General features: G+C 57.0%; 52 protein-coding genes, 20 tRNA genes, 1 rRNA gene, 1 pseudogene, 1 riboswitch and 1 other annotated feature (2 of these 76 running past the window's edge). Of the genes and pseudogenes, 67 read left to right on the forward strand and 7 right to left on the reverse strand.

The window, feature by feature from the left end:
- On the reverse strand, positions 1–240 hold the beginning of the coding sequence (locus tag AC0CW1_RS02530) for a DNA-methyltransferase (protein WP_488181541.1). The gene continues 603 nt to the left of window position 1, outside the view; only the first 240 of its 843 coding nucleotides appear in the window; the start codon lies at positions 238–240; its stop codon lies beyond the left edge, outside the window.
- Positions 241–691: 451 nt separating this feature from the next.
- On the opposite strand from AC0CW1_RS02530, the gene AC0CW1_RS02535 reads away from it, so the two are divergent.
- From AC0CW1_RS02535 to AC0CW1_RS02595, 13 genes are all read left to right on the forward strand, one after another.
- Positions 692–1,195, forward strand: a complete 504-nt coding sequence (locus AC0CW1_RS02535; protein ID WP_488182103.1) for a CBO0543 family protein — start codon at positions 692–694, stop codon at positions 1,193–1,195.
- A 755-nt stretch (positions 1,196–1,950) separates the two neighbouring features.
- Positions 1,951–3,018, forward strand: coding sequence for a hypothetical protein (locus tag AC0CW1_RS02540; protein ID WP_488181542.1), 1,068 nt, complete (start codon positions 1,951–1,953; stop codon positions 3,016–3,018).
- A gap of 108 nt (positions 3,019–3,126) precedes the next feature.
- Entirely contained in the window at positions 3,127–4,134 is a 1,008-nt protein-coding gene (locus AC0CW1_RS02545; protein WP_488181543.1) for an ABC transporter ATP-binding protein, read from the forward strand.
- Positions 4,131–4,976, forward strand: a complete 846-nt coding sequence (locus tag AC0CW1_RS02550; RefSeq protein WP_488181544.1) for an ABC transporter permease — start codon at positions 4,131–4,133, stop codon at positions 4,974–4,976. The genes AC0CW1_RS02545 and AC0CW1_RS02550 overlap by 4 nt, the downstream gene beginning before the upstream one ends.
- The gene (locus tag AC0CW1_RS02555; RefSeq protein WP_488181545.1) at positions 4,973–5,779 is read left to right on the forward strand and encodes an ABC transporter permease; all 807 of its coding nucleotides are present in this window, start codon (positions 4,973–4,975) and stop codon (positions 5,777–5,779) included. The genes AC0CW1_RS02550 and AC0CW1_RS02555 overlap by 4 nt, the downstream gene beginning before the upstream one ends.
- Before the next feature lie 80 nt (positions 5,780–5,859).
- The gene (locus AC0CW1_RS02560) at positions 5,860–6,957 is read left to right on the forward strand and encodes a polyamine ABC transporter substrate-binding protein (protein ID WP_488181546.1); all 1,098 of its coding nucleotides are present in this window, start codon (positions 5,860–5,862) and stop codon (positions 6,955–6,957) included.
- Positions 6,958–7,190: 233 nt separating this feature from the next.
- On the forward strand, positions 7,191–7,625 hold the full coding sequence (locus AC0CW1_RS02565) for a hypothetical protein (protein WP_488181547.1): 435 nt from the start codon (positions 7,191–7,193) through the stop codon (positions 7,623–7,625).
- Positions 7,626–7,713: 88 nt separating this feature from the next.
- Positions 7,714–7,947 (forward strand): hypothetical protein, encoded by a 234-nt coding sequence (locus tag AC0CW1_RS02570; RefSeq protein ID WP_488181548.1) that lies wholly within the window; start codon positions 7,714–7,716, stop codon positions 7,945–7,947.
- Between the two features lie 342 nt (positions 7,948–8,289).
- Complete coding sequence (locus AC0CW1_RS02575) at positions 8,290–10,362, forward strand: methyl-accepting chemotaxis protein (protein ID WP_488181549.1); 2,073 nt, start codon at positions 8,290–8,292, stop codon at positions 10,360–10,362.
- Positions 10,363–10,638: 276 nt separating this feature from the next.
- On the forward strand, positions 10,639–12,159 hold the full coding sequence (locus AC0CW1_RS02580) for a DUF92 domain-containing protein (protein WP_488181550.1): 1,521 nt from the start codon (positions 10,639–10,641) through the stop codon (positions 12,157–12,159).
- A 199-nt stretch (positions 12,160–12,358) separates the two neighbouring features.
- Positions 12,359–12,435, forward strand: a tRNA-Asp gene (locus tag AC0CW1_RS02585).
- Between the two features lie 8 nt (positions 12,436–12,443).
- Positions 12,444–12,534: transfer RNA gene (locus tag AC0CW1_RS02590), tRNA-Ser, on the forward strand.
- A 255-nt stretch (positions 12,535–12,789) separates the two neighbouring features.
- The gene (locus AC0CW1_RS02595) at positions 12,790–13,560 is read left to right on the forward strand and encodes a DUF1287 domain-containing protein (protein WP_488181551.1); all 771 of its coding nucleotides are present in this window, start codon (positions 12,790–12,792) and stop codon (positions 13,558–13,560) included.
- Positions 13,561–13,740: 180 nt separating this feature from the next.
- Here the strand turns inward: AC0CW1_RS02595 and AC0CW1_RS02600 are convergent, their stop codons facing one another.
- Positions 13,741–14,958 (reverse strand): HD-GYP domain-containing protein, encoded by a 1,218-nt coding sequence (locus AC0CW1_RS02600; RefSeq protein WP_488181552.1) that lies wholly within the window; start codon positions 14,956–14,958, stop codon positions 13,741–13,743.
- Positions 14,959–15,195: 237 nt separating this feature from the next.
- A complete protein-coding gene (locus tag AC0CW1_RS02605) occupies positions 15,196–15,435 on the reverse strand; it encodes a hypothetical protein (RefSeq protein ID WP_488181553.1) in 240 nt (79 codons plus the stop codon).
- Positions 15,436–15,891: 456 nt separating this feature from the next.
- Between AC0CW1_RS02605 and AC0CW1_RS02610 the strand changes: the two genes are divergently transcribed.
- The 51 genes from AC0CW1_RS02610 to AC0CW1_RS02860 all read left to right on the forward strand — a co-directional run bounded on the left by AC0CW1_RS02610 (position 15,892) and on the right by AC0CW1_RS02860 (position 51,116).
- Complete coding sequence (locus AC0CW1_RS02610) at positions 15,892–16,239, forward strand: cupin domain-containing protein (RefSeq protein ID WP_488181554.1); 348 nt, start codon at positions 15,892–15,894, stop codon at positions 16,237–16,239.
- Between the two features lie 231 nt (positions 16,240–16,470).
- Positions 16,471–16,902 (forward strand) — a sequence feature (16S ribosomal RNA rRNA prediction is too short).
- Positions 16,903–17,054: 152 nt separating this feature from the next.
- Positions 17,055–17,171: ribosomal RNA gene (gene rrf / locus AC0CW1_RS02615) — 5S ribosomal RNA — on the forward strand.
- A gap of 65 nt (positions 17,172–17,236) precedes the next feature.
- Positions 17,237–17,312: transfer RNA gene (locus AC0CW1_RS02620), tRNA-Ala, on the forward strand.
- A gap of 336 nt (positions 17,313–17,648) precedes the next feature.
- Positions 17,649–17,742 (forward strand) — tRNA-Ser (locus AC0CW1_RS02625).
- A gap of 6 nt (positions 17,743–17,748) precedes the next feature.
- A tRNA-Pro gene (locus AC0CW1_RS02630) sits at positions 17,749–17,825 on the forward strand.
- Positions 17,826–17,834: 9 nt separating this feature from the next.
- Positions 17,835–17,908 (forward strand) — tRNA-Gly (locus AC0CW1_RS02635).
- Between the two features lie 14 nt (positions 17,909–17,922).
- A tRNA-His gene (locus AC0CW1_RS02640) sits at positions 17,923–17,998 on the forward strand.
- Between the two features lies 1 nt (position 17,999).
- Positions 18,000–18,074 (forward strand) — tRNA-Cys (locus tag AC0CW1_RS02645).
- A gap of 8 nt (positions 18,075–18,082) precedes the next feature.
- Positions 18,083–18,159, forward strand: a tRNA-Val gene (locus tag AC0CW1_RS02650).
- Positions 18,160–18,166: 7 nt separating this feature from the next.
- A tRNA-Phe gene (locus AC0CW1_RS02655) sits at positions 18,167–18,242 on the forward strand.
- Positions 18,243–18,248: 6 nt separating this feature from the next.
- Positions 18,249–18,333, forward strand: a tRNA-Tyr gene (locus AC0CW1_RS02660).
- 4 nt (positions 18,334–18,337) lie between these two features.
- Positions 18,338–18,412: transfer RNA gene (locus AC0CW1_RS02665), tRNA-Gln, on the forward strand.
- Between the two features lie 27 nt (positions 18,413–18,439).
- Positions 18,440–18,515: transfer RNA gene (locus AC0CW1_RS02670), tRNA-Val, on the forward strand.
- 5 nt (positions 18,516–18,520) lie between these two features.
- A tRNA-Asp gene (locus AC0CW1_RS02675) sits at positions 18,521–18,597 on the forward strand.
- Positions 18,598–18,604: 7 nt separating this feature from the next.
- Positions 18,605–18,695 (forward strand) — tRNA-Ser (locus AC0CW1_RS02680).
- A 44-nt stretch (positions 18,696–18,739) separates the two neighbouring features.
- Positions 18,740–18,816 (forward strand) — tRNA-Pro (locus AC0CW1_RS02685).
- A 17-nt stretch (positions 18,817–18,833) separates the two neighbouring features.
- A tRNA-Leu gene (locus AC0CW1_RS02690) sits at positions 18,834–18,920 on the forward strand.
- Between the two features lie 3 nt (positions 18,921–18,923).
- Positions 18,924–18,998: transfer RNA gene (locus tag AC0CW1_RS02695), tRNA-Gly, on the forward strand.
- A 3-nt stretch (positions 18,999–19,001) separates the two neighbouring features.
- Positions 19,002–19,078 (forward strand) — tRNA-Arg (locus AC0CW1_RS02700).
- 4 nt (positions 19,079–19,082) lie between these two features.
- A tRNA-Thr gene (locus AC0CW1_RS02705) sits at positions 19,083–19,158 on the forward strand.
- A gap of 345 nt (positions 19,159–19,503) precedes the next feature.
- Positions 19,504–19,968, forward strand: a complete 465-nt coding sequence (locus tag AC0CW1_RS02710; RefSeq protein ID WP_488181555.1) for a ribosome maturation factor RimP — start codon at positions 19,504–19,506, stop codon at positions 19,966–19,968.
- Positions 19,969–19,995: 27 nt separating this feature from the next.
- On the forward strand, positions 19,996–21,324 hold the full coding sequence (gene nusA, locus AC0CW1_RS02715; protein ID WP_488181556.1) for a transcription termination factor NusA: 1,329 nt from the start codon (positions 19,996–19,998) through the stop codon (positions 21,322–21,324).
- Positions 21,321–21,590 (forward strand): RNase P modulator RnpM, encoded by a 270-nt coding sequence (gene rnpM, locus AC0CW1_RS02720; RefSeq protein ID WP_488181557.1) that lies wholly within the window; start codon positions 21,321–21,323, stop codon positions 21,588–21,590. The genes nusA and rnpM overlap by 4 nt, the downstream gene beginning before the upstream one ends.
- Complete coding sequence (locus tag AC0CW1_RS02725; protein ID WP_488181558.1) at positions 21,590–21,928, forward strand: L7Ae/L30e/S12e/Gadd45 family ribosomal protein; 339 nt, start codon at positions 21,590–21,592, stop codon at positions 21,926–21,928. The genes rnpM and AC0CW1_RS02725 overlap by 1 nt, the downstream gene beginning before the upstream one ends.
- 4 nt (positions 21,929–21,932) lie before the next feature.
- Complete coding sequence (gene infB, locus AC0CW1_RS02730) at positions 21,933–25,067, forward strand: translation initiation factor IF-2 (RefSeq protein ID WP_488181559.1); 3,135 nt, start codon at positions 21,933–21,935, stop codon at positions 25,065–25,067.
- A gap of 85 nt (positions 25,068–25,152) precedes the next feature.
- Positions 25,153–25,518, forward strand: a complete 366-nt coding sequence (gene rbfA, locus AC0CW1_RS02735; protein ID WP_488181560.1) for a 30S ribosome-binding factor RbfA — start codon at positions 25,153–25,155, stop codon at positions 25,516–25,518.
- Positions 25,496–26,494, forward strand: a complete 999-nt coding sequence (locus tag AC0CW1_RS02740) for a DHH family phosphoesterase (protein WP_488181561.1) — start codon at positions 25,496–25,498, stop codon at positions 26,492–26,494. Before rbfA ends, AC0CW1_RS02740 begins: the two co-directional genes overlap by 23 nt.
- Positions 26,475–27,395 carry a tRNA pseudouridine(55) synthase TruB gene (gene truB, locus AC0CW1_RS02745; protein WP_488181562.1) on the forward strand — a complete coding sequence of 307 codons (921 nt, stop codon included), beginning with the start codon at positions 26,475–26,477 and terminating at the stop codon, positions 27,393–27,395. The genes AC0CW1_RS02740 and truB overlap by 20 nt, the downstream gene beginning before the upstream one ends.
- Positions 27,396–27,403: 8 nt before the next feature.
- A complete protein-coding gene (locus AC0CW1_RS02750) occupies positions 27,404–28,378 on the forward strand; it encodes a bifunctional riboflavin kinase/FAD synthetase (protein WP_488181563.1) in 975 nt (324 codons plus the stop codon).
- An 88-nt stretch (positions 28,379–28,466) separates the two neighbouring features.
- Positions 28,467–28,673 (forward strand): hypothetical protein, encoded by a 207-nt coding sequence (locus tag AC0CW1_RS02755; RefSeq protein ID WP_488181564.1) that lies wholly within the window; start codon positions 28,467–28,469, stop codon positions 28,671–28,673.
- Positions 28,674–28,694: 21 nt separating this feature from the next.
- On the forward strand, positions 28,695–28,919 hold the full coding sequence (locus AC0CW1_RS02760) for a hypothetical protein (protein ID WP_488181565.1): 225 nt from the start codon (positions 28,695–28,697) through the stop codon (positions 28,917–28,919).
- An 87-nt stretch (positions 28,920–29,006) separates the two neighbouring features.
- Entirely contained in the window at positions 29,007–29,270 is a 264-nt protein-coding gene (rpsO, locus tag AC0CW1_RS02765) for a 30S ribosomal protein S15 (RefSeq protein WP_328793936.1), read from the forward strand.
- A 103-nt stretch (positions 29,271–29,373) separates the two neighbouring features.
- Positions 29,374–31,524: a polyribonucleotide nucleotidyltransferase gene (locus AC0CW1_RS02770; protein ID WP_488181566.1), complete on the forward strand. Its 2,151-nt coding sequence runs from the start codon at positions 29,374–29,376 to the stop codon at positions 31,522–31,524.
- Positions 31,525–31,731: 207 nt separating this feature from the next.
- A complete protein-coding gene (locus tag AC0CW1_RS02775) occupies positions 31,732–32,466 on the forward strand; it encodes a polysaccharide deacetylase family protein (RefSeq protein ID WP_488181567.1) in 735 nt (244 codons plus the stop codon).
- Positions 32,467–32,530: 64 nt separating this feature from the next.
- Positions 32,531–33,382: a D-alanyl-D-alanine carboxypeptidase family protein gene (locus AC0CW1_RS02780; RefSeq protein WP_488181568.1), complete on the forward strand. Its 852-nt coding sequence runs from the start codon at positions 32,531–32,533 to the stop codon at positions 33,380–33,382.
- 195 nt (positions 33,383–33,577) lie between these two features.
- Entirely contained in the window at positions 33,578–34,843 is a 1,266-nt protein-coding gene (locus tag AC0CW1_RS02785; protein ID WP_488181569.1) for a M16 family metallopeptidase, read from the forward strand.
- Between the two features lie 150 nt (positions 34,844–34,993).
- Positions 34,994–35,266 carry a YlmC/YmxH family sporulation protein gene (locus AC0CW1_RS02790; protein ID WP_488181570.1) on the forward strand — a complete coding sequence of 91 codons (273 nt, stop codon included), beginning with the start codon at positions 34,994–34,996 and terminating at the stop codon, positions 35,264–35,266.
- 69 nt (positions 35,267–35,335) lie between these two features.
- A riboswitch (Lysine riboswitch) is annotated at positions 35,336–35,519 on the forward strand.
- A 107-nt stretch (positions 35,520–35,626) separates the two neighbouring features.
- A complete protein-coding gene (gene dapB / locus AC0CW1_RS02795; protein WP_488181571.1) occupies positions 35,627–36,430 on the forward strand; it encodes a 4-hydroxy-tetrahydrodipicolinate reductase in 804 nt (267 codons plus the stop codon).
- Between the two features lie 131 nt (positions 36,431–36,561).
- The gene (gene dpsA, locus AC0CW1_RS02800; RefSeq protein WP_488181572.1) at positions 36,562–37,455 is read left to right on the forward strand and encodes a dipicolinate synthase subunit DpsA; all 894 of its coding nucleotides are present in this window, start codon (positions 36,562–36,564) and stop codon (positions 37,453–37,455) included.
- Positions 37,456–37,475: 20 nt separating this feature from the next.
- Positions 37,476–38,066 (forward strand): dipicolinate synthase subunit B, encoded by a 591-nt coding sequence (locus AC0CW1_RS02805; RefSeq protein ID WP_488181573.1) that lies wholly within the window; start codon positions 37,476–37,478, stop codon positions 38,064–38,066.
- Between the two features lie 35 nt (positions 38,067–38,101).
- The gene (locus AC0CW1_RS02810) at positions 38,102–39,112 is read left to right on the forward strand and encodes an aspartate-semialdehyde dehydrogenase (RefSeq protein ID WP_488181574.1); all 1,011 of its coding nucleotides are present in this window, start codon (positions 38,102–38,104) and stop codon (positions 39,110–39,112) included.
- A 36-nt stretch (positions 39,113–39,148) separates the two neighbouring features.
- Positions 39,149–40,366: an aspartate kinase gene (dapG, locus tag AC0CW1_RS02815; RefSeq protein ID WP_488181575.1), complete on the forward strand. Its 1,218-nt coding sequence runs from the start codon at positions 39,149–39,151 to the stop codon at positions 40,364–40,366.
- 46 nt (positions 40,367–40,412) lie between these two features.
- Positions 40,413–41,315 (forward strand): 4-hydroxy-tetrahydrodipicolinate synthase, encoded by a 903-nt coding sequence (gene dapA, locus AC0CW1_RS02820; protein ID WP_488181576.1) that lies wholly within the window; start codon positions 40,413–40,415, stop codon positions 41,313–41,315.
- A 377-nt stretch (positions 41,316–41,692) separates the two neighbouring features.
- Positions 41,693–43,354: a ribonuclease J gene (locus AC0CW1_RS02825; RefSeq protein ID WP_488181577.1), complete on the forward strand. Its 1,662-nt coding sequence runs from the start codon at positions 41,693–41,695 to the stop codon at positions 43,352–43,354.
- A 151-nt stretch (positions 43,355–43,505) separates the two neighbouring features.
- Positions 43,506–44,273, forward strand: coding sequence for a ClpP family protease (locus AC0CW1_RS02830; protein WP_488181578.1), 768 nt, complete (start codon positions 43,506–43,508; stop codon positions 44,271–44,273).
- Positions 44,270–44,482 carry a YlzJ-like family protein gene (locus AC0CW1_RS02835; RefSeq protein ID WP_488181579.1) on the forward strand — a complete coding sequence of 71 codons (213 nt, stop codon included), beginning with the start codon at positions 44,270–44,272 and terminating at the stop codon, positions 44,480–44,482. The genes AC0CW1_RS02830 and AC0CW1_RS02835 overlap by 4 nt, the downstream gene beginning before the upstream one ends.
- An 85-nt stretch (positions 44,483–44,567) precedes the next feature.
- A complete protein-coding gene (locus tag AC0CW1_RS02840) occupies positions 44,568–47,216 on the forward strand; it encodes an FtsK/SpoIIIE family DNA translocase (RefSeq protein WP_488181580.1) in 2,649 nt (882 codons plus the stop codon).
- Positions 47,217–47,313: 97 nt separating this feature from the next.
- On the forward strand, positions 47,314–48,450 hold the full coding sequence (locus tag AC0CW1_RS02845; RefSeq protein ID WP_488181581.1) for a type 1 periplasmic-binding domain-containing protein: 1,137 nt from the start codon (positions 47,314–47,316) through the stop codon (positions 48,448–48,450).
- Positions 48,451–48,622: 172 nt separating this feature from the next.
- A complete protein-coding gene (mnmH, locus tag AC0CW1_RS02850) occupies positions 48,623–49,807 on the forward strand; it encodes a tRNA 2-selenouridine(34) synthase MnmH (RefSeq protein WP_488181582.1) in 1,185 nt (394 codons plus the stop codon).
- On the forward strand, positions 49,746–50,582 hold the full coding sequence (locus tag AC0CW1_RS02855) for a helix-turn-helix domain-containing protein (RefSeq protein ID WP_488182104.1): 837 nt from the start codon (positions 49,746–49,748) through the stop codon (positions 50,580–50,582). The genes mnmH and AC0CW1_RS02855 overlap by 62 nt, the downstream gene beginning before the upstream one ends.
- A gap of 39 nt (positions 50,583–50,621) precedes the next feature.
- The gene (locus AC0CW1_RS02860; protein ID WP_488181583.1) at positions 50,622–51,116 is read left to right on the forward strand and encodes a YajQ family cyclic di-GMP-binding protein; all 495 of its coding nucleotides are present in this window, start codon (positions 50,622–50,624) and stop codon (positions 51,114–51,116) included.
- Between the two features lies 1 nt (position 51,117).
- On the opposite strand, the gene splB is transcribed toward AC0CW1_RS02860, so the two are convergent.
- The 3 genes from splB to aguA form a co-directional block, all read right to left on the reverse strand.
- Positions 51,118–52,257, reverse strand: coding sequence for a spore photoproduct lyase (splB, locus tag AC0CW1_RS02865; protein ID WP_488181584.1), 1,140 nt, complete (start codon positions 52,255–52,257; stop codon positions 51,118–51,120).
- A gap of 95 nt (positions 52,258–52,352) precedes the next feature.
- Complete coding sequence (aguB, locus tag AC0CW1_RS02870) at positions 52,353–53,240, reverse strand: N-carbamoylputrescine amidase (protein WP_488181585.1); 888 nt, start codon at positions 53,238–53,240, stop codon at positions 52,353–52,355.
- Between the two features lie 20 nt (positions 53,241–53,260).
- Positions 53,261–54,277, reverse strand: a complete 1,017-nt coding sequence (gene aguA / locus AC0CW1_RS02875; RefSeq protein WP_488181586.1) for an agmatine deiminase — start codon at positions 54,275–54,277, stop codon at positions 53,261–53,263.
- 549 nt (positions 54,278–54,826) lie between these two features.
- On the opposite strand from aguA, the gene AC0CW1_RS02880 reads away from it, so the two are divergent.
- The 3 genes and pseudogenes from AC0CW1_RS02880 to AC0CW1_RS02890 all read left to right on the forward strand — a co-directional run.
- Positions 54,827–54,949 (forward strand): hypothetical protein, encoded by a 123-nt coding sequence (locus tag AC0CW1_RS02880; RefSeq protein WP_488181587.1) that lies wholly within the window; start codon positions 54,827–54,829, stop codon positions 54,947–54,949.
- Between the two features lie 375 nt (positions 54,950–55,324).
- A complete protein-coding gene (locus AC0CW1_RS02885) occupies positions 55,325–55,519 on the forward strand; it encodes a hypothetical protein (RefSeq protein ID WP_488181588.1) in 195 nt (64 codons plus the stop codon).
- Between the two features lie 36 nt (positions 55,520–55,555).
- Positions 55,556–55,747 (forward strand): annotated as a pseudogene (locus AC0CW1_RS02890) (phBC6A51 family helix-turn-helix protein); the annotation flags it as partial.
- A 231-nt stretch (positions 55,748–55,978) separates the two neighbouring features.
- Here the strand turns inward: AC0CW1_RS02890 and AC0CW1_RS02895 are convergent.
- Positions 55,979–56,092, reverse strand: the 3' portion of a protein-coding gene (locus AC0CW1_RS02895; RefSeq protein ID WP_488181589.1) for a LysM peptidoglycan-binding domain-containing protein. Its footprint extends 372 nt past the window's final position; only the last 114 of its 486 coding nucleotides appear in the window; its start codon lies off the right edge, out of view — the gene reads right to left on this strand; it ends in the stop codon at positions 55,979–55,981.

Below are 56,092 nucleotides of genomic sequence, written 5' to 3' on the forward strand. Positions count from 1 at the left end.
TCCGACTACAAAAACCGCAAAAGAATCTTTTTTTAGTACTCGTATACAGTCTAATAGTGTCTTTTTTAAATGTTCCAAAAAAAGTTTGTACGTTAAGTCTTTACCTAATTGCCCCGAGTGTTCATAGTCCACAATATCCCAATATGGTGGGCTAGTTATAATTAAGTCTACTGAGGCATTATCAAGTTCAGCCATCCCTTGCGTTGAGTCTTTATTGAAGATTTTAATTGTACAGTCCAAGCTCATCCCTCCTCTTCGAGAGACTACGCTTGAACGAGATTGTCCTATCCGTGGAAAATGAACCCATGTTATGTGGTGAGGGGGGAGCTAAAAACACTCCGTGACCAACTCGTGACCAAATAGCCTCCTTAGTCGGAAAAAACCCAATAAAATCAAGGCTTCCGAGACTTGAGGAGCCGGACAGATGTGTCTGTTCTGATGAATTTTTCTGTTCGCCTTATCGAAGTCAAAAAAACCCCGGAACCCATTAAAATCAAGGGTTACGGGGTTTTGCCGTTTAACCCGTGAAATGATAAATGCGCACTGAGTTCTGGCTTAGACCATGTGAGCCTCCTGCGCGGACGTGGAGTAGTTCTCGTAAGCCTCGGGAATACTCACATAACGATTTCGACTTTATGGAGGCTCCCGCATGTCGATCGAAAGGATAATCGAAGTCGCGGCGTGGCTAGGCATGACTGTCGCCCTACTTTTATTCGTTCCGAAGGAAAAGCTGCGAGACTCCATCGTGATTTTTTTCTTCAAACAATGTATCACATGGTTATTCGGTATCCTGGTCGTACAATGGAACCTGATCGCCTACCCCGTACGTTTATTCGCCAACGCGATCCGAACCAGCTTTTCCTTTGAATTTTACGTTTACCCCGGTATCTGTGTGTTGTTCAACCTATACTATCCGGAACATGGCAGCTTGATCAGAAAAGCCATTCATTATATGGTCTATACTTCGGGTATTACTATATTTGAAGTGATACTGGAAAGGAATACAAACCTCATCAAGTACATTCATTGGGACTGGTATTGGAGTTGGGTCACATTATATCTGACTTTTTTGGCTTCCCGCTACTTTTATCGGTGGTATCGAGGTGATTTTACCAGAAAGGCTGCACTGAGCATCCTAGACCCAGGAGGTAAGCCGGATGGCAGAAGAAAAACGCCCCCCACGTATCGCCGGTGAAGCGGGCGACAGCTTGGAGGCGACATTGGACGCGCAGACGGCGATTCCCTGGGAAATGCAGAAGGGTTGATACGATCTTGACCCAGCTTTTTTCATTTTGCCGAGAGTGGCCGAGATCGTCAATTGAATAGAATGTCATGAAGGATAAGGGAAGGAATTGGCGAAAAAGTAAAATCAGACTGCGATTATCGGATGGTCCGATTGAAGCGAATGAGGGAAAAGTGGAAGAAAAGCAAGATCAGATGTGCCTAAATCCCTGTGAAGAGATGTTGGCAAATGCACCTGGCTTTCGATCTCTATTTTCTGAACGGCTTGTTCATTTTGAAGTAGTATATTTCCGATATCATTGACCGGGCCTATTTACCACCCAACGGGGACCATTAGATGAGAACCGGGCAAACCTGCTTAGGAAGTTGGAAAATATCGGGTTGGCCGCAGAGGGCTTGCTTGATGTCGTCGGCGATGGGGAGGTCCGTCGGCGTCGGTCATGCGCTGGATGTCGATCAGGGAAAAGGCGTCGGAGAAGACGCCTTTGGTGGTGTAGTCTCCACCGCGAAGGTTTAAAAAATGATTAATTTGATTAAGATTCCTTTTGCGCTTTTGACTCCCTTATCGAAAAAAGGATATGCTGTAAACAACGGAATGCGCCCATTTACAAGCAAGCACTAGAACGCTTGAAAAGCAGGGGATATTCGTTTATCTCATTTGATTGGGAGCATTCATTTCGCAAGCGAAAGCGGGGAATCCATCGTATCATGCAAGACTCCATCTGGCTCTACCGTATCTATGAAGTGGCCAAAGAGTTCGATCTTGGCCTGGTGCAAGCTTTGTTCATGAAGGAAAAACCGACGAGCCGCATGCGCCTATCCCGGGTGCGTCCCAAATCGATCATCATCGAGAACCCGCCTGTCTCGATGGAACTGGGGACGTGGGAGATCCCCATCGAAGGGCGTCGCTACAAAGGGCAGGTGGTGGCCCGCGTCTACGATTTGGGCGTCGTCAGCCTGATCCTGCAGATCTTCCTGCCGGAAGACCTCACCTATGATCAACTCCTTGACCTGTCCGTCGCTCTCTACAGCCAGGACGATCTGGAATCCCTCTTTCACCAGTGGCGTGACTCGGTGACCAGCACCCTCGCCGGCGCCATGGAACCGCTCCGCGAAGGGAAGGTGGAGGAGGATTTCACCCTCTTTTTCTTCCGCCGCTGGCGCGAGGACTGGGATCCCGTACCGGTGCTACTGGCCGAGCGGGAGCCCGTCAGCGCCCAGATGCGCCAGGAGACGATGAAAAATTCCTTTGCCTACGGTCAAAAAGATCATGCCATCTTGACCTGGGATTCGGCCCTCATCCATGACGCCGAAGGGAGCACCGATATCCCCGATCTGATTGAGTTTGCCCTGACCCAACTGGTGGAACTCCGATACTATGACCAGCTCCTGTCCGGCGAGATGAACCAGATGTATGACGATATCGAGCGGGCCGACCGAGACAACTGGTATTCCCGGTTGCGCCAATACCGCAAGATCATGAAATCCTATATGGAACTGGTCATCGACATCAACGAAGTGACTGAAAAGATCCAAAACGCCATCAAGGTTACCGAAGACATCTTTTACGCTCGCGTCTACGGGGCGGCCACCAGCATTCTGCGCACCTCCGTCTGGATGGACAGCATCAAGCGCAAGCTTGCTGTCATCGCTAACAACTACTCCCTGTTAAACGACGAGGTTGTCAACCACCGAGCGATGCTCCTGGAATTGGCCATCATCGGGCTGATCGTCTTCGAGGTGCTCATGAGCCTGGAGGATAAGATCTTTCAATAACGTTTGCGTTTCTACTGCAAAAAGTACAAAAATGTGACATAATGAGGCAGGATTTTCGGCGAAAAATGAGAACATGAAGATGCGAAAAAAGATCCTTGGAGCGGATGAATGGAACAAATGAAAGCAATGATCAAGCTGCATAACGTGACAAAGGCCTTTGACGGCCATCAGGTCCTTACTCCCATCTCCCTGGACATTCTTGAGGGGGAGTTTTTTACCTTGCTCGGCCCCAGCGGTTGCGGGAAGACGACGCTGCTCCGGATCATCGCCGGGTTGGAGACGCCCACAGGCGGCGAGGTTTTTTTGGACGGACAGCCGGTGACCCAACTCCCGCCTTACCGGCGCGATGTGAACATGGTCTTCCAGCAGTACGCCCTCTTTCCCCACATGACAGTTGAAGAGAACATCCGTTTCGGCCTGAAGATGAAGCAGATTCCCGAGTCGGAACAGAACCGGCGGATCAACGAAGTGATCCAGTTGACCCAGTTGGGCGAATATCGCCGTCGCAAGCCGAAACAACTCTCCGGCGGTCAGCAGCAGCGGGTGGCCATTGCCCGGGCCATCGTCAATAACCCGAAGGTGCTCCTCCTGGACGAGCCCCTTGGCGCCCTTGATTACCAACTCCGAAAAAATTTGCAGTTGGAATTGAAAAACCTGCAGAAAAACCTTGGCCTCACCTTCGTCTATGTGACCCATGACCAGGAAGAGGCCATCACCATGTCAGACCGGATCTTGATCATGAACCGAGGTGTCATCGAGCAACTGGGAACGGCCCATGCGGTCTACCATGCCCCGGAAAGCCTCTTTGCGGCCAGGTTCATCGGGGAGAACAATATCTTCGAGCAAGGGGAAAAGGCCTACGCCGTCCGGCCGGAAAAGATCGACCACTATGATATCGAAGCCGGCGAGTTCGGTCCCGAGCCGACGCGCCTTCGCCGTGGTGTGATCGAAGAAGTTGTCTTCCATGGCACTATCGACAAGGTCTATGTCCGCCTTGACGACGGCGGCGCGCTGATCCTGACCTACCAGTACTTTGACGACAAGCGCAAATGGAAGGTGGGCGAGCGGGTCGGCCTCGCCTGGGCGCCAGAGGATGAGGTGAAGTTGCGCCGATGAACAAGGGACGATGGCTGGCCTTGCCTGCCCTGGGGTGGCTCACCGCATTTTTTCTCATCCCCCTCTTTTTTGTGGTCGCTATCTCCTTTTGCCAGCGTGGGACCTATGGCGAGGTTCTCTATGCTTTCACCGTGGAGAACTACCTGCGGTTTTTTGAGCCCCTGTACCTGAGTATCCTCGGCGATACCGTCGAGATGGCGGCGGTGACGACGGCGCTCACCTTTTTACTCGGCTACCCGCTGGCTTACCGGATCGTCCGCATGAACCGGTCCTGGCAGAATGTGTGGCTCCTGGCGGTGATGGTGCCCTTCTGGATCAACTTTTTGATCCGCTCCTACGCCTGGGTGGTCATCCTCCGCTCCCAGGGGCTGTTGAACACCTTCCTGATCGCCGCCGGCTTTATCGATCAGCCCTTAAACCTGCTCTATAACCCGGCAGCGGTCCAACTGGGCATGGTCTACACCCACCTGCCCTTCATGGTGCTGCCCGTCTATGTGTCATTGGAACAACTCGACCGGCGGCTCCTGGAGGCTTCCTATGATCTGGGGGGGACCCCCTGGCAGACCTTCCGCCATGTGACCCTGCCATTAACTCTGCCCGGTATCGTGGCTGGTTCAATCCTGGTCTTTGTCTCCTCCTTGGGGATGTTCGTCGTTCCTGACATCATGGGCGGCGCCAAATCGGCTCTCATCGGCAACCTGATCCAGAACCAGTTCCTCTCGGCCCGCGACTGGCCCTTCGGTTCGGCCTTGTCAATCCTGCTGACCCTCTTTTCGCTGGTCTTGATCTTTCTCTACTACCGCGTGCTGGAAGCGCAAAAAGGGAAGGGGGGCCGCCCGTGAAAGGCTTGCGCCACCACCTGCTCTTCGCCTACTCCCTGGCTGTGCTGGCCTTTTTGTACATACCGATCGTCGTCCTGGTCCTTTACTCCTTCAACGAGTCGCGCATCAATGCCCAGTGGACCGGCTGGACGGTCAAGTGGTACCTCTCTCTCCTTGACAACAAGCAGGTGTTGAACGCCCTGCAAAACAGCCTCACCATCGGGGTCATCTCGACGCTGTTCTCCACCGTCATGGGCACTAGCGTCGCCCTGGCCTTGCACCGCTACCGTTACCGGTTGCAGGGGGCCATTGACAGCCTGATCTACCTGCCCATCCTTGTGCCGGAGATCGTCATGGGCTTGTCGCTGCTGATCCTCTTCAGCCAACTGGCTTTCCCGCTGGGAAAGGCGACGATCATCATCGCCCATATCACCTTCTGCGTCTCCTTCGTCGTCGTCATCGTGTCGGCGCGCCTGGAGGGGATGGGCAAAGAACTGGAAGAAGCGGCTCAGGACCTTGGCGCGACCCCCTGGCAGACCTTCCGCTATGTAACCTTGCCGCTGATCTCGCCGGGCATCATCGCCGGCGCGCTCCTCGCCTTCACCCTGTCCATCGATGACTTTGTGATCAGCTTTTTCGTGGCCGGTCCCAACTCGACGACGTTGACGCTCTATATCTACGGGATGGTCAAGCGGGGGATCTCGCCGGAGATCAACGCCCTCTCGGCGATCCTCATCGCTGTCATCGTCATCCTCGTCGTGCTCGTTCAGTGGCTGCAGAACAAGGACCGTGACGACCATTCGCCCCGGCAGATGCCCTTTTGATGAGGACAGTTGCGCGAAGCGCAATCCCTATAGCCAACCAAGGCTCAGAGTAAATGTTATTTATGGAGGAGGATACGTTTATGAAACAAAAAAAACCGCTCCACATGCTGGTGGCGATCCTGCTGGTAGTCGGCCTCGTTCTGACCGGCTGCGGCGGTCAGACGGCGCAAGCGCCCCAAGCCCAACAAGGGGCGGACGCCGCCAATGGCGGTGAACGAGTGCTGAACATCTACAGTTGGGCCGACAACTTTTCACCGGAAGTCCTCGACGACTTCGCTAAGAAGTACAACTGTAAGGTCAACTATGACGTCTTCTCCAGCAACGAGGAACTGCTGGCCAAGCTCCAAGCCGGCGGGGCTCAGTATGACCTGATCCAGCCCTCCGATTACATGGTGGGCGCCATGACCAAGATGGGCTTGCTGGAGGAACTGAACCACAACAACCTGCCGAACATGAAAAACCTGGTCAACACCTTCCAGACGCCGGCCTTCGACCCCGGCAACAAACACTCTGTCGTCTATACCTGGGGCGTCACCGGCATCGCCTACAACACCAAGTATGTGAAAGACCCGATCAGCAGTTGGCAGGACCTCTGGAACGCCAAGTACAAGGGCCGCCTGGTTCTGCTCAACGACTCGCGGGAGATGCTCGGCATGGCTCTCAAGAAAAATGGCTTCTCCAACAGCACGAAAGATGAAAAACAACTGGAGAAGGCCTACAACGACCTGAAGACCTTGGCATCCAACGTGCTCGCCTTTGACACCGACGATATCAAGCAGAAGTTTATCACTGAGGAAGCCTGGATCGGGACCATGTGGTCCGGCGACGCCGCCTTCGTCTACAAGGAAAACAAGGACGTGGCTTTCGTCATCCCCAAAGAGGGCACCACTGTCTGGGCTGACACCCTGGCCATACCCAAAGGCGCCAAGCACCGCGAACTAGCCGAACAGTTCATCAATTACCTGATGGACCCGGAAGTGAGCGTCAAGAACTACGAGTTCATCGGCTACAGCAACCCCAACGAAAAAGCCTTTGCCTTGCACAGCGAAGAGTACCAGAAAAACCCCATGATCAAGCTGAGCAAGAGCGAGATCAGCAAAGGCGAGTGGATCCAGGATGTGGGTGATACGCTGAAGGTCTATGACCGTTACTGGACGGAACTGAAGGCGGGACAGTAAGGGGAGATCTGTTAGACTTAATAAGGAAAACCCCTGCGACAAGCTGGAAGGCTGTCAGCGGGGGTTTTTGCCTATCAGGGAAGGCTGGAACGCCTCGCTTTGGCTCTAGATGGTCGATCGAATGGGTACAATGGCTAGACCGGCGATGGTTTTTGATGTATGATCGTGATGAGGAAATATGTTGACGCATGATGCAAGATACCGAATCAGTTCAGACATCAGGGGGAATGGACATGAGGCACAGTCTGTTACGTTTGCTTCTCCTGGCGGTTTTCGTCGGGAGTTTTCTCTTTGTAGGGGGATGTTCCGCGCCTTCAGCCGATCCAGCGAAGTCTGTGGGCGTGCAAGATGTCGTCGAAAAGGTACAGGGTTTCTCGAAAAGCGAAATCGCCAACCGGCTCAAGGAGGCGCTGCAGAAGAGGTTAGACGACGCGAAGGTCAAAAAAGACAAACTGGTCAACGCGGATGGAACGATCAACTGGAACGAAATCGGCAGAACGGAACTGGTCGATTGGACGATCGCCTCGATCCTCGACTGGGAGTACAAAGCGACCCTACAAGCGAACGGAACCATCGAGGTCAAACAGGTGGACAAGCAGACCGGCGAGACGAAGGTCTTTGCCACCTATACGGTCCAACTGGTCAACGGTCAACTGACGGTGAATTGACATACCATTATAGGTAAGGTGGGAATTGCTTCGGAAAAGTCTGAAAATGCAATTCCTGTCTCCTAGATGGTTTGAGGAGGAATGCCCCGTGTTTGAATGGTCAAAATGGAAGGACAGCCAGAGCGGCATTCACCACAAACTGGACTGCTCTGGAACTTGGCATCCCACATGCAAAGCCGACTTCTGCCATGAATGCAGCCATGACGCCAAATGCCCGGCAAAAAACATGCGTTGCAAGTACTGTCTCGACGCCTACCGGGTCAACGGAGTGATTGGACTCCATTACGAACGGAAAGACGATTTGTGCAGCGAAGCCTCTTAGTAAAGAAACGCTGATCGCTATTTTTAAAAAGACGCACCGGGCGCCTTCTGGACGCTACGTTGCGTCTTTTCTTATTTGCCTGTCTAATAGCCATGGGAATCATATGATTTTTTGTTTTTTCTGTATCTATGGCCGCTATTGTTATCACCGTCAAACGGATCAAAACACTGAACAAGTTGACGAGTGACACCATGTGCGGGGTTTAGACTTTTGTGTTAAAAATCGACAAATGTTTGATGGTTTTTAAATGCTTCTTACATATTTCGACATAATTTGCATTGAAGGTCTTATATGATAATGCTATGCAAACAAAATCAGGCCGTTAGAAAGGCGGGCATGTCCATGCGCTCTATCCGTACTCGCGTGTTATTAATGACACTGCTTCTCGTCGTCATCCCCTTTTTGGTCTATAACATGATCGGCTATTTGATGCTAGAAAACGATTTTTCTCGTTATGCCAAAGAAAAAAACAAGGCTTATGCCACCATGATTGCCGGCAATGTAAAAACCTATTTGGAGAAGGCTTATAGTGTGAGCGATGTATTGGCCAAGAGCACCGATGTTACCGCCTTTCAGCCAGAGACACAGAAAAAAGCGTTACAAACCGCCATCCAAGCCAATCCCTATTTTGAACTATTTTTCATTCAAGGGACCGACGGTATGCAGACGGTCCGATCGAGCGGCAACCTAGGTGATCGCTCCAATCGCTGGTGGTTTAAACAGATCATGAAAGAGCCTGACAAGCCTTTTATCACCCCCTCTTATTTTTCCATGACCGGCAACATCGCTGTATCCTCCGTCATCCTGCCCATCCGCCAAGAGGGGAAACTGGTGGGCGTTTTCGGGGCCGACTTGAAACTGGGGGCCTTGCAGGATTTTGTAGATAAGATGAACCAAGGGGAGGGGCAGTACGCCTTCATCCTCGATGGCGACGGTGCTGTCGTCGCCCACCCGGACCGGAGTCAACTGGCTGAAGCCTATAACTACAAGAAGATGACCTACAAGGTGCTGGTCAAGGACAGCCAGGGGAACGCCGTCTTCGACGCCAACGGAAACCAGCAGGTGGAGGAGCGCGCCATCGAAGCGCCACCGGTGCTCAAGCAGGCTGTCGAGCGGGCGCTGGCTGGTGAAACGGATGCCGTCACCTATTCCGACAGTCGCGGCAAAGGCTATGTGACGGCCTTTTCACCGGTAGAACTACCGGGATACTCCAACCGCTGGGCTGTCATCTCTGTGCAGGAACAGTCGGCAGCGATGGCGATCGTGCACAGTTTTTTGTTGAAAAACACATGGGTGACGCTCTTGATCGTGCTGACCGCCATCGCCGTCGGCTACCGGATCGCCGGTGGGATTACCCGGCCCATCGAGCAGATCGAGAGGAAGATCAAGGAAATCGCCAGTGGAAACCTAACAGAGCAGATAGAGGTCGCTGGTGACGATGAGTTGGCGAGGCTGGCGGCCAATGTCAATCAGATGGCCCAGAACATGCGCGATCTGGTGATGGCGATCCAGGGCCGCTCCCATCTCGTCGCTCGCGCCTCGGAGACCTGCTTGAACCGGGCTGAGGAGTGCTCCACCAGCATGGAGCAGGTGGTGCGGAGCATTACCGATATCTCTCGTGCCACTGGGGCAGGGGAAAATCATAGCGAGAGCGTCTTTGAGGCCTTCCAGGAGATCTATAACGAGATGCAGGCGATGGCCGCCGAGATCGAAAGGACGGTCGCCTTCTCCCGAAAGACAGTGGAGATCTCCCGGCAAGGGGCTAAAGAGATGGATACGGTGGTGACCGATATCGAGCGGCTGCACAGCTTCAACCGCAACATGAACGCGATCATTGAGCAGTCGGAATCAGATTCTCAGGAAATCGGCAGGATACTGGAGATGATTTCCGACATCGCAGCCCAGACAAACCTGCTCTCCCTCAATGCGGCCATTGAAGCGGCCCGCGCCGGCGAACAGGGGAAAGGTTTTGCTGTTGTTGCCGGCGAGATCAAGAAGCTGGCGGAGCAGACGGCCAAGGCGACAGAGCATATCGCCGAACTGATTGACACGACTCAGTCAAACCTCCGCAAGGCTGTCCAGGCGATCGGGGAAAGCGCCAGTCGCATGGAACAGGGGACAGGGCATGTCAGGGGCGCTAGCCAGAACTTTACCCTGATTACCGAAAAGGTCCTTGAAATGGAGAGCAACCTGTCCAATATGGCCGCCTCATACAGGGACATCGTCGTCAAAAACGATCGCCATGTGAGCCGCCTCGTCGATACAGCACGGACCATCAGTGATTCGCTAGGGACGATCGCCCTCGCTGGCGAGGAGCAGAGCGACGCTATCGGGGGGATTGTGGAATCGACAGAAGAGTTATCCAAGATGTCCCATGACCTTCTCCAGCAAGTGAGCCGGTTTCAGATAGAGTAGCCGATCAGGCGAGCCGGTTTCGGGCAGGTTCCAGTAACGTTGATTTGTCGCGCCAAAAACAATGACTGCTGGTTGTTTGTAGCCCGCTTGTCCGAAGATGCTGCGGTTCAATTCTGTCGCGTAGGTCGAGTCATCAGACATCTCTCCCTTTTTTTGGGTCCATTTTTTGTCCCTTTAATTTACTCGTCGATCACCCTGTGATACCATTAAGAAGGTTCGTGCAACCCCTGTATGGATGAAATGAAAAAATGATGAAAGGTATCGGGGTGAGTATTTTTGCTGATCAGTCAAAATGACCTCTATGGACTGCTGATCTCTTATGTATATATCATCGGGCTATTGGCGCTGGCCACGGGGATTCAACGATGGCGCCGCTATCCCGTCGAGTTCACCCGCAAGGTTGTCCATGTGGGCGCCGGGATGTGGATTGTCGGGGCTGTCGCCCATTTCGATCACTGGCAAATCGGGATCATCCCCGCCCTGACCTTCATCGTGTTCAACTACCTCAGCTACCGCTACCGCCTGATCAAAGCGATGGATCTGGCCGGGGGAACGCCGGGCACCGTCTACTTTATCCTGTCGGTGACGGCGCTGCTTTTGTGGTTCTGGCCTCGCGATCAAGTCTATATTGCCGTTGCGGCCACCATGGCCATGACCTGGGGTGATGCCTTTGCGGCTGTTTTGGGACAGGCCTTTGGAAAACGTATTTACCATGTGGGCAGTCACCGGCGCAGCCTGGAGGGAAGCGCCGCCATGTTCACTTTCAGTTTTATCTCGATCCTGTTGACGCTGCTATGGATGGATACGGGGATTGATGGCATCCGGGCGGTTGCTTTCGCATTCCTCCTCGCCCTAATCGCTGCCGGCCTCGAGGCGCTCTCTTTGTCCGGTTTTGACAACATCACTGTTCCTATTGGGACAGGACTGGCCTTATGGGCGCTGGCCAGTTGGAACGTCAACCTGCCCATGATCTTGATCGGCCTGGTCCTAAGCACGCTCATCGGGGCGTTGGCTTACCGCCGCCGTTCCTTGTCGGCCAGCGGGGTGATGGGGGCAATCATCGTCGGCACGCTGATCTTCGGTTTTGGCGGCTGGGTATGGGGGCTCACCCTGATCGCCTTTTTCATCTATGGTTCAGCCCTTTCCAAGTATAAAGAGGCGCAGAAAAGCGCTGTCGCGGAAGAGAAGTTTGACAAGGGGAGCCGTCGCGATTTCGGACAAGCGCTGGCGAATGGCGGTTTTGGAGCGTTGCTGGCCGTTCTGCACTTTCTTTCTCCTTCCGACCAGGCCTTTTTCGCCGCCTTCGTGGGGACGATGGCTACTGTCAACGCGGACACCTGGGCGACCGAGATCGGCGTGTTGAGCCGTCGGCCGCCGCGGCTGATCACCACCGGGCGGGTGGTGCCGCCTGGAACGAGCGGCGGCATCACGCCGGTCGGCACCTTCTCCACTATCTTGGGCGCGTTGACCATCGGACTTACGGTGTGGTTGCTTGTGGGGATCCATGATCTCCTGCTGAGCGGCAGCGGCGACTTAATGGGAAGCCTCTGGATCCTTCCCGCTGCTGTCGCCGGCGGCCTAGGCGGCTCCCTCTTTGACAGCCTGCTGGGCGCGACTGTTCAGACCATGTACATCAATGCAGAAACGGGGAAGGAGACGGAAAAAAAAGTGACCCAGAGCGGCGCCAAAAACCGGTTTAGCCGAGGTCTGCCCTTCATGGACAATGACATGGTGAACTTCATCAGTTCCGCTTTCGGGGCTTTAGTGGCGGCCTTGGTGGCGTCGGCCTTGAGTTAATTGGCAGTTCGAGGTTGAACGAGAGCCTGAGGCATTCGCGGTCTTATGTCGGCGCTTGCGGTTGACGGCGGAATTATCACTTTTTCCCGCTACGTTTGTCACAGTCCCGATTTGATAATCTGGATAAAAATACCCTTTGACAAAATTCGCGTTTCTTGTTATATTATAAATCCACGCTGGTGCTGAACTGGCGTTACGCGGAGCAGTGGTGTAGAGGCCTAACATGCCAGCCTGTCACGCTGGAGATCGCGGGTTCGAATCCCGTCTGCTCCGCCATTATAACTGGAGTGGTACTCAAGCGGCTGAAGAGGACGGTTTGCTAAATCGTTAGTGGTCGTAAGGCCAGCGTGGGTTCAAATCCCACCCACTCCGCCATTTTCTTTTTGATCCTTGAAAATCGAACAGTTGCGAATCAAAAGCGTGCGATCGCAACTGTTTGATTTTGAGGGATCAGTAAGTGCAAAAGACCCTAGGGATGTAAAATCCCAGGGTCTTTTGTTGTTTATCAGAATTTCAGATTCAATGCTATTCTTCGACTATTTCATGTCACTTCTCCGGGCTGGGTGAAGTCTGTAAAGTGATACCATAAACAGGATAGAATAGTCGGGACCAGAAAGGCTGGGGTTATCGATGAGGTTGCCGGTACGGCCCTATTCTCGTTGGCCATGGGGCGCGCTAAGCGCCTTCCTCATCCTTTGCATCCTCTGTCTTGGTTCACTGTTATGGCTGCGCTCTGCTTACCCTGAACTGACCTGTCGCTTGACCGGCGCTGTCAATGAGTTCTGGTCAGGCAAACTGGCGATGCCCGGCCTGCCCTTGGGCCAACCTGTTAGCGTGCCCTTGCATCTGTCAGGTCGGGACGGTGACGACGATGGTGTCGACGATGCCCTTGATATCGTCGCCGGGGGCCGAGCAGAGGTACAGCGGCGCCCTATGTACCGGAGCGTCTATTACGTCGGCGGCTACCCGCCGGCGACGGAAGGCGTCTGCACCGATGTGATCTGGAGGTCTTTTCAGGATGCCGGGTATGATCTCAAAGCGATGATCGACGAGGACATTCGCAAAAACGTCAAAGCCTATCCGCGCGTCAACGGCCGTCCTGATTCCAACATTGATTTTCGACGGGTGCCGAATCTAGTCAGCTTTCTTCAACGCCATGGGCAGTCTCTGACGACGGCGCTGATCCCGGGCGATGCGGAGAACCTCGTCCAGTGGCAGCCGGGCGATATTGTCGTCTTTGGCTTAGGCAGACCGCTGGAGCATATCGGGATCATCTCCGATCAGCGACGGTCGGACGGTGTCCCTCTGGTCATCCACAACGGTGGCCCCTATCCAAAAGAGGAAAATGCGCTGGCGACCTGGCCGGCACCCATCGACTATCATTTTCGTTTTCAACCATAAAAGGGAGCCGCTTTGCCTTGACGTCCCTTGGCAACGGAAGGCTTGAAAGGTCATCGGACTCGCCCAAATCAAAGGGTGATTCTTTTCTCTACGCCGATGGTTTTTCGATCGTTCATACGGGTTAAAAGGGCCCCTGCCTGACGTGCGAGGCGGGGGCCTTCCCGATCCATTCCGATGCTCTCAGTACCTGAGGATATCCAGAAACTCCCGAAGCGACGCAAAGAGGTCATAGTGGGAGAGCAGCAGATCGACAAGGTCCCCGTCGAGGGCTTTTTCCCGCGACGATCGGGTCAGGATGGCTTCGATGTCGGATCGGTCCATGCCGGGACGGTAGGGCCGGTCTTCAATGAGGGCGGAGAAGACATCGGCAACGGCGATGACCCGGCTGCCGAGAGGCAGTTCGGAGCCGCCGATGCGAAAGGGGTATCCGGTCCCATTGGGTCGTTCATGGTGGAAGGAAGCCCACTCGGACAGTTGCGAGTAACCGGCGAGACGCCGGAGGATGTGATAGGTGTGATAAGGGTGGCGCTTGATCACGTCGAACTCAAGCGTTGTCAAGGCGCGCGGCTTTTCGAGGATTGATTCGGGAATGCTCAGCTTTCCCAGGTCGTGTAATAGACCGGCAACTTCGATCTGCGCAATGTCCGGTGGAGAGAAGCCGGCAAGGGAAGCGAGATGGACCGATGACGACGCCACCAGGCGGGAGTGGTGCAGGGTAAACCGGCTTTTTCGATCAATGAGCAAGGCAAAGATCATGAAAAGCTTCTTTAGGTCTTTGTTCTGGAAGTCGCAATCGCCGATCTCAGGGGAGATCATCCGCAAAGACAGGTCTTCTACATAAGGGGAGGCCAGATCAAGCCAGAAGCTCTCTTTTGCAGCCAACTCATGGAGCGCTTCTTTCAGTTCCGGCCGGAACATGGTACCGAACCATCGGTTCAGTTGGTCCAGGGCGCTTCGCCGCTGGTGAAGGATGTAATCCTCTGTGAGCAGGATCTCTAAACGATCGGCGAGATGGATAATGTCGCTGAGCCGAGTCAGGGAGGAGCGTTCCTGTTGACACTCCCAATGATCGTGATGATGCAGGATGATGTTGGCGATGCGATCAAAGGTGCCGATTTCTTTTAGCAGTTGATAACCTGTTTGGCAGTGGGGTTCTGTGTCGAGGACATGGAAGGCGCTCAAGGCCACTTTCTCGTGAAAGGAGGTGGCGCCGATATCGTGGATGCTGGCGGCGCAATAGAGATCATGCCGCTCCTGTGCGGTTAGCCCCATCAGACCGGCCATGGCGGAACTGATGTAAGCCACACGGTTGTGATGGTGATTCAGACCGGTCGTGTTGAAATCGAGCACCATTGACAGGGTGTTTAGCAGGCGAGGGAGGTTAATTTTTACGATCATATAAACCTCCTGTTCACAAAAGATTTGATTATAGGCGTCTATTTTCCTTAAATCACCGAGGGAATAGATACATGTTCTATTGACATAATCGCGTTCGAGGAGGAGAAAGCGCTACTCCCCCCCCCGGTTGCTGGCCGGCATGGAAGGAATTGGGCAAGCGAACGTTGAAAATGTTCTTTATAAAACAGTACAGCCGCCTGTGGAAGGGCGGCTGCTAGGATGTATGTATTCGCCTTTTCAACACAGTCGTAGCTTTTGTTCCTTTAGTTCTTGAAGGTAGCCGAGCAGTTGTTCTTCCGTTATCCGTTCTAGCCTGTCTCCAACAAGTGCCTCCAGATCCATGCCGTATAGAAGGAGCGGTGCAAGCGGGTGGTCGTTTACACCTAAGAAGCGGCAGAGAAAAAGGGGGGAAGCGGAAAGGATGTCTTCGATCCACTGGTGTCGGACTTCTTCCAGCAGGTGCTGTCGATCTGCCATGGAATTAACCCCTCCGTTCTTTTTTGTCATGTCCATTGTATCACAAGCGATGATGAAGTAAAATGTTTTATTCATTACATGGGATGAAAAAAGCATAGACAAAAGCGCCGATCAGGTTGCAGACAATGCAACAACCATTGTCCGATGGACGTCGACATCATGGGGCTGATAACTCGAGGGGAACCTGTCCGTGACAGCGAATGTACACTCTGCGCGACTATGCGCGTGTCTGTCCGCGCGTCTGCCCGGTCGGAGCGATACGTTGAGAGATAACGATGCGAGATGGCGTTAAGAGGGACGGCGATAAAAGAGATGGCGATAAAAGAGATGGCGGTGAGTCATAAGTAAATAGAGCTTTGTTGATTGTGAAAATACCTACAAAACAGTTTAAATTTGTAGTAAAATAATGGTTGCTTAGGCATCGGCATAATAAGGTAATCGAAAGGAGTCCTATGCATGTTTGTTTCTGATGTTTCCTCTATCTCGGCCTTTAAGCTGGAAGGGCCAGGAATCGTGAATGCAGTGAAACAATCGCTGATCGGCCCGGCTCAAGGGTGGGACGGCTGGTCGATGCGGCTGTTTACACTGTCCGCAAGCGGGCAGACACCGCGCCATAGCCACCCCTGGCCCCATATCAATTACATTGTGAGCGGACAGGGGACATTGTTTATAGGAGGCAAGGAACATCCCGTTCAGTTAGGTTCGGTTGCCTACGTGCCGGGTGGAGAAGAACACCAGTTCCGCAATGTCTCTGAACAGGACTTTTCTTTTATCTGTATCGTCCCCGCTGAAGCAGATAAATAGCGTTAGTATTTGCCCCCTGCTCTGAAGCATGGGAGTTCACGGCGAGCGCAGCGCCTGCCTTTTGCGGCGCTGCGCAAATCGAAGCAAAAAAATTCGTTCTGGAAAAAAATACTCGTTGCATTCTTTTTGCGGTTGTGTAATAATAGTCAACGTCGCCGCTGTGCTGCGGTAAAAACTACCGCCAATCAGCAAGTGACTTGGTTCTGAATATCGGTCCTTGAAAATCGAACAGTTGCGAATCAAAAGCGTGCAGCTCTTAGTGGCGGACGGGTGAGTAACGCGTGGATAACCTGCCTGAGAGTGGGGGATAACAGCCCGAAAGGGCTGCTAATACCGCATAACGTTGTCTGGGGACATCCTCGGACAACCAAAGGAGCAATCCGCTATCAGATGGGTCCGCGTCCGATTAGCTAGTTGGCGGGGTAACAGCCCACCAAGGCGACGATCGGTAGCCGGCCTGAGAGGGTGAACGGCCACACTGGGACTGAGACACGGCCCAGACTCCTACGGGAGGCAGCAGTGGGGAATCTTCCGCAATGGGCGAAAGCCTGACGGAGCAATGCCGCGTGGGGGATGAAGGTCTTCGGATTGTAAACCCTTGTCTTCAGGGAAGAAATCGCAACTGTTTGATTTTGAGGGACCGGGTGACTGAATTCACTGAATTCAGAGGAAAAACATACCGGTTGACTATGATTGGGCGGTATGATAGAATTTGAATTCCGGTGAACGGACAGACAGACAAGGTTGAGTCGCGACAAGCGATGATTTTGGTTGTCTAACCGTGAAGTCGGTAACTCAACAACAAAACACAATGATCTGGTGACAATGGCGGAGAGGTCACACCCGTTCTCATCCCGAACACGGAAGTTAAGCTCTCCAGCGCCGATGGTACTTGGGACGGTGGTCCCTGGGAGAGTAGGACGTCGCCGGATCGGCCCGGAAACCGGCAGGCCCGGCAGTTCATGCAGTGATGTGTGAAACTGAAGCGGGTCATAATGGGGCTATAGCTCAGCTGGGAGAGCGCTTGAATGGCATTCAAGAGGTCAGCGGTTCGATCCCGCTTAGCTCCACCAAAACGTTAATCATTTTGCCGTCTTACGGCGGCGAGGTTTGCTCCTTGAAAACTGCACAGAGGATAGGTAAAGCGCAAACAGTTATGGTCGAAGCGAAGACGTGAGGGATACTACCCGATGGGTAACACCTAAGGGCAAGGCCCCGAGCGAAGAGCAATGACAGTAACTGATACAAGGTCAAGTTAGTAAGGGCATACGGCGGATGCCTAGGCGCTGAGAGGATATCGTGTATAATAAACTCCTCTGTGTGGTTTTTAAGGGGCAAACCCTTACAGTAAAGCAATAGATACGGTCATTTACCTTGTACTTCTGATATTATAAGGTATCTGACCTTACGGAGAGATGGCCGAGTTGGTCGAAGGCGCACGATTGGAAATCGTGTAGGCGGGCAAAACCTGTCTCAAGGGTTCGAATCCCTTTCTCTCCGCCATTCCATCGGGGTGTAGCTCAGTTTGGTAGAGCGCCTGCTTCGGGAGCAGGAGGCCGCACGTTCAAGTCGTGTCACTCCGACCATCAACAAATGCGGGTGTAGCTCAATGGTAGAGCTCTAGCCTTCCAAGCTAGCTACGTGGGTTCGATTCCCATCACCCGCTCCATTCAATCCAATATGGTGGCTGTGGCGAAGTGGTTAACGCACCGGATTGTGGCTCCGGCACTCGTGGGTTCAAGTCCCATCAGCCACCCCATGGCGGCATGGCCAAGTGGTAAGGCAAAGGTCTGCAAAACCTTTATTCCCCAGTTCGAATCTGGGTGCCGCCTCCATGATAGTTGGGCGATTAGCTCAGATGGTTAGAGCGCTTGCTTGACATGCAAGAGGTCAGCGGTTCGATTCCGTTATCGCCCACCAACCATTTGCCTCGGTAGCTCAGTCGGTAGAGCAGAGGACTGAAAATCCTCGTGTCGGTGGTTCGATTCCGCCCCGAGGCACCATAGCACGGAGGGATTCCCGAGTGGCCAAAGGGAGCAGACTGTAAATCTGCCGGCTCTGCCTTCGAAGGTTCGAATCCTTCTCCCTCCACCATCACTGGGGTGTAGCCAAGCGGTAAGGCAGCGGACTTTGACTCCGCCATTCGTTGGTTCGAATCCAGCCACCCCAGCCATTTTCCCCCTCACTATCCATCTTTTTCGGGCGATTAGCTCAGCTGGGAGAGCGCCTGCCTTACAAGCAGGATGTCGGCAGTTCGATCCTGTCATCGCCCACCAAATACGGAGCAGTGGTGTAGAGGCCTAACATGCCAGCCTGTCACGCTGGAGATCGCGGGTTCGAATCCCGTCTGCTCCGCCATCTATCTGGAGTGGTACTCAAGTGGCTGAAGAGGACGGTTTGCTAAATCGTTAGTGGTCGTAAGGCCAGCGTGGGTTCAAATCCCACCCACTCCGCCATGCATACCCTGGTAGACGGCTTATTTGCCGCCTATCTTCCTTGTCGGGGCGTAGCTCAGTTTGGTAGAGCGCTACCTTGGGGTGGTAGAGGCCGCACGTTCAAATCGTGTCGCTCCGACCATTTACAACCTTATACATGCGGTCGTGGCGGAATTGGCAGACGCGCTAGATTCAGGTTCTAGTGGTCGCAAGGCTGTGGAGGTTCAAGTCCTCTCGACCGCACCAAATGCGGAAGTAGCTCAGCGGTAGAGCATCGCCTTGCCAAGGCGAGGGTCGCGAGTTCGAATCTCGTCTTCCGCTCCATATGCGCCCGTAGCTCAGCTGGATAGAGTAATTGACTACGAATCAAGAGGTCGGAGGTTCGAATCCTCCCGGGCGCGCCATTTTGCCGCCGTAGCTCAGTCGGTAGAGCGTATCCTTGGTAAGGATAAGGTCACCGGTTCAATCCCGGTCGGTGGCTCCAGTTTTAATAAGAATGAACCTGTCGGTTAACCCCGGCGGGTTCTTTTGTTATGTCACATCGCCGCTTAAAAAAGCGGCACCAGGCTTGCTTTGGCAATTGTACCGTGCTATACTATCACTAGTGCGTTTCCGACAGAGCAAGGAATCTTTGGTTACTTCGGCGTCCGACCACATCGATGCGGATTTTTGCAGTTTTTGAAGGAGTGGGTACCTAGCCCACTCTTTCCGTTTGTAAACCCCATCGCGTCGAAATCCGAGCAAGAATGGATCCTTTTTATTCCGGTGAAACTATGGAGAATTCTGCAAGCACTTCGCGACAGCAATAGAAACCGTAAGGAGGAAGACGATGTCTGGCAAGGTTCGATTGGAAGACCGGGTAACAGCCTGGGTGAAGCCAATCACGGAAGAACTTGGACTGGAACTGGTCGATGTCGAGTGGGTGAAGGAAGGGGGTAGCTGGTACTTACGCATCTTTATCGACAAGGAATCGGGCATCGAGATGGAGGACTGCCAGGAGGTCAGCCGTCGCATTGACGAGATCCTGGACCGTGAGGATCCTGTGGCCCACGGCTATTCGCTGGAGGTTTCTTCACCTGGGATCGACAGACCGTTGAAGTCGGACCGGGATTATGAGCGGTTTCGTGGGCAAGCCGTCCGCATTACCACTTTCGCCCCGGTGAATGGCGCAAAGGAACACGTGGGTGAACTCGCCAGCAAAAACGAAGCATCTATCTTGATAATACAAAATGACGAGGAAAAGGCGATCCCGCTGACGCAGGTTTCCTCTGTTCGTCTATACCCTGGTTTTTAACGGACAACTGAATTAGGAGGCATCCCGATGAATGTCGAATTTTTGACTGCCCTCAAAGATTTGGAACGGGAGAAGGGAATATCAAAAGAGATACTGATCGAAGCCATCGAAGCGGCACTCATCTCTGCTTATAAGAAAAACTTCGGTTCTTTGCAAAACGTGCGCGTCCACATCGATCGGACGACGGGTGAATTCAAGGTCTACTCGCGCAAAACGATCGTTGAAGAAATCACTGATTCACGCGTCGAGGTGACCTTGGCTGATGCGCAAAGGATTGACCCCAATTACCAGGTCAACGATGTGATTGAATCAGAGGTTACGCCTCGGGAGTTTGGACGCATCGCTGCCCAGACGGCCAAGCAGGTAGTCGTGCAGCGGATCCGGGAAGCGGAGCGAGGCATGATCTATGAAGAATTCTCCAACCGTGAGGGCGATATCGTCACCGGGATCGTGCAACGAACAGAGAATAAAAACGTATTTGTTGATTTAGGTAAAGTCGAAGCGCTCCTGGCGCCTTCGGAACAGATGAATGGCGAAACATACCGACATAACGATCGGATCAAGGCATACATCGTCGAAGTGAAAAAGACAACGAAGGGTCCTCAGGTGTTGATCTCGCGGACCCACCCCGGGTTGCTGAAGCGGCTTTTTGAGTTGGAAGTGCCGGAGATCCATGATGGCACTGTCGAGTTAAAAGCTGCCTCCCGAGAGGCAGGCGCTCGTTCCAAGATCGCCGTCTATTCAAAAGACGAAAACGTCGATCCCGTCGGAGCTTGTGTGGGACCGAAAGGGATGCGCGTCCAAGCCGTCGTCAACGAACTGAAGGGCGAAAAAATCGACATCGTCAAGTGGAATCCTGACCCGGCCAAGTTTGTGGCTAACGCCCTCAGCCCGGCCAAGGTCGTCACTGTGGACATCATCGAAGAAGACAAGGTGGCCCGTGTCGTCGTCCCCGATTATCAACTGTCGCTGGCGATCGGCAAGGAAGGGCAGAACGCCCGTCTGGCCGCCAAGCTGACCGGCTGGAAGATTGACATCAAGAGTGAAAGTCAGTCGAAAACAGCCAAGGCCGCTTTCGCTGACTATAATGAAGCTTACGACTCCGAATATGAAGACTTTGACGAGCAGGCCGGCGACAATTACGATGAAGCATACGACGAGGCGTATGATGACGAGGCATACGATGAGACGTATGATGACGCCTACGATGACAACTATGAGGACTACGAAGAATACCCTGACGAATATGAAGAGGGTTATGACGAAGAGCCCAACAATGCAAAAATTCCTCAGGATTCTCCTGAGTTGACCAGTGATAAAAAACCAGATGCCTCTACTCACGGAGGAAAAAAATGAATCGCCTTCGTAAAATACCCCAACGGATGTGTGTTGGTTGCGGGGAGATGAGAGACAAAAAAGCGTTGATTCGCGTCGTCCGAACTCCTGAAGGTGCGATTCTTCTCGATCCGACGGGAAAAAAGTCGGGACGGGGCGCCTATGTTTGTTCAAATACAGAGTGTTTGACAAAGGCGATCAAGGCCAAGCGGATTGAAAAAGCGCTGCGGCAGCCCATATCGCCGGAGGTAGTAGAGAACTTGAAAGCTCAAATGGGAGAGGTTTGATGGTTACGGACAAGGTCCATGGATTGCTCGGTCTCGCCCGGCGCGCCGGAAAAATCGCCGCTGGAGACAGCGCGGTGGAAGCTCACCTGAAAAAGCAAAAGGTTTTTCTTCTGTTATTCACGGAAGACGCCTCTTCCGGTGTTGTACAAAAGTACCGTCATTGGTGTGAGGACCTTGGTGTACCGATGGTGACCTACGGGCAGAAGGAGACGGTCGGACAAGCGATCGGTCTTTCACCTCGAACGCTTGTCGCCGTTCTCGACGAAGGTTTTGCCGGGGCAATCCACAAGGCGATCAACGAAACCACAACCGAATCCAGCCAAATATCGCGGAGGTGACAGAATGGTCAAAAAACGAGTTTTTGAATTGGCCCGGGATTTGGGTGTTGAGAGCAAGACTCTTTTGTCCAAATTCAACGAACTGGGTATCGATGTAAAGAATAACTTGAGCACCATTGAAGACGGTGACGTGGAGAAGGTAATGCCGCTGTTTAAAGGGAAAGGCTCGGCTTCTGGCCGTTCTGGTGAAGAGCAACATAAGACAGCCCTGAAAGAGGAGGCGAAGACACCGGCGGAAAACCGTCGTCCGGAACGTCTTGAAGGTCAACGTGCAGAAGGTCAGCGGCCCGAAAGCGGTCCTCGACTGCCCCGCCCGGAAGGCCAGCGGCCGGAAGGTCCTCGACCGCCCCGCCCGGAAGGCCAGCGACCGGACGGTCCTCGTCCGCCTCGCCCGGAAGGCCAGCGACCGGACGGTCCTCGTCCGCCTCGCCCGGAAGGCCAGCGACCGGACGGTCCTCGTCCGCCTCGCCCGGAGGGCCAGCGGCCGGACGGTCCTCGTCCGCCTCGCCCGGAGGGCCAGCGGCCGGACGGTCCTCGTCCGCCTCGCCCGGAAGGCCAGCGACCGGACGGTCCTCGTCCGCCTCGCCCGGAGGGCCAGCGGCCGGAAGGTCCTCGACCGCCCCGCCCGGAAGGATACCGACCTGAAGGCGGCCCTCGCCCGCCCCGTCCGGAAGGCCAGCGGCCGGAAGGTCCTCGACCGCCCCGCCCGGAAGGATACCGACCTGAAGGCGGCCCCCGTCCACCCCGACCGGAAGGTCAGCGTTTTGACGGTCCTCGCCCGCCCCGACCCGAAGGCGGCTTCGGTGGTCCTCGTCCGCCTCGTCCGGAAGGTCAGCGTTTTGACGGTCCCCGTCCGCCCCGTCCTGAGGGCGGCTTTGGCGGCCCCCGCCCTGGCGGCCCTGGCATGGGTCAAGGTGGCCCTCGCCCGCCCCGTCCTGAAGGCGGCTTTGGTGGCCCCCGCCCCGGCGGCCCTGGCATGGGTCAAGGCGGTCCCCGTCCGCAAGGCGGTTTTGGCGGACCTCGTCCCGGCGGCCCCGGCATGGGCCAAGGCGGTCCGCGCCCAGGTGGCGGTTTTGGCGGACCTCGTCCCGGCGGCGGTCGCCCCGGTGGCCCTGGCGGTCCTGGCGGCCCCGGACGTCCGCCCATGGGTCAGGGTCGTCCCGGTGGCGGCGGTGGCCGGCCGATCCCCAAGTCGGCTATCCCCAAGCCTCCCGAAACGACGGAAGCGCCGAAAAAAGACGGACGTCAGCGCCACGCCAACCACAAGGTGCAGCCGAAAGAACATGATCACCGCTATGAAGACCGGCCAGGCGCGAAGCTGGTCCATCCGCGCAACCAGCCCAAAGGCAAAAAGGGCATGCGCCAGATGGAGGCGGAAGCGCCGAAGCATATCCTGATCGACGAGTCTGTGACGGTGCTGGAACTCTCCCAGGCCATGGGCAAGACGGTGACCGACATCATCAAAAAGCTCATGCAACTTGGCGTTCTGGCGACCATCAACCAGGAAATCGACTCCGATACGGCCTCGATTCTCGCCGCTGATTGGGGCATCACCGTCGAGGTGAAAAAATCGGTCACCGCCGAGGAAATCCTCGCCGAAGAACCTGATGAGGCTGACGAGGATCTGATCCACCGTCCCCCTGTTGTCACGGTTATGGGCCACGTCGACCACGGCAAAACATCGCTCCTCGACGCCATCCGTGAGACGAATGTCATCGCCTCGGAAGCGGGTGGCATCACCCAGCACATCGGAGCTTACCAAGTCGAGGTCGACGGCAAGAAGATCACCTTCCTGGATACGCCCGGCCACGAGGCCTTCACGGCCATGCGCGCCCGCGGCGCCCAGGTGACTGATATCGCCGTGCTGGTCGTTGCCGCCGATGACGGCGTCATGCCCCAGACGGTGGAAGCGATCAACCATGCCAAAGCAGCCGGCGTGCCCATCGTCGTCGCCATCAACAAGATTGACAAACCGGACGCCACTCCGGACCGGGTGAAGCAGGAACTGACCGAATACGGCCTGGTTGTCGAGGAATGGGGCGGCGACACGATCACCGTTCCCGTTTCCGCCAAAGCCCGCCAGAACATCGATCAGTTGCTCGAAATGATCCTGCTGGTGGCCGAAGTCCAAGATCTGAAGGCCAACCCTGATCGGGCAGCCCGCGGTACGGTCATTGAAGCCCAACTGGATAAAGGACGCGGACCTGTGGCCACTGTGCTTGTCCAAAAAGGCACCCTCAACATCGGTGATGTCATAGTCGCCGGCACGGCTGTCGGCAAAGTCCGGGCCATGGTTGACGACAAGGGCCGCCGGGTGAAAAAAGCGGATCCGTCCATGCCTGTCGAGGTGCTCGGCCTTTCCGACGTGCCCCAGGCGGGGGACACCTTCAGCGTCGTCACCGAGGAAAAACTGGCCAAACAGGTCATTTCGGAACGGGTCAACAAGCGCAAAGAAGAGGAACAGAAGCGCACCTCCAAGGTCTCCCTCGATGATCTGTTCAAACAGATTAAAGAAGGCCAGGTCAAGGATCTGAACGTCATCGTCAAAGCCGACGTGCAGGGCTCTGTCGAGGCCTTGAAGGGAGCTCTCGAACGCCTCTCTACCGATGAGGTTCGCGTCAACTGCGTCCATGGCGGCGTTGGCGCTATCACCGAAACCGATGTGATGCTGGCGGCCGCTTCCAACGCCTTGATCCTCGGCTTCAACGTACGGCCTGACGCCAACAGCCGCAAGGCAGCGGAAGCGCAGCAGGTTGACATCCGCCTCTACCGCGTCATTTACGACGCCACCGAGGACATCAAGGCCGCTATGTCGGGCATGCTCGAACCGGAGGAAAAGGAAGTCGTTCAGGCTCACGCAGAAGTCCGGGCCACTTTCAAAGTGCCGAAGGCGGGCACTATCGCCGGTTGCTATGTCCTTGACGGCAAGATCACCCGCAACGCCGAGGTCCGTGTCATTCGCGACGGCATCGTCGTCCATGAAGGCAAGCTCGATTCGCTGAAGCGCTTCAAAGATGATGTCAAAGAAGTTGCCGAAGGATACGAATGCGGTGTCGGCATCGAGAACTTTAACGACATCCGCGAACAAGACACGCTGGAATTCTTCGTCATCGAAAAAGTACAGCGCAAGCTTGATTAAAACTCGCTAAAAATTCAATCCAAAAAACGTCGCAAGGGAGGGGGAGACCCCTCCTTCCGGCTACCGAGTTGAGGAGTTGACGACCATGGCCGGTCATCGGATGGCCCGCATGGCTGAAGAGATCAAACGCGAACTGGCGAGACTGCTCCGGGATGAGATGAAAGATCCTCGCCTGGGATTTGCCAGCATCACTGCTGTCGAGGTGTCAGGCGACGGACGGCACGCCAAGGTTTTTGTGAGTGTCATGGGCGATGAAACGGCCCGCGGCAATTCCCTGGCGGCGCTGAAGCAGGCCACTGGTTTCCTGCGCACAGAACTATCCAAGTTGCTGCGGATCCGCTATGTGCCGGAACTGGTATTCCTCTCCGACCCCTCCATCGAACGGGGAACCCGGATCGCCCGGCTGTTGACCGAAATGGAGATCCATGATGATACCGAATCGCCCCGTTGAAGGGGAACTGCGGCAGGTGATCACTCACCTGTCGGCAGCGTCCCGCATTCTCTTGATTGTCCACAAGGTGCCTGACGGCGATTGCCTCGGTTCGGCCAGCGCCATGCTGACGGCCCTGCTGGGGCTGGGCAAAGAGGCGGTGGCCTACTGCGATGATCCCGCGCCAGTGGGATACCGCTTTCTCCCGAACATCTCCCGGCTCTATGGGGCTGAAAAGATGCCCTCCTTTGAACCGGATCTGATTGTCGTCCTCGACAGCGCCGATCGAGGGCGCATCGGCAACGCCGTTGCATTATTGGATGGCAAGATCCCTGTCGTCAACATCGATCATCACATCGGCAACAGCCGGTTTGGCGATATCAACTGGCTTGATCCTGCTGCACCCGCCTGCGGTGAAATGATTTACACCCTATGTCGCGAGGCCGGCTGGCCGATCACGTCGGATGGGGCGACCGCCCTCTACACGGCAGTGATGACTGACACGGGATCTTTTCAATACGCCAACACGACGGCGGAGACGCTGCGTCTGGCCGCAGAACTGCGCGATCTTGGCGCCCGAGCCGACGAGATCCGCGAAGAGGTCTATGAGCGCAAGCCACTGGCCTATCTTCGCCTATTGTCGGTAGCGCTGCCGTCCTTGCAAGTAAGCGCCGATGGGCGTGTTGCCTGGCTCCGGATCACCGGCGAGACAATGGCGGCCTCCGGCGCCGACGCCAACGAATGCGACGGGCTGATTAACTATCCCCGCGCCATCGACGGCGTCCAAGTGGCCCTTCTCTTCCGGGAGGTCAGTAAAGGCGAGATCAAGGTCGGCTTTCGCTCCAAGGGAGACATCGATGTCTACGCCATCGCCCAGCGTTTTGGCGGCGGAGGACACCGGCGCGCCTCTGGGTGCACCTTCATAGGTTCCTTGGCAGAGGCGGAAGATCAGATCGTGCAGGCGGTGATGGAACAGCTTGGAACCGCTGGAACTTGAGGGTTTTCTCAACCTGCTGAAGCCGCCGGGGATGACCTCCCACGATGTGGTGGCCAAAGCCCGGCGACTGCTGAAAGAGAAGCGGATCGGCCATCTGGGGACACTCGATCCCGATGCCGCCGGCGTATTACCGATTGCCGTGGGACAGGCCACGCGCCTCGTCGAACTGGTGGGTGGCGTCGACAAAACCTACCGGGCCCAACTCCGTCTGGGCGCGACCACCGACAGCCAGGACGCCTCCGGACGCCTATTGGAACGGGGCGCCGTCACCCCCTTGTCTCTCGAAGACTGGGAGAAAGTGCTCCAACCGTTCCGGGGTGAGATCAGGCAGACACCGCCGATGGTCTCGGCAGTGTCGGTCGGCGGCAAACGGCTGTATGAGTATGCCCGCCAGGGGATCGAAGTCGAGCGGGCGGCCCGGCCAGTGACGATCCGCCGGATTGAGATTGTTCAGTACGATCCGCTAAACCCCGAGGAAATTATTATCGATGTGGAATGCTCGGCAGGCACCTATATCCGGACGCTCTGTCATGACATCGGCCAGCGGATCGGCTGTGGCGGCCATATGGGCTGGCTGATCCGAACTCGCAGCGGCCGCTTCTCCCTCCGAGACAGCCTCACCCTGGAGACTTTGGCGCAGGGTTTGCCGCAGGAGCGTCTGGTCAGTCCCTTCGAAGCGCTCGCCCACCTATCGGCCCTGGAGATCGGGGAAAACCGCCTTTCGGCCCTCTCCCAGGGGTTGGCCCAATACCTGCGCGGCGAAGACTGGTCGGAAGGCCAGTGGATCCGCATGCACCGGGAGCAGACGCTGCTGGCGGTGGGACAGGCGACCCAGAAGGACGGACAATGGCTCTGCCAGCCTCGCAAAGTGTTCACCCGTCTGGAAAAGAGATCGAAGTAGGTATGGCCATGAAAACCATCGTATACAACGGTCCGCTCGACAGCCGCTATCAGGCTGTCCATGTAGCATTGGGCAATTTTGACGGCGTCCATCTGGGCCACCAGAAACTGATCAGTGAGATGGTGAAAAAGGCCAGGGCCGACCAAGGAACAGCGGTGGTGGCGACCTTTCACCCCCATCCCTTGCGGTTGATCCGTCCCGAAGCAGCGCCGAAACTGATCACGCCGATGGATGTAAAAGCCGACCTGTTAGGGCGCCTTGGCGTCGACATCGTCCTTACCCTGCCCTTTAACCCGGATTTAGCGAAGCTTTCGCCGGAGGAATTTGTTCGGCAGGTGCTCCATGAGCACCTACGGGCCGAATCAGTGATGGTCGGCTTCAATTACAGTTTTGGCCGAGGCGGCAAAGGGACGCCGGAACTGCTCTGGGAGCTGGGCCACCGCCTCGGGGTCCGGGTGCGGGTGATCGACGCCGTGACCATCGCCGGCGAGCCAGTCAGTTCCACGTCGGTGCGGTCAGCCTTTGAGAAGGGCGAGATGGAGCGGGCCGCCGACCTGCTCGGCTACAGCCCCATCCTGCGTGGTCCTGTCGTGCCGGGCGATCAGCGGGGGAGGAGCATCGGTTTCCGGACGGCCAACGTGGAGACGCTGACGGAGCAGTACCTGCCCGACCGGGGGGTCTATGCCGCCTGGGCCCGCTCAGAGATCCTGCCTGAAGGCGTCATGGCGGTCGTCAATATTGGGGTCAAGCCGACCTTTGGGATGGGCTTGGCGGAGACGGTGGAAGCCCACCTGATCGATTTTGACGGCGAACTCTACGGACAGACGTTGACGCTCCACCTGCTGCGCAGGATGCGTCCCGAGATGCGCTTTCAGAGCCCCGAACAACTGGTGGAACAAATTCATGCCGACCTGCAGGATACACGGCACTTTTTTCACTCTCAGCGGGAACATATCTTTCCGAACCGGATCATAGAAATATGAACACCGAAATGCTCTCTGATTGCCTGCCTTTACTTCGGCAAATGGCTGTGCTACAATGTTTCTTGTGACTCCGGGGAAGGAGGCGCCCATGGGACTGCCGTTGATCGACGAGCATCACCAGCAACTCCGCTCTATTGCCGGCGAGGTAGCCCATATCTGCGCCAGCGAGGAGTTCCTGGCTTTGAAGTCCGAACTGGAACTGCTCTACCAGATGGCTGGAGCAGAAGAACCAGCGCGGTTAGCCTTTCAGGACGCCCTGTACGCCTTGTTGAACGACAAAAGCGACTGTTCCTGAAATGGATGGCGGTGGGGAGCCATGCATCGCGTCATCGTGACGGACCATGCCCGCAAGCGCCTGTACAACCTGCGCCAGGACCGCATCTCGGTCAACGACATCGAAGCTGCAGCCCATGAAATCCCCGGGCATATCCCGACAGCGACCCGCTTTCGCGGATTTATGGCCCGTTCTGGCCGGGTTTTTGATCTCGTCATCAAAGACATCGCCACCGGGCGGCTGGTGATCACCATCATCGGCAAATGACTTTGTTCCATCGGCTCAGATTGCCGACCCTCCGACGGCTTTCTTGGCTTTTGGAGAATAATGTGTAAGGAGGTGACATGGATGGCATTGGACAATGTGCGCAAGCAGGAGATTATCGGCAAGTTCAAGCAGCATGAAAAGGACACCGGTTCTCCGGAAGTGCAGATCGCCATCCTCACGGATCGGATCAACTACCTGACGGGGCACCTGAAAACCCACAAGAAGGATCACCACTCCCGCCGGGGACTGCTGAAGATGGTTGGTCAGCGCCGCAATCTGTTGGCTTATCTGAAGCGAACCGATATTGAGCGTTATCGTAAGCTTGTGACCGAGCTTGGGCTTCGTCACTAAAAAAAATGGAAAGAACGGGGAAACCCGTTCTTTCTTGCGTATGGGCGAGTTTTTTTCATGATGGAAGGAAATACTAACATATACGTCGAATATCTTAATGTTTATGAGAGGAGGGTATATTTCCTTGCAAGTATTCTCCATGGAAATTGCCGGACGCACCCTGACGGTTGAGACGGGGCGGATAGCCAAACAGGCCGGCGGCTCTGTGCTTGCCCGCTACGGCGATACGGTCGTGCTGGCGACGGCGACAGGCTCGAAAGAACCTCGGCCGGGCATCGACTTTTTTCCCCTGACCGTCGATTACGAGGAGCGTCTCTACGCTGTAGGAAAAATACCGGGCGGTTTCATCAAGCGAGAAGGTCGTCCCACTGAAAAGGCCATCCTGTCGGCGCGATTGATCGACCGGCCGATCCGCCCCTTGTTTCCCAAAGGTTTCCGCAATGACGTCCAGGTCGTCGCCACCGTCATGTCTGTCGATCAGGACTGCCCCCCCGATATCGTGGGCATGATCGGCGCTTCCTGCGCCCTCAGCCTGTCCGATGTCCCCTTTGAAGGTCCCATCGGCGGCGTACTCGTCGGACGGGTCGACGGCAAGCTGCTGATCAACCCGACGATGGAACAGGCTGAAAAGAGCGATATGCACCTGGTCGTGGCCGGAACGAAGGACGCCGTGATGATGGTCGAAGCCGGCGCCAACGAGGTGCCGGAAGAAGACATGATCGAGGCGATCATGTTTGGCCATCAGGAGATCCAGCGCATCGTCGCCTTCCAAGAAGAGATGGTGGCTGTCGCCGGCAAGCCGAAGCGGGAAGTGCCTCTAAAACAGACCAACCCTGAAGTCGATCAGGCTGTGCGTGAATACGTGGGCGACAAGCTGCTCAAGGCCATCCAAAACCCGGACAAGCTGTCCCGGGAAGCCGATATCCAGGCAGTCATGAAGGAGACGGTGGAGGCGCTGCTTCCTCAGTTCCCTGAAGAGGAGAAAGGCATTCGCGCTGTTCTCGATACGATGGAAAAAGAGATTGTCCGCAAGCTGATCACCGTGGACAAGCAGCGGCCTGACGGGCGGAAGGTAGATGAAATCCGGCCCATTTCCGTTGAGGTCGGTATCCTGCCCCGCACCCATGGCAGCGGTCTCTTCACCCGTGGACAGACCCAGGTGCTCAACGTCTGCACCCTGGGCACCATCGCCGATCTGCAGATCCTCGACGGTCTCGGCGTGGAAGAATCGAAGCGCTACATGCATCACTACAACTTCCCGCCCTACAGCGTCGGCGAGACGCGACCCATGCGGGGACCGGGCCGCCGGGAGATTGGCCACGGCGCTCTGGCGGAGCGGGCGCTTCTGCCGGTGATTCCGTCAGAAGACGAATTCCCCTACACCATCCGTCTCGTCTCTGAGGCGGTGGAATCGAACGGTTCCACGTCGATGGCCAGCGTCTGCGGCTCCACTCTGTCGCTGATGAATGCCGGCGTGCCGATTAAAAAACCTGTCGCCGGCATCGCCATGGGCCTGATCAAGGAAGGGGAACACTTCTCCATCCTCTCCGACATCCAGGGCATGGAAGACCATCTCGGCGACATGGACTTCAAGGTGGCTGGCACTGCCGACGGCGTGACGGCGCTTCAGATGGATATCAAAATCCAGGGCGTCAACCGGGAAATCCTCACCCAGGCACTGCAGCAGGCGAAAGAAGGCCGCCTCTTCATCCTGAACAAGATGCTGGCTGTCATCGACAAGCCTGCTGCCGAAATGTCCCCCTATGCGCCGCGGATCATCACCATGTCCATCGACCCTGACAAGATTCGGGAAGTCATCGGTCCTGGCGGCAAGGTGATCAACAAGATCATCGCTGAAACAGGCGTCAAGATTGACATCGAAGACGATGGCCGCATCTTCATCGCCGCTACCGACACAGAGGCGGCCAACAAAGCCGTCCGCATCATCGAGAGCATCACCGCCGATGTGGAAGTGGGCAAGGTCTACACGGGCAAGGTAACGCGGATCATGAACTTCGGCGCTTTTGTCGAAGTCCTGCCCGGCAAGGAAGGCCTCATCCACATCAGCCAACTGGCCGAAGAGCGGGTGGCCAAGGTGGAGGATGTGGTCAAGATCGGCGACGAAGTGACCGTCAAAGTCGTCGAGATCGACAAACAGGGACGGGTCAACCTCTCCCGCAAAGAGGTGCTCAAGGCCAACAAACCGGCTGTGACCGGCGGCGCCCGGCCTGACGAGATGCGCAAACGGTTCTAATTATGAACCGTTTGCGCCCCGCAAAGGGTCATTACCCGGTCAAATCGCTCAACCCATTGAGCGACGCAACGATATCGAGTACTAATGTGAACAGGCAAACTCAGCAACGAGTTTGCTTTTCTCGTTTTCGCCTTCTCGTCGACTCGCTACAGGCATAGATCTCTAGGGATCAGCCGATAGACCTGAGTTGCCGAAAGGGGGAGAACCATGCGCACCCTCTTCATCCCCTGGGCGTTGATGCGAGTGCTCCTGACCTTGACCGTCCTTTGCCTGCTGCTGGCCGGTGTGACCCAATATGTGATCACCCATAACCAGGAATTCTCAGAGACGACTGGTCGCGGCGATGTTGACGGTGTTGTGCGGCGGGGGCCACTCGTCGATAAGGTAGCCCTGACGATCAATGTGGACTGGGGGCAGGAACACATCCCGGCGCTGCTCGACAGCCTTTCCCGCCATCAGGCTAAGGCCACCTTTTTTTTTACAGGTCGCTTTGCCGACAAGTTTCCCGAGTATGTGCAGAAGGTCCACCAGGCCGGTCATGAGGTGGGCAATCATGGCTACTCACACCCCCATCCCACCCAGATCGCCGATTCAGCCAACCGGGAAGAGATCCGGCGGACCCATGCCGCCCTGGAAAAGCTAACCGGTGTGGCGCCCAGGTGGTTTGCCCCGCCCTATGGGGAACATGACCAGCGGTTGGTGGCGGTGGCTGGAAAGGAAGGGTACCGACTCATCCTCTGGACGGTCGATTCGGCGGATTGGCTTAAGCCATCGCCTCAGGAGTGGATGAGGCGCGTGACGGCGGGAATCGGCCCGGGCGCCCTGATCCTCATGCACCCAACACCGTCGACGGTCCAGGCGCTGCCATCGTTGCTCAAATATATCGAGGAAAAAGGCTGGAAAGCGGTCACCTTGACGGAGTTGATGGAGCCAACCGAATGACCATAAAAAAAGCGATCCTGTGCAATAATAAACCCGGCAGTAGCTTGCCGGGGAGGAAGGAAAGGTGGCCCTTACACGATCACGGTCAAAATCGACGTTCCAATCGCTGTCACTTTCCTTGTCCCTCGTTCTGCCTTTGTCGCTCTGTCTGTTCCTTACCCTGACTTGCCCGGACCGGTGCTTCGCTGAACCGCAGGTGACAGCCGACGCAGCGGTGCTGATGGACGCGGAAACGGGAAAGGTCCTCTTTCAGCGGAATGCCCACCAATCCCGCCCGCCCGCCTCGACGACAAAAATCGTCACGGCCTTGTTAGGCTTTGAGTTCGGCAATCTGGAAGATGAGGTCATCATCAGCCAGAAGGCGGGGAGCACCGGGGAGGCGAGCATCCATCTGTTCCCCGGCGAGCGGGTCGCTCTGGGCGATCTGCTGACAGGGGCGCTCGTGCGGTCGGGAAACGACGCCTGTGTGGCCATCGCCGAGCACATCGCCGGCAGTGAGGAATTCTTCACCTTATGGATGACGGCGAAGTCGCGCATCATGGGGGGGCAGAGCAGCCAGTTTTTCAACACCAACGGGTTGCCTCACAAACAGCACTGGTCCAGCGCCTATGACCTGGCGATCGTGGCTCGTGAAGCGATGCGTCGGCCGGAGTTCGCCGCGGCGGTGAAAAGCCGCCACGCCCAGTTGAAGAACCGGCAAGGCTGGCCGAGGGAGATCAAGAATACGAACAGACTGCTCTGGATGTACCCTTTTGCTGACGGGGTAAAAACGGGGACGACCCGCGCAGCCGGCGCTTGCCTCGTTGCCTCAGCGACGAAAAACAACCGCCAGTTGATCGCCGTCGTGCTCCATTCGGATGATCGTTTTGGAGACAGCCTTCGTCTCTTCGAATATGGCTTCAATCAGCCGAAGTGAACCGGGAATGCTCCCGGTCTTTTTCATCGCCCCATAGGACTTAAAAATCGGACAGGAGCATTGGAGTCGCACCGTTGACAGCGAGACGCCGGGCTGATACACTTCGGGGTACTTAAGAAAAAGCTCCCGTCCACAACCCCTTGGGGGCGGGATGAATCGTAATTGGGCTTCTTGGATGCCTTCAGGAGGAAAAAGATGGTTCACAAGACAGTGTTGCCGAACGGAGTCCGGATTGTGATGGAGCCGATCTCCCATGTGCGTTCCGTAGCTCTAGGCGTCTGGGTGGCTACCGGTTCGAGAGATGAAGACCAGACGGTGACGGGCGTGTCCCACTTCATCGAACACATGTTGTTTAAAGGAACGGTGAAACGGACGGCCAAGGACCTGGCAGAGGTGCTCGAAGCCGTCGGCGGCCAATTGAACGCCTTCACATCAAAAGAATACACCTGTTATCACGCCAAAGTCTTGGATGATCACTTCGATCTGGCCCTCGACGTGCTGGCTGATATGTTTTTTCACTCCCGATTTGAAGGCGACGACATCGAGCGGGAACGCCGGGTGATCCTGGAAGAGATCAAGATGTATGAGGACTCTCCTGACGAACTGGTCCATGACCTGCTCTCTGATGCCATGTGGCCTGTCAGTTCACTCGGCCGGTCGATCCTCGGGACCGTCGAGTCGATCCAGGGGATGGAGCGGGAGCGCATGCTCAGCCACTTCCGGTCGGAGTATTCTGCCGACCGGACTGTCATCGCCGTCGCCGGTTCGATCGATCCGGAAAAGACGCTGGAAAAGATCAAAGGGTACTTCGTTTCGATGGATGCGACGAAGCAAACCTACCGGCGCCCTCGACCGGAGATGCTGCACAAGAGCGTTTTTGAGCATAAGGATGTGGAACAGGTCCAGATCTGCCTGGGCACCCAGGGCCTCCCCCAAGAGCATCCCGACATCTATGCCATGCACGTCCTGAACAACGTTATCGGCGGCGGCGCTTCGTCCCGCCTGTTCCAGGAGATCCGGGAGAATCGCGGCCTGGCCTATTCGGTTTACTCTTTCCACTCCGCCTTTTCCGATACGGGCATGTTCGGCCTCTATGCCGGAACGAGCCCCGACTTCGCCGAAGAGGTCCTGGAACTCTCCCTGCGCGAAATGGCTCGTATCCGGGAAGAAGGGATCCGCCCTGAAGAGTTGAAACGGACCCAGGAGCAGATCAAGGGGAGCCTCTACCTCGGCCTGGAGAGCGTCAACTCGCGGATGACGCGCCTCGGCAAATCAGAGGTTTGCTATGGCCGCTTCGTCCCGCCGGAAGAGGTTATTGAACGGGTCTATGCGGTGACTCTTGACGATGTGACCAAGGCGGCTCGGTATCTCTGGACGCCGGAGCAGTGCGCCCTGGCCGTCGTCGGCGCCAAGCCGCTGGCGGTGGAACTGCCTGATCTCTTGAAAAAGACAGGCTGGTAAAACGATCGGCCTTCTCGTGTCGAGCTCTGAATGCTGCTGCTCCCGGCGTTGGCGCCATGGTCCCTGAGGCGCTCCGGTTTTTCTCTCCTGCTTCTATTTTCCAGCCCTGCTGCGTATAGTGGGGTAGGGGGACAAGGAGGGGGGGCGCCGATGCGTCTCAGCGAACTGGTGGGCAAGGAGATCGTCAACCTGACGACTGGCGAGCGCCTCGGCGCTGTCGGTGATTCTGATCTGGTGATCGATGAGAAGAGCGGCGAGATCGACGCCATTATTCTGCCGCCACGGGGCAACTTTGGCGGCTTTTGGTCTGACCGGGAACCGCTGATCATCCCCTGGGACGCTGTCGTCAAGGTAGGAGCCGAGGTGGTCATTGTCGAACTGGACGATACATACCGGCGCACATCCCGGCGTTTTTCCTTTTAACGTTTACCTGTTGACGTCCAGGGATGTCCCATGATACCATCAACGTAATCAACTGAATATACCTCCCAGTGGAGAGGTAGAGGCGCGGTTTGTCAAGAGTACCTGGAGGAGTCCGACGGTGGATGATGATACCGGAGGGAAAGGGGCAACCGCCGAAGTCTGGAGTGACCGTATTGCTCACAGGCTGGGTCCGGGCATAAGATGTTCGGAACTGCCATCTGGTAATTCGACCGGGTGGAGCGCTATCCAATCGTACGGGGACGGTGGAAACCAGCTTCCGAATGCTATTTTTTGGGAGCACCGCCTGAACTCCATGCGGTGTTCCCTTTTTGTATTCATTTTTAGTGTGGGGGATGGGCCATGTCAGAGAGGATCAGAGTCCTGGTCAGCGGCGCCAGGGGGAAAGTGGGCCGCGAGGTAGTCAAAGCAGTCCTAGGAGACAAATCGTTGGAATTGGTCGCTGCCGTCGATCACAACAGTATCGGAGAGGACGCGGCTGTCCTGGCCGGCTTGCCGGCTTGCGGGATCCTGCTGCAAGGCGATCTGGCCGCGGCGATTACAGAGACACAGCCGCAGGTGATGGTGGATTTCACCAGTCCGGCATCGGTCATGGAAAACGTGCGCATTGCCCTGATGGCTGGCGTGGCGCCTGTCGTTGGGACGACAGGCCTTTCGACAAAAGACATGGAAGAGATCGCCGAACGGGCTGCCGCCAATGAGACAGGATGCCTGATCGCGCCCAACTTCGCCATCGGCGCGCTGCTGATGATGCGCTTCGCCCGCGATGCCGCCCGCTTCTTCCCTCATGTGGAGATCATCGAATACCACCACGATCAAAAACTCGATGCGCCCTCAGGGACAGCCATCAAAACAGCCGAGTTGATCCGGGAAGAGCGGCGTTCGCTCAAGCAGGGTCACCCCCAGGAAGAAGAAAAAATCGAAGGTTCTCGCGGCGGCGACTTCGATGGGATGAGGATTCACAGCGTCCGCCTGCCGGGTCTGGTGGCCCATCAGGAGGTCATCTTCGGCGCCCTCGGTCAGACCCTCTCGATCCGTCACGACTCCATCAGCCGCGAATCCTTCATGCCCGGCGTGCTGGAGGCGATCCACCGGATCGGCGCCTATAAGGGTCTCATCTACGGGCTAGATAAAATTATTTTTTAACGCCGACATCGACATAGCGATTTCTTCGACGCAATGATCTTTGACAATCACATCCTGCACACCTCTGGGCGACTTGCCTCATATATTAAAAAGAGTTTCACTGTTTCTGGTGGAGGAGGTTTTGAACACCCATGACGACCCTTCAAGGAATCCCTTTGGCGGTGATGGGAGGGGACGCGCGGGATCAGATCCTCGTACGCCGCCTGGCTGAGCGGGGCGCAACGGTCGATGTGATCGGCCTGCCTGTGGAGGAAACGGAACGGGTGCGGATCATGAAAGACATCCCCTCGACCTTGGCGGGAAAAGCGGCGCTCCTCCTGCCCATGCCGGGCGTTGACCTTGAAGGCCGCGTCTACGCGCCGCTCCATCATCCGCCCTTGCGCCTGGAGGAAGCTCACTTGACCCTGCTGGCGCCGGCCAGCCCCCTCTTTGTCGGCGTGGCCCGGCCCAATCTGCGGCAGATGGCGCAGTCTTGCGGCCACCCTCTGATCGAGGTGGCTGAAATGGACGAATTGGCGATCCTGAACTCGGTGCCTTCGGCAGAAGGCGCTCTTCAGATCGCCATGGAGGGGTTGCCGATCACGATTCACGGCAGCCGCAGCCTGGTGCTCGGCTTCGGCCGCGTGGGCCTCACCCTGACCCGCCTTTTACATGCTATGGGATCAAAGGTGACTGTCGTCACTCGCGATGCCGGGCACCGGGCCAGGGCGTGGGAGATGGGGGCTACCGCCGAGACCTTTTCCGCCCTGGGCGCTGTCCTGGCGGAGACGGATATCGTCTTCAACACCGTCCCAGCCCCTGTGCTGGGCGAAAAGGAACTGGCAGCGATGAACCGTGAAGCCTTGATCATCGACCTGGCCAGCGCGCCAGGTGGGACGGATTTCGAAGCGGCCCGTCGCTTGGGAATCCGGGCGCAGCTTGCCCCCGGTCTGCCGGGGAAGGTAGCGCCGAAGACGGCCGGGGAAATCCTCGCACGTGTCTATCCCGACCTGATCGCGCAGCATGTCCCTCACAGAGACGGGTAACACCCCGGGAGGTGTGCAGGATGCCTTTGCAAGGAACTCGCATCGGTTTTGCCATCACCGGATCCCATTGCACCATCGCCGATGTGCTGCCGATCGCAGCCCGGCTGGTGGACGAAGGGGCCGTCGTTGCACCGATTTTTTCCGAGTCGGTCGCCCACACAGACACCCGCTTCGGGCCTTCATCTCAGTGGAAGGAAGAGATGGAGCGCATCACCGGGCAGAAGGTGCGCAGCACGATTGTGGATGCCGAGCCGATCGGACCGCAAAAAATGCTGGACATCGTCGTCATCGCGCCATGCACCGGCAACACGCTGGCCAAACTGGCCAACGGGATCACCGACACGGCTGTGCTCATGGCGGCCAAAGCGCAGTTGCGCAATCTCCGCCCTGTGCTGCTGGCCATATCGACCAATGACGGCCTCAGCAACAACCTGAAAAACATCGGCATGCTGATGAATATGAAAAACGTATACATGGTGCCTTTCGGCCAGGATAATGCCATGACGAAAGCCAACTCGCTCATCGCCCGGATGGAGTTGATTCCAGAGGCGATCGAGGCGGCGCTGGAACAGCGGCAACTGCAGCCAGTCCTGCTCGCCAACCCGTCATAACAGGCCGAAGGCGCCAGTTAAGGAGGATCTTACAGATGAAAAAATACAATGTAGCCATCGTCGGAGCGACTGGCGCCGTCGGCCAGGAACTGCTGAAGGTATTGGCGGAGCGGAATTTTCCCGTCGGCGAGTTGCGTCTCCTAGCCAGCGCCCGTTCGGCCGGGAAAGTCATCTCTTACCAGGGGCAGGCATACACCATCGGCCTCACCGATGAGAAGGCATTTGCGGGCATCGATATCGCCCTCTTTGCCGGCGGATCGGCGTCGACCGAATTCGCCCAAGCGGCGGTTGAAGCGGGCGCTGTCGTCATCGACAACTCCTCCGCCTTTCGCATGGATCCGGAGGTGCCCCTCGTCGTCCCCGAAGTCAACCCGGAGGATGTGGACGGGCACAAAGGGATCATCGCCAACCCCAACTGCTCCACCATCATCTTGGCCGTCGCCTTGAAACCGCTCCATGACGCCGCCGGCATCGAGCGGGTCGTCGTCTCCACCTACCAGGCTGTATCGGGTGCCGGGAAGGAAGGCATCACCGAACTGACTGAGCAGACCGGCCAGGTCCTGCGCGGGGAGCCGGTGCAACCGAGTGTCTTCGCCCACCCCATCGCCTTCAACCTGATCCCCCATATCGATGTCTTCCAGGATGGGGATTACACCAAGGAAGAATGGAAGATGATCAAGGAAACCCGGAAGATCCTCCACGAAGCGGATATGCGGATCACCGCCACCACCGTCCGGGTTCCCGTCTACCGGAGTCATTCCGAATCGATCAACATCGAATTCAAGCGGAAAATCACTGCCGCTGAAGCGAAGGAAATTCTCGCCAAAGCCCCAGGTGTCATCGTGATTGACGACGTGCAAAACAAAAAATATCCGATGCCTCTCTACACCTCCGACAAGGATGAGGTCTTTGTGGGCCGGATCCGGGAGGACCTTTCCACCGACAAGGGCCTCAACCTCTGGGTGGTGGCCGATCAGATCCGGAAAGGCGCGGCGACCAACGCCATTCAGATCGCAGAAGTGCTGATTCAACGAAACCGGATATAACCCTTCCCCAGCGGCGGCAACCGGGAGTGAGACACTTTGAGGATTGCCGTCCTGAAATTCGGGGGAACCTCTGTCGCCAATGAAACAAAGCGAAACCATGCGGTGCAGCGGATCCGGGAAGCGCTGGAGGAAGGGCGCCGGGCGATCGTCGTCGTATCGGCCATGGGCCGCAAGCCGGAACCTTACGCGACCGATACACTGCTCTCGCTGGTGCGTGATGTTGACCCCGACCTTCCGTTGCGCGAGAAGGATCTGCTGATGGCCTGTGGGGAGATCATCTCGGCCGTCGTCATGACCGCTTGCCTACGCAGGGCGGGGGTGGCGGCGACCAGTCTCACCGGCTGGCAGGCCGGCATCGTCACGACGGAGCAATACGGCGACGCCCGCATCCAGCGGATTGACGGTGACCGCATCCGCCAGGAGCTGGAACAGGAGCGGGTGACTGTCATCGCCGGCTTCCAAGGATCGAGCGAGCAAGGCGAAATTGCCACCCTCGGTCGCGGGGGTAGCGATACGACGGCTGTAGCTGTCGGGGCGGCTCTAGGGGCCGAGGTGGTTGACATCTTTACTGACGTGAAGGGCGTCTACACGGTAGACCCACGTCTGGTGAGCGACGCGCGCGTCCTCTCCTGCGTCTCCTACCAGGAGGTCTGCCAACTGGCACAGGAGGGAGCGAAAGTCATCCATCCCCGCGCTGTGGAGATCGCCATGAAGCATCACCTGTCTGTACGCGTCCGCAGCACTGACCATCCAGACAAGGGGACCCTCATCTGCACACCGGAGCATCATGCCTGTGATGATTATCGTTTTGACCGCCTGATCACGGGCATCGCCCACACCGCCCCGATCACCCAGATCAAGGTGAATACATCCCAGTGGCCTGACCCGGCTTTGACAGGACAGACTGTCTTTCAAGCCCTGGCCGAAGCAGACATCAGCGTCGACTTCATCAATGTCCACCCGGCGGCGGTGATCTTCACCATCCCTGATGAGATCACCGCCAAAGCGACACGGGTCCTCGAAGAACTGGGGCTCTGTCCCGAAGTCCGCCAGGGTTGCGCCAAGGTGGCTGTCGTGGGCATCAACATGACCGGCGTCCCCGGCGTGATGGCCCAGATCGTCGTCGCTCTCAACCGGGAAAAGGTGCCGATCCTCCAGTCGGCCGATTCGTACACCACCATCTGGTGTCTCATCCCTGCGAAAGACCTGACGGCAGCGTTAAAGGCCCTGCACCGGCAATTCTGCCTCACCTGAAAGAGACAGCCGACCCCAAACCGGAGAAAAAGGAGAGAACGATAGAATGGAATTTGGCAGACTGATCACGGCCATGGTGACACCATTCAATGACCGCTTGGAGGTCGACTACGCCCAGGCGGCAGAGTTGGCCAATTATCTGGTTAACACGGGGTCGGACGGCATCGTTGTGGCCGGAACGACCGGCGAGTCGCCCACCTTGACGAAGGATGAAAAAATCCGCCTCTTTTCCACCGTTGTCGACGCGGTCGGCGATCGCGCCACCGTTATCGCCGGCACCGGTTCCTATGACACGGAGGCGACGATTGAACTGAGCCGCAAGGCCAAGGAAGCCGGCGTTGACGGCCTGCTGCTCGTAGGCCCTTACTACAACAAGCCGCCCCAGGAAGGCTACTATCAGCACTTTGCCGCTGTCGCCAAGGCCGTTTCCGTGCCGATCATGCTCTACAACATCCCCGGGCGGACCGGCTCGAACATCCTTCCGGCCACGGTCAAGCGGCTGATGGCCTTTGACAACATCGTCGCCATCAAGGAAGCTGCCGGCAGCATGGATCAGGTCTCCGAGGTGGTCCGCCTGGCCCGGCCTGATTTCAAGGTCTACTCCGGCGACGACTCGCTGACCCTGCCCATCCTCTCTGTCGGCGGCCACGGCATCGTCAGTGTCGCCGGTCACCTGGTGGGCACGGAGATCCAGAAAATGATCGCCGCCTGCATCAACGGCAACATCCAGGAGGCGGCCCGCATCCACCAGGAGCTCTATGGGCTCTTCAAGGGCCTCTTCATCACCTCCAACCCGATTTGTGTCAAGGCGGCCCTCAACCTGCTCGGGCGGCAGGTCGGCGGCGTCCGCTTGCCGCTGGTGCCGGCCAATGACCAAGAGATCGAAGCGATGCGGCAACTGATCGAATCCTATGGACTGGACGCCTCCTGCGAGGAGACGGTGGCGTAACGTTTTTTGTCGTTCGGAGATGTTCCTGATCATCAATCGGCCTACTCATCACAATGATAGAAGTGTCGCTCTCCCTTTGGGGAGGGCGTATTTTTTTGCGTTGATGATCGGCAAGAAGCGGGGAAGGGACCCATCAGGGAAAACTTGTATCCTGGGCACAATGCTTGTATAATAATAAAGCATGGGTTGTGCGGTTTGGTTTTTGAGGTTTGCGGTGGCGGCGGGGCCGGAAAAAAGCAAGCCTCGGTTCAGAAATCGGAACGAAACCCTTCCAGTCGGGAGGGCCTTTTTGTTGTGTCATGAGTTGCTCGAACGCGTCGCTGAACGTTGTTTCGCAAGAGAAGAGAATTGTCGTGGATAGAAAGAGGAGGAATGCTATGGGCGCGGGGGACAAAGTAAGCATCATCCCCTTAGGTGGTTTGGGTGAAATTGGAAAAAACATGACCGTCATCAAAGTGAATCAAGAACTGCTGATCATCGACTGTGGGATCATGTTTCCCGAAGACGAGATGCTCGGCATCGATGTGGTCATCCCGGACATCACCTATCTGATCGAGAACCGCGATGCCATCCGCGGCATCATCTTGACCCACGGCCATGAGGACCATATTGCCGCGCTGCCGTATATCCTGAAGGAACTGCGAGTGCCTGTGTACGGCACACGGCTCACACAGGCCTTGGCGGAAACCTATCTTAAAGAGCAGAACATCCAGACATCGACCATCTTTCATACGGTCAAGCCGAGGGAAATTTTCCGCGTCGGCGCGATTCGTGTTGAGTTCATCCGCGTTTGCCACAGCATCCCTGACGCTGTTGCCGTGGCGATCCACACGCCGGCCGGCGTGGTCCTCCATACGGGCGATTTCAAATTTGACCAGACGCCGGTCGACGCCGAGTTCACCGACTACTACCGCCTGTCCCAATTGGGTGAGACCGGCGTGTTGGCGCTGCTCTCCGACTCCACCAACGCCGAAAAAACGGGCTTCACCCCTTCAGAAAAAGCCGCCTATGGCAAGCTGGAAGAGGTCTTTCGCCTGTCCAAGGGGCGGATCATCGTCACGACCTTTGCCTCATCCCTCTACCGGATCCAACAGGCTTTTCAAGTGGCCGCCCGCTATCGCCGCAAGGTCGTCGTCGTCGGCAAATCGATGCAGGAGGTCGTTCAGGTGGCCCGGACCAACGGCTACCTGGAGATCCCGCCGGGTACCCTTTGCGATGAAGGGAACTGGAACAACATCCCCCAGGACAAGTTGGTCCTGTTAACGACGGGCCACCTGGGAGAGCCCATGTCAGGGTTGATGCGCGGCCCCTGGACCGATGCGCGGCTGAGCAATTATCAGCCCGGCGATACGGTAATCATCTCGGCCAGCCCCGTGGCTGGCAGTGAAAAATCGGTTCACCGGACCATCGACGGCCTCTGCAAGCTCGGCGCCGATGTCTACCATGAGGCGTCAGGCGGACACATCTCGGGCCATGCCAGCCAGGAAGAACTGAAGATGATGATCAACCTGATCCGGCCCAAATTTTTCATCCCCATTCAGGGCGAGTACCGCATGTTGATCCGCCATGCCCGGGTGGCCCGCGATGTGGGCCTTTCCCCGGACAATATCTTTGTGCTCGAAAACGGCCAGGTTCTTGAACTGACGCCGAAAAAGGGCAGTCTGGCCACACGGGTGGCCGCCGGCCGGGTGCTCGTCGACGGCCTGGGCGTGGGCGATGTGGGCAACATCGTGCTTCGCGACCGCCGCCAGTTGTCCCAGGACGGCATCCTGATCGTCGTCATCACCATTAGCAAGGAATCGGGACAAGTCGTCGCCGGACCGGACATGGTCTCACGCGGCTTCGTCTATGTGCGCGAAGCGGAAGAACTGATGGAAGAGGCCAAGGTCAAGGTGCGGCAAGCCTTGGAAAAGTCGGGCGAACGGCGTGTTACCGAGTGGGCGGCCATCAAGACGAACGTCCGCGACGTGCTGTCGAAGTTTTTATATGAAAAGACGCGCCGGCGTCCCATGATCCTGCCGATTATCATGGAAGTATGATTTGAGTTCTCCCCCTGGTGCGCCATATAACGGCGTTCCAGGGGCATCGTTCTCCATTCGGCGCCCTCCGGTCGGCGAATGGTTCCCTCTTCTCTGGTGCAAAATAGGGAAATGAGGGAATTCAACGCCAAAAGGAGGACATTGTCGGCTCATGGTAGAACAGTTTGAAGAGACGCCGGATGTAGAACCGAAAACGGCCAAGCCGGAGCAACCGGGGGTAGCGCCGCTGAAGCCTGAAGAGTCGCGGGGACGCCGCATTGATGCCCTGAAAGAACTGGGCGAGACGGAAGTCCCGGGCGCGAAAAGCAACATCCACTGCCTGACCATCGTCGGCCAGGTGGAAGGCCACATGATCCTGCCGCCCCAGAACAAGACGACCAAGTACGAGCACATCCTGCCCCAACTGGTCGCCCTGGAGCAAAGCAAGGACATCGAGGGCGTGCTGCTGATCCTGAACACGGTTGGCGGCGACGTGGAAGCTGGCCTGGCTATCGCCGAGATGATCGCCAGCCTCTCGAAACCGTCCGTCTCCATCGTCTTAGGCGGCGGCCATTCCATCGGCGTGCCCATCGCTGTATCGGCCGATTACTCTATGATCGCCTCGACGGCGACGATGACGATCCATCCCATCCGGTTGACGGGCCTCGTCATCGGCGTCCCGGCCACCTTTGAATACCTTGAGAAGATGCAGGACCGCGTCGTCGCTTTTGTGACGCGCAACTCTCGCGTCACGCCGGAAAAGTTCAAGGAGCTGATGTTCAAGACGGGTGAACTGACCCGGGACATCGGGACGGTCGTCGTGGGCAAGGAAGCCGTCGAGTGCGGCCTCATCGACGCCGTCGGCGGCATCAGCGAAGCCGTGAAAAAGCTGAACGAGCTGATCGAGGAGCGACGGAACAACAAGGGGTTGTTGCAATGATCCTCTACACGCCGGTTCCGATGGAAACGATTTTTCAAGGGACGACGCCCGATGTACCGACCATGTCGGTGGTCTCCTACAAGGGCAGGACTGTGATGGCTTATAACCGGGGAGACGGGCGCTACGAATTGACGCGCCTGTTGACCTCCGATCCGAAGGATTACCTGGATCCGGAACTGCAGCCGGGAAGGGACATCTTTCCCGATTAAGACCCGACAAAAAGCCACCCCGCTGGGATGGCTTTCCTTTTGCGCCAATGACAACACGATTTCAATGACATGCAGGGTGATCTTTATGGCAAATATGTTCAATCAACTGAAAGAAGACTTAAAGTACGAGATGATCGGCCTGGGGGTGCTGGCCGTCGCCATTTTCGGCATCGTCAGCCTCTTCACCGTCGGTTCCAACCCCCTCGTCTTGCCCTCCGCAGGCGCCGGCGCCGTGGGCCAGTTTTTTTACAACGCCCTGAGCATCACGGCCGGGCAGGGGAAGATCATCTTCCCGCTCTTTTTGGCCTACATCGGCGTCAAGATCATGACCCGGCGGGCCCAGTTTGCTGTCGGACGCAAACTTGCCGGCTTTACCGCCGCTTACCTGATCGTGCTTACCTTCCTGCACCTGATGCTGCCGGTAGGAGGCTCGGACTGGCAAGCGGGGATGGATGGAAAAGGCGGCGGCGTCCTCGGCGCCTCTGTCGCCATCCTCTTAAAGACGCTTTTCGGCACGATTGGTACATATGTGGTCCTCATCGCCCTGATCCTCGCCGCCGTCCTCTTCGCCTTCGAGGTGTCTCTCGTGCAACTGGTGGGGATGCTTCTGGCCGGTCTGACGGGATGGTATGGCAGCATCCGGGGCGTCCTCGGCAAGTTCCTCTTTACGGTCGTCGAGGAAGAGGAGCCGGTGCCGAAAAAGACGGCCGAAAAGCGGCCGCGCCGCAAAAAAACGGAAGAGCCCGCACCGGCCAACGGTTCAGAGGATATTCCACTCGTCATCTATGAGCATGAGAGCAATACGCCCGAGTGGCTGAAGCAGATCGAAAAACCTCTTGAAACAGCGATTCCGACACAGGAGACGACAACGGCGGCAAGGGGTGCAACGAGGGGAGCGAAAAGGGGAGCGACGCCAGCAGTTGCGGAAGATCCTGTGGCCCCCTTGGAGGATACAGCGCCCTTGATCATCCAGCATTATGATGACACGGAACTGTTAGCAGAGCCGCAAATCGACGACACCCTGGTGGAAGGTATCGGCCAGGCGGAGAGCGGTATTTCTGGCTTTGACGAAAACGTCGAGGGGAACCGGACTACGGGCGAAGCAGCCGCTGCGGATCCTGCAGCGGAGTCGGAGGCTGGCGCGGGCGCAACTGGTACGGGGGCGGCGGGCAGTAACGGCGTTGCCGGTTCCGCAGGCGGAGCCGCCGGAGCTTCCGGGAATGGCGGAGCCGCCGGAGCTTCCGGGAATGGCGGAGCCGCCTTTGGAAAAACCGGCTTTCCTGGCGAGGAATATGCCTTGCCGCCGCTCAGCCTGTTAAACCGATCCATGCGCGTCAAAAGCCCGCGTATGGATCAGGACATCACGGAGAACGTGCGCGTCCTCGAAGAGACGCTGAACAACTTCAGCGTCCGCGTCAAAGTGACCCAGGTCAATCGCGGACCGGCCATCACCCGTTACGAGGTCCAGCCGGCGCCGGGCGTCAAGGTCTCCAAGATCACCAACCTAGCCGATGACATCGCCCTGTCGCTGGCCGCCGGCGCCGTCCGGATCGAGGCGCCCATTCCCGGCAAGGCGGCCGTCGGCATCGAGGTGCCGAACAAGGAAGTGACCGCTGTCACCTTCCGCGAAGTCCTTGAAGCGAACGAGTTCCAGCAGTCGGCGTCGAAGCTGACCATCGCCCTGGGCAAGGACATCGCCGGCGCGCCGGTCGTGTCGGAGTTGAGCCGCATGCCTCACCTGCTCATCGCCGGGGCCACCGGGGCTGGCAAGAGCGTCTGCATGAACACCCTGATCACGAGCATCCTCTTCAAGGCCAAACCGAATGAAGTCAAATTCCTCATGATCGACCCGAAGATGGTCGAACTGACCCAATACAACGGCATCCCCCACATGATCGCCCCGGTCGTGACCGACGCCAAGAAGGCGGCGACGGCCCTCAAGTGGATCGTCAACGAGATGGAAAACCGCTATGAACTCTTCGCCGCTTCCGGGGTGAAGGATATCACCCGCTATAACCAGTTCAAGGCCATTGAAAGCCCCGACGGGCCGCAGCCGGCGCTGCCCTATGTGGTGGTGCTCATCGACGAGCTCGCCGACCTGATGATGGTCGCCGCCGTCGATGTGGAAGACGCCATCTGCCGGTTGGCCCAGATGGCCCGGGCGGCGGGCATCCACTTGGTCATCGCCACCCAGCGGCCCTCCGTCGACGTCATCACCGGCATCATCAAGGCCAACGTGCCTTCGCGGATCGCCTTTGCCGTCTCGTCCCAGATCGACTCGCGGACGATCCTCGACCAGGCGGGCGCGGAAAAACTGCTCGGCCGGGGGGACATGCTCTTTTCACCGGTCGGTTCGAACAAGCCCTTGCGGGTGCAGGGCTGTTATGTGTCAGACAAAGAAGTGGAGAGTGTCGTCGAATTCTTAAAAACCCAGGGTCTGCCGGAGTACCAGGAAGGGGTCATCAAGGCCCAGGAACAGGCGGAAGCGCCGGAAGAGGATGACGACGAGCTCTTCGTCGACGCCGTCCGGGTGCTCCTGGACAGCGGACAAGCCTCGATCTCGATGCTGCAGCGCCGCCTGCGGGTCGGCTATGCCCGGGCGGCCCGGCTGATCGACATCATGGAGCAGCGGGGCATCGTCGGCGGCTATGAAGGCAGCAAACCGAGGGAGATCTTAATCAGCAAGGTCCAGTTTGAAGCCAAATACGGACCGGCGAAAAATACGGGGAGCTAATACGGGGAGCGAGAGAAGGGGAAGGGCGCCGTTGTTTACAGGGAGAAACAAAGGGTCGCGATGGGGAGCCATGGGGATGTTGCAGGGGGCCATACGGTTGCAGCGGGGAGCCGTGCAGTTGCAACGGGGAGCCGTGCAGTCGTCATGGGGTTTTGCACGGATACTCTTGTTCCTGATGATTATGGTTTCACTCTTGCTGCTGGCCGGTTGTCGTGGCACAACGACCAGCGACCCGGATAAAGAAGCGGACATCACCGTCGGCGGCGGCTTTGTGCCTCCCTTGATGGGTGCGATCCTAGCGCCCGCTGATTCTCCGGCGGCAGCGGGCAACGGCGCGGCGACGGCGGCGTTGCGGTCCTTAAAGGAGGGCTACGGCGTCAGCACGCGGGTCATCTCATCGGCCGATTTTCTCACCCCGGAAGAAGCCCTTCGCTACTTTGGCGAAAATGAGGCGCGGGCCGTCGTCATCGTCGACCCGGCTTTTGCGGCATCGCTGCCGGTGGCGCAAGAGAAATTTCCGAAAACAAAATACATTCTCCTGGGGCCGCCGGGAGAGCGCGCGCAAGAGACGAGACTGGCCGGCGCTTACCTGGCTGGCGCTGTTGCCGGCGCGATACTCCCCGGAGGGACCGTCGCCGCTGTCGCGCCGCCTGGCGAAACACAGACCGCCGCCCTGGAGCGGGCGATCCGGGCCGGCATGGCCGAGACAGGAAGAAGCGTCGCTTTGTTCATGACGACTGCCGGCGCGGCCGGGGAGCAGCCCGGAACCGGGGTGGGAAATGCCGCCACCGGAGCGGGGAACGCTGCCGTCGGAGCGGGGAACGCCGCCGCCGGAGCGGGGAACGCTGCCGCCGGAGTAGGCAACGTTACCGCCGGCGACGAGTCCCCCGCAGCGACGGCGGATCTGCGCATCTTCCTGCGGACTGCTGACGTGACAGCGCCTGCTCCAGGCGCCGGGCGCAACAACAATGCCATCGTGCTTCTCCAGGCCCACGAAGCGCCGCCGCCGGGGGTTTGGTCGGTCCAGAGCGTTGTGAACAGCGCCGACCTGCTTCCCCGCCTTGAGGCCATCCTCAACGGAAAAGAAGCGCAAAAAGCTCTGCCGATCCAGTGGAACATCTTCATGAAGCCGGCTACGGGCGAGCCCTATCCACTGCCGGAGGAGATCCGGGCAAAAGTAGAACCGGTGCTGCAAAAGCTGATGCGAGGGGAAATCACCCACTCTATCCAATAATTGCAGACTTGTGAACGGGAATCTCGGGAATCAGCATGGATTATCGATGAATTGGCTTTGAACTTTTTGACAGAATTAGACTCTTAATGATATACTAATATGAGAATGTCGTAAAATTAACCTTCGGGAGATTTTTCGACTTTTTTTCTTGAAGGGAAGTCAGTGTGCTCGAATGAGAGGCAACACAGAAATACCCATCACCATTGACAAAGCACTGTCTGGCGAATTCGGTCCACTGATAGATGTGCGTTCAGAAGGCGAATATACAGAAGCGACCATCCCCGGCGCGGTCAACGTCCCTTTTTTGTCGAATGAGGAACGGGCGCGCGTCGGCACCATCTACAAGCAACAGGGACCGGCGGAAGCCCGCGAGGTCGGTCTGGAGATCACCGGTCCCAAGCTCCCCCACATCTACCGCCAAGCCCAGGCGGTCGCCGGCAAAGGTCCCGCCGTCCTCTTCTGCTGGCGCGGCGGGATGCGCAGCAAGACCACATCGACCGTCCTCAATCTGATGGGGATGGAGACATACCGGCTGGAGGGCGGCTACAAGGCCTTTCGTCGCTACGTCAACGAGTACCTGGAGCAGCGCATCGGCGCTTGGCCTTTTCTGATGCTGCACGGCAACACCGGCGTGGGCAAGACGGAGATCCTGTCGGCCCTGGCCCAGCGGGGCGCCGGGGTCATCGACCTGGAGGCCATCGCCGAAAACCGGGGCAGCGTCTTCGGCCATATCGGCTATCAATCGATTCCGACCCAGCAGACTTTTGAGGGCCGCCTGGCGATGGCCCTTCGCGCCTGCCAGGACAAGCCCGGCATTTTCATGGAATGTGAAAGCCGCCGCATCGGCCGCGTCGTCCTGCCGCAGAACTTTTTCCGGCGCATGCAGGAGGGGGAACGGATTCTCCTTTACGCCCCCATGGCTGTCCGGATTCAGCGGCTTGTCGACGTCTACGCCAGGGAGGCGGACAAAGGCAAGCTGTTGGAGGCGATGAGGCGGCTGGAACAGCGCCTCGGCAAGGCTCGCGTCCACACATTGACACAATGGGTCGAACAGGAGGATTATGCCGCTGTTGCGGAAGTGCTTTTGCGGGAATATTATGATCCGTTATACGGGTATCCCAACGGGCCGAGCCGCCACTACCCCTTCGCCGTCGATGCATCGTCGGTAACAGAAACGGTGAATCTGCTCATGCTATACATGGAAGCACGCTTTCAGAAAGGAGGTCGCGTCGATGGAAAGCCTCGGGCTTGTGCTCCGGCAAGCCAGGGAAGAGAAACAACTCACGTTGCGCCAGGTGGAAGCGGACACGAACATCCGTCTGGCGTACCTGACCGCTTTGGAAGAAGGCAATTATGACCTGCTCCCTGGCCGTGTCTACGGTGTCGGGTTTATGCGCAGTTATGCCAAATACCTCGGCCTCGATCCAGCGCCGCTGATCGAAGCGATGAAGCATGATTGGAAAGTCGAGGAAGAAGAAGCCTCTCCGGTGACAGAGGAGAAGGAACAAGAGTATTCAGCCCCGCGAACGGGCGGCATTGTCAAATACGCTGGCTACGGTCTGGCGGTGGCCGCCATCGCCGGACTTGTCTTTGTCTCCGCGAGGCTGCCGGACAACGACCATCCCGACAAGGGGCGTTCCGACAGCGGCATCGCCCTCAATGGCGCCAAACCGACCGGCCCCACTGCTCAGCCGGGGACAACGTCGCCGGATGGGTCGGCTTTGCCCGTTGCGCCGGAGGCCCCGGCAGCACCGGGAGCGCCGGGAGCAACCGCCGCCCTATCCCCGACTGAGCCGGGCGCGAACGGACAGGCGGCTGCCGGAGAAACCGCCCCAGGCGTGCCGGCTGTGGCGCCGGCGCCAGCGCCTACGCCGAGCGGCGTGGCCGTGACCTTGCGGGTCGTGCAGGACCGATGCTGGATGTCGGTCAGCCAGGACGGCCAACCGGCCTATGAGGGAACGGCAGCCGTCGGCGACGCGATGACCTTTACCGGCAAAGACAAGGTCAATGTGGTGCTCGGCAACGCCGGCGCCGTGGAAGTCATCTTGAATGGAAAAAGCCTCGGCACCCTCGGGGACGTGGGACAGGTCATCAAAGAAGAGTTTGTTCCCTTGATGCAAAACCCGGGTTGAGGCCCGGGTTTTTTGGTAAACAAAAAGGAGGAAAAGGTTATGGCCAAGGACGCATCCTTTGACATCGTATCTCAGGTGGATGAACAGGAAGTGACCAACGCCGTCCATCAGGCGGTCAAGGAGATGGAACAGCGTTTCGACTTCAAAGGCAGCAAGAGCGAGATCCGCCAGGAGCAAGGCGCCATCATCCTCGTCTCGGACGATGAGTTTAAGCTGAAAAACGTGACCGACATCCTGGAAGCGAAGATGGTCAAGCGCGGCATCTCCCTGCGCGCGCTCAAATACGGCAAGATCGAGTCGGCCGCCGGTGACACAGTCCGTCAGAAGGTCGAACTGGTCCAAGGGATCTCGAAGGAGCATGCCAAAGAGATCACCAAACTGATCAAGGACAGCAAGATCAAGGTCCAGGCGTCTGTCCAGGGCGACCAGGTCCGCGTCAGCGGCAGCAAGCGCGACGACCTGCAAGCGGTCATCGCGTTGCTGAAGAAGGCGGACCTGGAGATTGAGCTGCAGTTTATCAACTTCCGGTCGTAGTCTACGTAAAGTACTCAACCTCGGCATCGGGAAACCGTTCGAGCAGCGCCGTCTGGAGCAGATCCTTCATCGATTTGGCCGTCTCGTCGGGGTATACATACTTGCCCATGCCGTACTTGCCGTACTTGAACTTGCGCTTCTCCTCGTCCATGTCGAGGCGAGATTCGGGAAAGCGCTCCAGGATCACTTTTTTGGCCCGCGCCGTGAAGCGGTGCTGGATCAACTCAAAGGTCACCGGAGGAGAAAGGGGCTGGATCGATGCCAGCTCCTTTTTCAATTGGTCGAAGAGGCGGAGGTAGTCCTCCTCCCAGCCGGGGTAGACCATGATCGGGGCGATGATGAATCCGAGGGGATAGCCGGCGCGGGCCACCTGGGCGGCGGCGGCGATGCGCTCGGCGACAGGCGGCGTCCGGTGCTCAAAGTCGCGGACGACGTGCTCGCTGTTTAAGGAAAAGCGAAAGCGCGTATGGCCGTTGTGACGGGCGTTAAGGAGCGGTTCCACGCCGGTAAACTTGGTGACGAAGCGGAGGCGGCCCAACTCCTGGCTCCCGAAAAACTCAATCGTCTTAAACAAAGAGCCGGTCAGGTGTTCGACGCTCAGCGGATCGCCGGAACTGGCCACTTCGAAGGTGGTCGGCTCGGGCGCGTTTTTTTCGATGTACTTGGCTGCCTGATCCAGCATCTCCTCCACATTGACGTAGACGCGCAGGTAGGGCCGCTGGCCGAGGGTCGTCTGCAAGTAGCAGTACTCGCAGTGGCCGGGGCAGCTCGTCATCAGGGGGAACTGGTAATCGGCCGAGGGGCGGCAGGTGGGAAAGCGCAGGTCCCGTTTGACACCGACGACGAGGGTCTTTTTCGCCTGGGCGTACTTCTGGTTCGGTGTATCCCCCGGCAGGCCGGTGACACGGTTATGGGAAGGGATCTGCCGGGTGGGAAGGCCCAACTCGTGGCAGAGGGCGACAATCTGCTGGCCCAGCGGGTAGGCGAGGGCCTCTTGTTCAAAAAAGACCCGCTGGGGGACGTAATGCCATTTTGATTGCTCCTGGGAATGCTCTTGCAGTTGCTCTTTGGGCTGCTCTTTCGGCAGCGCTATTGGCAACTCTTGCAGCGGCTCATTGGGTCGCTCCATCAGTTGGTCCAAGGGGGCACCTCCTCGAGAGGAGTTTTCCCGGCGATGGGCAAGAAAAAAGCCCCCTCGGAGCGGTCCGGGTGGACCTGTTCGAGAGAGCGGGAAATTTACTTTAATCCCCGGTAGGCTGTCACGCCGTCATAGGTGAGAATCGCCGTGTACATGTCGGGCCGCCGGTCGCGGAAGACGCCCCAGGCGGTGCGCATGCGGGCGCACTCGTCGAGGTCGAAGGTGGCCGTCAGCACCGTTTCGGAAGCGCGGTCCGCTTCGGCCACCTTCTGGCCGAAGGGGTTGGCGATGAAGGAAGAGCCGTAGAAGTCGATCTCCGACTTGCTGGAGGTCTCCTTGCCGATGCGGTTGGAGGCGACGAGCGGGACCAGGTTGGCGCCGGCATGGCCCTGCATGCAAATCTGCCAGTGGTCCTTTGAATCGACGCCCGGTTCTTCCGGCTCGGAGCCGATGGCCGTCGGGTAGAGGAGGATCTCAGCGCCCATCAGGGCCATGCAGCGGGCCGCTTCGGGAAACCACTGATCCCAGCAGATGCCCACGCCGATCTTGCCGTAGCGGGTCTCCCAGACTTGGAAGCCCGTATCGCCGGGGTTGAAGTAAAACTTCTCCTCATAGCCAGGGCCGTCGGGGATGTGGGTCTTGCGGTAGACGCCGAGGATCTCGCCGTCGGCGTCAATCATGGCGACGGTGTTGTAGCGGGCGTTGTTTTTCTTTTCGAAAAAGCTAATCGGCAGGACCACGCCCAGTTCCTTGGCGATGGGCTGAAAATGGCGCACGGCCCGGTTGTTCTCCGTCTCCGTGGCCAGGTCGTAGTGCTCGGGCAGTTCGGTCTGGCAGAAGTAGGGCGCTTCAAAGAGTTCTTGCAATAAGATGACCTGGGCGCCCTGGCGGGCCGCTTCCCGGACGAGCGTTTCCGCCTTGGCGATGTTGGCGTCCACATCCCAGGAACAGCTCATCTGGGTGGCGGCGACAGTGACCTTGCGCATGGGATCCCTCCGAATCGAAGCTATTTGGGCATCTGCTGGGTGGCGCAGTGGATGTTGCCGCCACCGGTGAGGATGATCCGGCTCTCGACGGGCACGATCGTCCGGTCGGGAAAAACGCGAGCCAGGACGGCCTCGGCCTGCCGGTCCGTCTCGGCGCATTCGCCGCCGAAGATGGGGAGGATGATGCCGCCGTTGACAAAGTAGAAGTTGATGTAGCTGGCGGCCATGCGGACGCCTTTGTGGTGGAGGACGGGCGGCTGCTCGATGGGGATGATTTCCAGGGAGCGGCCCTTGGCGTCGATAGCCTGCCGGAGGATCTCCAGGTTGTCGCGGCTGATGGCGTAGTTGGGGTCTTCCGGGTCGGAGCAGACCTGGAGGAGCACCACGCCCGGCCGGGCGAAACAGGCCACATTGTCCACATGCCCATCGGTATGGTCGCCGCAGAGGCCGTTTTTCAACCAGACGATCTTCTCAACGCCCAGGTACTGGCGGACCTGCGCGTCCAGTTCCTCGCGGGTCATGTGAGGGTTGCGGTTTTTATTGAGGAGGCACTCTTCCGTCGTCAGGAGGGTGCCTTCGCCGTCGACATGGATGGAGCCGCCCTCCATGACAAAGGGGGCGTCAAAGCGGCGGATGCCGAAGTGGTCGAGCAGTTGGGGCGCCACGAGGTTGTCCTTCTCCCAGGGGTACTTATTGCCCCAGGCGTTGAACTGCCAGTTGACGCCGGCCACCTCGCCGGCGGCGTTTTTGAGGAAGGTGGGGCCGTTGTCGCGGATCCAGGAGTCGTCGTACTCCATGGGGAGGATATCGACGGAGGGACCGCAGATCTGGGCGGCCTCCTCGGCAAGTTCTGGGAGGACGATCATCGTGACAGGTTCAAAGCGGGCAATGGCCTGAGCCACCCGGGCGTAGGCTTGGCGGACCTCGTCAAGTTCTTCGGGCCAGGTCGTATCGTCGATGGGCCAGGCGATGAAGGTGCGTTGATGGGGCGCCCATTCGGGGGGCATGGCGAAGCCAGATTGCTGCGGCAGAGGCATGAGATCTTCTCCTTTGTTTGGTGATTCGACTTATTATAGCATGGGGAGGAGAGGAGCAGAAATGTGTTGACTGCGTCAACGTATACGATATTGATCAAGTGTTGGCACAAATTAACGGATCAAATAGCTGTTGACAAACGTGGTCTTACGAGATTAGTATAACCTTGTCCAGTAGTGGGCCTGCTTGGCTGTATAGCGCGCTTGGTTCGGGACCAAGAGGCCGCAGGTTCGAATCCTGTCGCCCCGACCATTGATTTTATTGGGTTTTTCGGGTTAGTGGATGGTGGTTGCGGTCGGGCGTGACGCCTGGCGTGACGCCTAGGGGTTAAGTTTAAGATGATGACGTGTAGGTCCAGGATGGAAGTCCTGGGCTTTTTTGCGTGTGTGTTATGTTTGAATTCAAAAATAACAGGATAGCCCCAGCGACTATTATGTTGCCGGTGAAAAAATTCACGGGGGTATTTTTTGTACTGAAAATTCACATAAGCTTTCTCGATCCATAAAATGGAACTAGGGTGTGCCGTAGTATACGGAAAGGAGGTTTTTTTCATGGGTGTTGTCGCGGGTGGTTACGTTGGTTTTCCCACTGTAGTTGGCCTTGCTATCGCCCTCATCGTAATTGGAGCTTTCTATCCTGCTATTGTTGGACCTGGATATGTGCGTGATTGCTAAGGATCTCTCACGAGAAAACCCAAATGAGGGGAGGACTAATAATGAGTGAGTGCGTTGTTGCCGGAAACTTTATTGGGAATCGGATTGTTGCTTTGGCCATTTTGATCATTATTATTGCTATCCTCGGCACTGGATTTGGATTTGGGTACGTGAAGTGTTGCTAGGGCTAAAGACTTGTTCATGGTCGTTAAGGTCCAGGATGGAATCCTGGGCTTTTTTAATTTGTGTTGCGGGATAGCGGTGGGGGAACAGCGGGCCGTTGGCCCGACGTCGCTAAAAAACGAGAACATAAAAGAGTATTTTTTGTAGTTATGACCATAATCTGGTATAATAATCTAAATGAAAAAAACTCAAAAGTAAAAAGGAGGGTTCTCAATGATTATTTATTGCGATCCGTTAAATATATCCACACAACAGTGGGTTGAAATGATAAAAGATAAATATATTTTCAAAGACGAGAACCTCCGATTAGTTTACGCACTCTTCAACTGCAATGAATACAAAGATAATGCTTCCAACTTGGCAAAAGTATTAGGAGAAACAAGTTATCAAGCTAGATTAGAAGTCTAGCTTCTAAATCAACTCACGGATTCAGGGGAGGCTTACAATAACCTCAAGGATATCGTTCGGGCCAGCGGCAGTGAGAAAAACAAGCTGAAGGCTATCGAACTCGTCCTGAAGAACCAGGGCCGCCTTACCGAAGTCACGAAGATTGAGGCCAAGGTGGAGGACAGCCGCTCCAACGAGGCTATCGAGGCGGAGATCGACAACCTCAAAAAGCTGCTGGCCGATATGTAAGCAAAGAGTGTGACGATCTTTCACACCCTTTTTTCGTGGGAAGAAACCCATCCTCTTTTCTTGCAATATCAGATGACTAGAGATAAGATTTGTCCCACGAAGCCTATTAAATGGGTGGGGTATCAGGCAAAAAACTCATCTTCTATGCAAAGAGACGACATCATAATCGACGCACTCATTGAAGAACTGAAGTCTACAACGCATAGAGGGGTACGAGGAGCATCGGCCACACTATCGGCAACTCCCTCCAGGAATGAAACCCTCTAGGATAACACCACCGGAAATACCGGTCTGTGAATGAAAAGGACGTATGAAAACTCTTGAGTTTGGTGTAACCGATGCAAC

The organism is Heliomicrobium sulfidophilum, from assembly GCF_057715735.1.

Bases quoted from the DNA above. Each gene is read 5' to 3' on its own strand.
- AC0CW1_RS02535 (WP_488182103.1), top strand. From the start codon at position 692: ATGACTGTCGCCCTACTTTTATTCGTTCCGAAGGAAAAGCTGCGAGAC.
- AC0CW1_RS02540 (WP_488181542.1), top strand. From the start codon at position 1,951: ATGCAAGACTCCATCTGGCTCTACCGTATCTATGAAGTGGCCAAAGAG.
- AC0CW1_RS02545 (WP_488181543.1), top strand. From the start codon at position 3,127: ATGGAACAAATGAAAGCAATGATCAAGCTGCATAACGTGACAAAGGCC.
- AC0CW1_RS02550 (WP_488181544.1), top strand. From the start codon at position 4,131: ATGAACAAGGGACGATGGCTGGCCTTGCCTGCCCTGGGGTGGCTCACC.
- AC0CW1_RS02560 (WP_488181546.1), top strand. From the start codon at position 5,860: ATGAAACAAAAAAAACCGCTCCACATGCTGGTGGCGATCCTGCTGGTA.
- AC0CW1_RS02565 (WP_488181547.1), top strand. From the start codon at position 7,191: ATGAGGCACAGTCTGTTACGTTTGCTTCTCCTGGCGGTTTTCGTCGGG.
- AC0CW1_RS02575 (WP_488181549.1), top strand. From the start codon at position 8,290: ATGCGCTCTATCCGTACTCGCGTGTTATTAATGACACTGCTTCTCGTC.
- AC0CW1_RS02595 (WP_488181551.1), top strand. From the start codon at position 12,790: ATGAGGTTGCCGGTACGGCCCTATTCTCGTTGGCCATGGGGCGCGCTA.
- AC0CW1_RS02600 (WP_488181552.1), bottom strand. From the start codon at position 14,958: ATGATCGTAAAAATTAACCTCCCTCGCCTGCTAAACACCCTGTCAATG.
- AC0CW1_RS02605 (WP_488181553.1), bottom strand. From the start codon at position 15,435: ATGGCAGATCGACAGCACCTGCTGGAAGAAGTCCGACACCAGTGGATC.
- AC0CW1_RS02610 (WP_488181554.1), top strand. From the start codon at position 15,892: ATGTTTGTTTCTGATGTTTCCTCTATCTCGGCCTTTAAGCTGGAAGGG.
- AC0CW1_RS02710 (WP_488181555.1), top strand. From the start codon at position 19,504: ATGTCTGGCAAGGTTCGATTGGAAGACCGGGTAACAGCCTGGGTGAAG.
- nusA (WP_488181556.1), top strand. From the start codon at position 19,996: ATGAATGTCGAATTTTTGACTGCCCTCAAAGATTTGGAACGGGAGAAG.
- rnpM (WP_488181557.1), top strand. From the start codon at position 21,321: ATGAATCGCCTTCGTAAAATACCCCAACGGATGTGTGTTGGTTGCGGG.
- AC0CW1_RS02725 (WP_488181558.1), top strand. From the start codon at position 21,590: ATGGTTACGGACAAGGTCCATGGATTGCTCGGTCTCGCCCGGCGCGCC.
- infB (WP_488181559.1), top strand. From the start codon at position 21,933: ATGGTCAAAAAACGAGTTTTTGAATTGGCCCGGGATTTGGGTGTTGAG.
- rbfA (WP_488181560.1), top strand. From the start codon at position 25,153: ATGGCCGGTCATCGGATGGCCCGCATGGCTGAAGAGATCAAACGCGAA.
- AC0CW1_RS02740 (WP_488181561.1), top strand. From the start codon at position 25,496: ATGATACCGAATCGCCCCGTTGAAGGGGAACTGCGGCAGGTGATCACT.
- AC0CW1_RS02750 (WP_488181563.1), top strand. From the start codon at position 27,404: ATGAAAACCATCGTATACAACGGTCCGCTCGACAGCCGCTATCAGGCT.
- AC0CW1_RS02755 (WP_488181564.1), top strand. From the start codon at position 28,467: ATGGGACTGCCGTTGATCGACGAGCATCACCAGCAACTCCGCTCTATT.
- AC0CW1_RS02760 (WP_488181565.1), top strand. From the start codon at position 28,695: ATGCATCGCGTCATCGTGACGGACCATGCCCGCAAGCGCCTGTACAAC.
- AC0CW1_RS02770 (WP_488181566.1), top strand. From the start codon at position 29,374: ATGAGAGGAGGGTATATTTCCTTGCAAGTATTCTCCATGGAAATTGCC.
- AC0CW1_RS02775 (WP_488181567.1), top strand. From the start codon at position 31,732: ATGCGCACCCTCTTCATCCCCTGGGCGTTGATGCGAGTGCTCCTGACC.
- AC0CW1_RS02785 (WP_488181569.1), top strand. From the start codon at position 33,578: ATGGTTCACAAGACAGTGTTGCCGAACGGAGTCCGGATTGTGATGGAG.
- AC0CW1_RS02790 (WP_488181570.1), top strand. From the start codon at position 34,994: ATGCGTCTCAGCGAACTGGTGGGCAAGGAGATCGTCAACCTGACGACT.
- dapB (WP_488181571.1), top strand. From the start codon at position 35,627: ATGTCAGAGAGGATCAGAGTCCTGGTCAGCGGCGCCAGGGGGAAAGTG.
- dpsA (WP_488181572.1), top strand. From the start codon at position 36,562: ATGACGACCCTTCAAGGAATCCCTTTGGCGGTGATGGGAGGGGACGCG.
- AC0CW1_RS02805 (WP_488181573.1), top strand. From the start codon at position 37,476: ATGCCTTTGCAAGGAACTCGCATCGGTTTTGCCATCACCGGATCCCAT.
- AC0CW1_RS02810 (WP_488181574.1), top strand. From the start codon at position 38,102: ATGAAAAAATACAATGTAGCCATCGTCGGAGCGACTGGCGCCGTCGGC.
- dapA (WP_488181576.1), top strand. From the start codon at position 40,413: ATGGAATTTGGCAGACTGATCACGGCCATGGTGACACCATTCAATGAC.
- AC0CW1_RS02825 (WP_488181577.1), top strand. From the start codon at position 41,693: ATGGGCGCGGGGGACAAAGTAAGCATCATCCCCTTAGGTGGTTTGGGT.
- AC0CW1_RS02830 (WP_488181578.1), top strand. From the start codon at position 43,506: ATGGTAGAACAGTTTGAAGAGACGCCGGATGTAGAACCGAAAACGGCC.
- AC0CW1_RS02835 (WP_488181579.1), top strand. From the start codon at position 44,270: ATGATCCTCTACACGCCGGTTCCGATGGAAACGATTTTTCAAGGGACG.
- AC0CW1_RS02840 (WP_488181580.1), top strand. From the start codon at position 44,568: ATGGCAAATATGTTCAATCAACTGAAAGAAGACTTAAAGTACGAGATG.
- mnmH (WP_488181582.1), top strand. From the start codon at position 48,623: ATGAGAGGCAACACAGAAATACCCATCACCATTGACAAAGCACTGTCT.
- AC0CW1_RS02860 (WP_488181583.1), top strand. From the start codon at position 50,622: ATGGCCAAGGACGCATCCTTTGACATCGTATCTCAGGTGGATGAACAG.
- aguB (WP_488181585.1), bottom strand. From the start codon at position 53,240: ATGCGCAAGGTCACTGTCGCCGCCACCCAGATGAGCTGTTCCTGGGAT.
- aguA (WP_488181586.1), bottom strand. From the start codon at position 54,277: ATGCCTCTGCCGCAGCAATCTGGCTTCGCCATGCCCCCCGAATGGGCG.
- AC0CW1_RS02880 (WP_488181587.1), top strand. From the start codon at position 54,827: ATGGGTGTTGTCGCGGGTGGTTACGTTGGTTTTCCCACTGTAGTTGGC.
- AC0CW1_RS02885 (WP_488181588.1), top strand. From the start codon at position 55,325: ATGATTATTTATTGCGATCCGTTAAATATATCCACACAACAGTGGGTT.